Source organism: Sphingobium sp. 22B, assembly GCF_001580035.1.
In the GTDB taxonomy this organism is placed as follows: domain Bacteria; phylum Pseudomonadota; class Alphaproteobacteria; order Sphingomonadales; family Sphingomonadaceae; genus Sphingobium; species Sphingobium fuliginis.
The window spans coordinates 1-54,530 of sequence record NZ_LTAB01000028.1 but is presented as its reverse complement, the minus strand read 5'-3'; the positions used below and the strand labels follow the sequence as shown (position 1 = coordinate 54,530).

Here is a 54,530-nt window from a genome sequence, read left to right as displayed (position 1 = left end):
TCCTGCACCTTGGCGAGCAGCTTGGCCACGCCCAGCGGTTCGACCTCATCGTCGGTCTGGATCAGGATCGCCCGGTCGGCACCCATGGCCAACGCCGTGCGCAGCGTCTCCTGCGCCTTGGCAACGCCGATCGACACCGCCACCACCTCGGTCGCCACGCCCTTCTCCTTCAGGCGGATGGCTTCCTCGACCGCGATCTCGTCGAACGGGTTCATCGACATCTTCACGTTCGCCAGATCGACGCCCGTCCCGTCCGCCTTCACCCGAGGCTTCACATTATAGTCAATCACCCGCTTCACGGGCACAAGGATCTTCATCTCCAACATCCTTCCTTCATTCACGCCAAGCCCGCAAATGCAAGCAGGGGCGCGGGCAGCCCGTCTCCGGACCACCCGCACCCTTTTGGTGTCTTGTTCAGGCGAAAAGCTGCGTCAGGCTGCCTTCCTCACTTCCGCCACGATCTTCTTGGCCGCGTCGCCCAGATCGTCCGCCGGGACGATGGCCAGGCCCGACTTGGCCAATATGTCCTTGCCCTGCTGGACGTTCGTGCCTTCCAGGCGGACGACCAGCGGAACCGACAGGTTCACATCCTTGGCGGCGGCGACGATGCCGTCGGCAATGATGTCGCACTTCATGATGCCGCCGAAGATGTTGACCAGAATGCCCTTCACCGCCGGGTCCTTCAGGATGATCTTGAAGGCCGCCGTCACCTTTTCCTTGGAAGCGCCGCCGCCGACGTCCAGGAAGTTGGCCGGGAATTCGCCGTTAAGCTTGATGATGTCCATGGTCGCCATGGCAAGGCCCGCGCCATTCACCATGCAGCCGATATTGCCGTCCAGCTTGATATAGGCGAGGTCATATTCCGAAGCCTCGACTTCCGCCGCATCTTCCTCGGTCAGGTCGCGCAGTTCGACGATGTCCTTGTGACGGAACAATGCGTTACCGTCGAAGCCGACCTTGGCGTCGAGGACGAGGAGGTTGCCCTGCTCGGTGACGGCCAGCGGGTTGATTTCGATCTGCGACGCGTCGGTCGCCAGGAAAGCGTCGTAGAGCGACGAAGCGACCTTGGCGGCCTGCTTGGCCAGGTCACCGGTCAATTCCAGCGCGGCGGCAACGGCCCGGCCGTGGTGCGGCATGAAGCCGGTGGCCGGGTCGACGGCGAAGGTGTGGATCTTCTCCGGGGTCGAATGCGCGACTTCCTCGATGTCCATGCCGCCTTCGGTCGACACGACGAAGGCCACGCGGCCGGTCGCACGGTCCACCAGCAGGGCGAGGTAGAATTCCTTCGCAATATCAGCCCCGTCGGTGATGTAGAGGCGATTGACCTGCTTGCCTGCTTCGCCGGTCTGCACCGTCACCAGCGTGTTACCGAGCATGTCGGTGGCGTGAGCCTTCACCTCGTCCAGGTTGAAGGCCAGACGGACGCCGCCCTTCGCGTCGGGACCGAGTTCCTTGAACTTGCCCTTGCCCCGGCCACCAGCGTGGATCTGCGACTTCACGACATAAAGCGGCCCGGGCAGCTTCTTGGCGGCTTCGACCGCTTCATCGACGGAGAAAGCGGCGTAACCGGCGGCGATCGGCGCGCCGTACTTCGCCAGCAGTTCCTTCGCCTGATATTCGTGGATGTTCATGGGGCTCGCCCGTCCTTTCCGCTGAAACTCTTGTGCCCAGCGGCTAAGCACAGGCAAAAGGGCAACACCAGCAAATTTCGCAAAATGACTTTGCAAAATTGCAAAACCTTTGCAAAGCGCAAGCCTTGTTTATTGCGAAATCAGCCGTCGATGGCGCAGACGATCGCCGCCTTGCTGGTCACGGCAAAGATCTCCGGATCCTCCAGCGCGCGGACCTTGAAGAGGAACCGGTCCACCGTCATGTCCCCCATGTGAGACTTGCGGAGCGATGCCAGCGACTGAAGCCTGCGGAGCTGCGTCAGACTCAGCCGATCAACCATCCTTTCGGCCATGCAGCCGGCCATGCGGGGCGATATACCCGCATCGATCAGCCCGGTGCGAAGGCGCGATTCGGGAGAGACCGTCGCGCAAGACATGAGGAGGAGCGAAGCGCCCAGCCCGCAGGCCAGCGAACGGAGGGGGATGGTTGTCATCCCTCCTTCATGGCAAGCATGGTCTGAACAGAGGCTAAATGCTGGCCGCGCCCAAGGGAGAAAAAGAGAGATGGACAGGATTTTCACGGCCTTTGCCCACCGGATCGCAAGCTGGTCGGGCCAGCCGGCCGCCTTCATCCTGGCCGTGCTGGTGATCCTGGGCTGGATCGTGACCGGCCCGATCTTCCATTATTCCGACACCTGGCAGCTCATCATCAATACGGGCACGACGATCGTCACCTTTCTGATGGTCTTCCTGATCCAGAATGCGCAAAATCGCGACGGCTCCGCCATACAGGCGAAAATGGACGAACTGATCCGCGCCGTATCGACGGCGCGGAACGAGTTCATCGGCATCGAACATTTGACCGAAGCGGAACTGGAGAAGATCAAGACGGTGCTGGAAAAGGAATGTGGCGACAATGAAACGCACCGCGAGTCGATAGAACGGCTGATCGAACGCCGCTAATGCGCCAGGTCGACCAGCCTTTCATTCTCACGGCGATAGGCGTCGATCTGATCGGTATAGCCGCGCGCAAGGCCTTCATAGGCCTCCCGGCCCTTCACCGACCGGCTCATCTGCGCGCGAATCAATGCAACTTGCTGTCTGTGCAGCAGATAGTTGACATCCATCTCCCCATTCATATTCACCCTCCTACCTGATCGCTGAAAGAGATTGGCTGGGGTTCGCATCCTGTGCGAGTCGCTCTACGGCGTGGTCACGATAGCATCGGCCCGATGGCCATGCGATTCCATCCGGCGCATGCGGAGAGCAGCCTGCCGGATATTACCCCCCCTCAAAAGCGGGCCGCCTTCCAAAAGGAGGCAATCCACAATGGTCAAAGCAGCAGCAAGCCAGCGAGAATGGCGGTCTTCGCCTTCTCCATGAGCACCGAGGGCCTGAAAGCCACTGTTGGGGAAGGCTATGGATCAATAAAAATTATTACGCCTATGAAATGATTATTTGTTTGAGAATCAAGTCTTTGCTGTCATAGCCGCTCGTCGGGAACAGGGAGAGCTCGATCCGTGGAGGCAATGATCTTCGCTTATCTGGCGAGGGTTCATCATGAAATTCTGCTGTTCGCGGTGGTGGCGCTGGCGATCGGCGGCATGGACGATTTCATCATAGACCTGGTCTTCCTGTGCCGAAGGCTGTGGCGCAAGCTGATTGTCTATTCCCGTCATCGACGAATGACGACCCTCACCCTGCCCGCCTCCCCGCAACCCGGCCGCATCGCCATCTTCATCCCAGCCTGGCAGGAAGCCGATGTGATCGGCCCGATGCTCCGTAACGCGCTCAACCACTGGGGGGATCAGGACTATCGGATCTTCGTGGGCGCCTATCCCAATGACCGGGCGACATTGGATATTCTCACGCCCTTGGCGGCCCGGGAAACGCGGTTGATCCTGTGCATCAACGAACGAAATGGGCCAACTACGAAAGCCGATTGCCTGAATGTGGTCTGGCGCGCCATGCTGCGGGAGGAAGAGCGCACGGGGGTCCCGTTCAAGGCGATCGCCCTGCACGATGCGGAGCAAGTGGTGACTGTTGTAACACAAAAATTTCGCAGTTTCCTGCGGGTTTTGCGGATTGGCCACCCTCTCCAAGCGCTAACCCTGTAAGCCCCTAGGAACACCACTCAGAGTGAAAGCGCCTCGCGTGCTTGCGGGCGCTTTCTTCTTCTCTGCGGGGCTTACAGGGGATCAGCGACTATCGCGAAGCCACAGTGCGATCAGCCATTTGCGACAAGCAGTCGTTGAACGCATCTTTGACGCCGTTTAGATAGTTGGTCGAAAAGGTAGCCGTCGATCCGCCGTTGAATCCACCTTTCTGGCAGAACAGTGCCTTACCCAGAATGCGTTCACCGGTAGCCCACGGCGAGGGCATAGGCACCCAAATAAGAAACTGAATTTGATAGTTCCCGACGCAGGTTACACCGACCTTACCAACGGAGCCTGAGAAATAGACGGTCGGGACTTTGCTAACTGTGCCGCCGGTTGCCGTGGTATCCTCAGTCATTCGATTGTAGCGCATTGCAGCGCGTATTGCTGAGGTCGCTGTTGCTTCAGTTATGCCACATGCAGGCCCAGCATGACCGACCTCTTCCGCAACTATCCTCGCGGCAGACGGCGGCGTTCCAGCGAATGCGCTCATAGGAGCTATGGCAATCATCACAGCCGACAAAAATGCAATAGACTTCATACCACCCCTTCGCCAAATTTCAGAACTTGACCTTAACCTCTTCAGGCTTGTCCACTACCGCACAAATACCATCAAAGAGGATGGTGTCTTGATCACCATTCCCTACCAGCAAAGTAGTGGCTTCACTGATCTTCCCGGTTTTTCGGTCGATGTTGAAACTCTTCTGGGGCCTTCCACGTGTCGCCTCTGCCGTAATGAAAAAGACCATGTCAGGCGCTACTTCAAGGTCGCCCTTTTTGCCCCATCGATGAAATTCCGCTCCGTCCCATGTTTCAACGCTCCTATCCTTCTCATCGATCCGGTACGTCATCGTCATTGGGCTTTTCGTCCCGGCAGCCATGCTCTCGCCATCACACTTGAGGATATATTGGACCAGTGGAGGTTTCGCAAAAACAGGCGCTGAGCCAGCGAGTAGCGAAAAAGCAGTAAAAAACAGACGGTTCATAAATCCCCCATGCGGCGCGGCATAACATGCCTGCCCGTCCCCGAAAATCATCTTCAGATAGAAAAAGCGCCTCGAAATGAGACGCTTCATTTCATCTAAACACGATTTGGCTCACGGACGCGGCAACTCAAACACTGCCGCTCCATGCTCAATCCGAAAGTGCATCCGGCGCCGTTCGACGTAGAGACGATAGCCGCGGAACGTCAGGCCGAAGCAATCCTCTTCATACTCAGCGGAACAATCAATTTCTTCAATAAGGAAGTCAGCAAGTGCGTTGAGGTGGATCTCTAGCATATCGGCACTCCGATGTCTCGTTGTGCCGGAACAGCTAAACTCTCATGAACTGCCGCGTCATCCGCTTTCTTGGACTGTGCCAAACTCTTCTACAAAGTTCACTTCTCGGCTTGATTTCTGGATGCAATGGCGCATTGTTTTCTTAGGCACTCAAAAGAGGACTGTGCCTATGAAGAATGAGATTAAAGAGCTGAGACATTTCCGCGCGGCCATACGCCGCGACGTGCTGATCGACCTCCAAAGCCGTCGCGAAGTCGTTACCGATGAGCAGGTGATGACCGAGGTTATCCAATACGGAAATGCGTTCATGCAAGCTGAGAAGATCAAGCTGAGCAACCGTGATCGCGTCCTGTGGTTCGATATACATTTCGGAGAGCCAGCTAAGGTGGGCTTCACTTGGGCCTTCAACCCGTTCAGGCCTATCGACGCTCGGCATAATGAGACGGGGTTTTGGCGTATGTGGTGGGAAGATGAACCTATCGAGAACCTTCAACCATTAATCGAGGTTCAAAAGGAGATGGCTGCGTATCTAGTGCAGCATTTAGAGACATCGCATTAGGGCCGGAATAAATAGAAGGCAATCAGAGAGCCTTCGCGTAATTGGGCTTTATTGAGTTGCTCCTTGTATGGAAAAGCCCTCCACTAATCGCGGAGGGCTTTTCTTATGGCTCACCTGCCAGGGCGCTTATACGCGATAGCGGCCTCGATCGCCGCCTTATCCACTCCTTCGTCCGTCAGCTGCTTACGGATTTGAGCATCCGTCTTGCCGCCCCTGCGGAACCCGCCGACGCGAATGTTGAGACGGCTTGCGTCACTGACGTTGCGCTTCTGCTTTGGTGCGCCAGAGGTCTTCGCAGGGGAAGCAGCCCCGGCGGTGAACACCGTGTCAAACTCGCCAGCGTTGGTAGCCTCGATCAGCGCCTTGAGGAAAGGCTCGAACTGGCTTTCAGGAATGTAGTTGGTCGTTGAGCCGTTGATGGTCAGGTCAACCCCATTCACGGCAGCTTTGAACTCCACGACGCCGTTCTTCACCTTCCAGAGCTTTGGACCCTTCACATTGCCATTGCTGGTAAATTGCGCGAGCGCAGCTTCAAGCCGGGCAACCAGCTTCGAGCGATCTTTGCTGATGTCGTAGGGTTTTGCCTCGAACTCAGCCTTCAAGCTGTTATCGATGAACTTCGAAAGATCGACCTTCGCCATGTGCGCCTCCTTATATGCGGCGCACTCTCTGCCTTACACAGATGATCATGTCAAAAAAGAATGGGCGGCACACTGGCCGCCCATTGGTTAAAGTTCAGGATCGCTTACTTGGGCTGAGCAGATTTCTTTTCCGCACGGGTCTTCCGCAGCTTATCCTTGCGGACACCCATCGCCTTCTCGGCTTCCTTCAACTGAGCGTCAAAAGAGCCCTTCTCCACCTCGCCAGCATAGTGCTTCATCGCCGCTTCAAAATGCTCTGCGGGCACAACCACCTTTGTTTCCTCGCCATTGAGCTTGAGAGGCTTATTGCCGATCCGCAGCGTTATGCAGACTTCCTTCTGGCCGCGAACGAACCAGCGCCGACCTTCTTTCGTTGGGTTAGCGTAGAAGTCCAACTGACGCATAATGCCCTCGAGCAAGATCGCTTTAGCAGTCCGATCCTGACTTGCTTGCCCGGCGAACTCTGCCGACTTAGCAGCGGAAACGATCATTGCGGGATTAAAAGCAGCCATTGTGTGTAACTCCGATCTAAGCAGCGCTCTATTGCCCTGCCAACATCGTATGTTGTCGCCCGACCAGATAATCATCCACTTTCTGAACTTGACAACCAGAAAGATCGGAACACCGCGATAACTAAAAGCGACGGAGAACAGCAAGAGACAACATCATGCCCAGCACACCACGCAACTTTTCTCATGGCGGCAAGAAGCTAAAGCCGGTCAGAGCCGAGCAGTATGTCTATGACCATAACTGGCGCAAGGTAAGAGCCAGACGAATGGCGGAAGAGCCGTTATGTCGTGCCTGCCAACTGAATGGACACATCACGCCAGCAACACAGGTGGACCACATCACACCTAGGGCAGACGGCGGCAAAGATGTTTACGAGAATACGCAGAGCTTATGCGGTCCATGCCATGCCGCCAAGACAGCCGAAGAGAACCGCAGGCGCTTTAGAATCTAATGCCGAGTAACGGAGACTCGAAAACTAGGCCACTATCATGCCATGCCTGTTGAGCAGCCATGATGTTAAAGACTGCAAGCGGACCCAAAGAGATAATCAATAGCAACGCTAGTGCGAACCGGAACATGAACTTAAACATCATTAACCCTTCCCTGCTTGAGTTCTTGTCAACTACTTACTGCCAGAGAGCAGTTCGCGTCTACAAAAGACTTGACAAGCCAAGAAGAGGCGGAAGACGGCGTTCAGAATAGTTTATCATGCTGCCATAGTGCGGCAGGCCAGAGGGGCGCCTATTTTTGTGAGAGCAGTCCTCTATAGCAACAACGCCCCAACACAAAAGATGCGTGTACGATTTAAACACCTTGCCCCGCTTCCAATGACATCAAAGCATTATCCATTTCTGCTGAAATAGTACGTGCCGGAACGATGAGATTCGTTACGAGGTTCTCAGTTTCAGAAGCGATGTGACGTGAAAGCGCGCTTTTTGCTAAGTGCTCAAAATCAAACCTGTGACCTTGGCCCAAGTAAGTGTACTCCCAATACCAATACCCCTCCTCCTTTGATAAAAATCGCTTGTGCTTTATTCCTGTGAAATAGCTTTGGGCTAAACGAGGTAAATCTTTCTCAATGCCGTCAACAAAATCTGAGAAGCTGGATACACAGGCCCGTACAGTATCGAAGTCCCCTTGAGTCTTTGAAATTTTATACTGCTCGACATTAACCCCGAACCGCAACGCCGATGCCACTGTTACGACGCCCAAAGCCGGCCTACCAATGGCGACAGCTTCATTGTACAGTTGGTCAGCAGCAACCAACATCTCATCGAGCGTCCCCTTTCGAGACTCAGGACTTCGCTCATAAGCGACCAATGAGTCACGAAGGCCGCTCAATTTTGCTGTCACCTCATCTATCCATTGCTCCTTAAGCTGCTGCCTAATCGCTTCAACAATCGCAGCAAAAAGGCGGCGAACCACCTCCTTTGTGCTACTGCCGCCAAGCAACCCGCTTACGATCTCGCCGAGAGCGCGAATGACTACAGCTTTTATGATTTCATACGCGATGGCGGCCCAACTCAAAGGTTCTACAACATAGGCCAAATATGAGGTGGTGGATTTCAGACTTTGTTCATCCATCCGCTCTTCGTCAATCTTGCGAATGAGTGATGATTGTGATCGAGGCATGGCGAACAGGTAAAATGGCTTAATCGAGCCTCGTGAAACTTCACTAGCTACCGAAATATTGATCGCCATAGATTCCTCCATTCTCGAAGAAATGAAGGAATAAATAGCACAAGGCATCCTATATCTGAACAGTAAAAATGAAGCGCGGACCCAAGAAGAAAAGCATTGAAGAGAAGCAGGCTGTCGGAAGCTATCGCCCCTGCCGTGATAATCCCAACATCATCATCCCGACCAGCGTCGCCCCGCCGGTCATGCCAGATTACCTCGGTGCTGAAGCGCAAGCTGTCTGGCATGAGGAATTGGAGCGCGTCACTCAGAGCGGAACGTCGGTCCTCGATAGCAGCCTGTTCGCGGATTATTGCTGCCTCGCAGCCATAGTTCGCGAGACATTCCGATCCGGTGGCGAGCCAAGGGGCAATCAGCTTGTCGAACTCAGGAAGCAGCGAGAGCTATTAGGCATCGGCGGTGCGCCATCACGGGCGCAGCGCGGCAAGGTTGCCGAACCCGATCAGTCCAACCCCTTCGCGAGCCTGCTCGGTGAATAACCCATGTGGCTTGAAGGCGACGGCCATTTCACGCGCATCGCTATTAGCTATTCCGAGGGCGTAACATCCGGCTCAATCGCCGCCTGCCAGCAAATTCAGCAGTCCTGCCAGCTCTTCCTCGACGACATCGACGGCGACCAATGGGAGTTCAAGCCCAAGGCCGTCGAACGTGTCTGCCGTTTCATCCAGCTTCTTCCGCACAGCAAAGGCCAGTGGGCCAGCAAGCGTGAGACGATCAGGCTGGAGCCGTGGCAAGTCTGGGTTCTCGCCGGGATCTTCGGCTTCGTCCATCCCGATACCCAGCTTCGCAAAGTCACAGAGGCTTTGCTGCTCATTCCCCGTAAAAACGGCAAGTCCACATTCGCGGCGGGCGTCGCCACCTACATGGCATTCCTCGACAATGAGGCAGGCGCGGAAGTCTGGATCGGCGCGAACTCCAAGGATCAGGCGGACGCCTGTTTCGAACCAGCGCGCCAGATGGTCCTGCGCTCTCCACAATTTATGGAGGCTGCTGGCATCGAGGTTCATGCCAAATCCGTGTTCAGTCCCGGCACCGGATCGTTCATCCGTTCGATGATCGGCAAACCCGGCGATGGTTCGAACCCGCATTGCGCGATCTTGGACGAGGCGCACGAAAACGACAGCAGCGAACAATATGACACGATGAAAACGGGCATGGGTTCCAGAACCCAGCCCTTGCTGCTCACCATTACCACGGCGGGCTTCAACGTTGCCGGTCCCTGCCGCCAGCTACAGGTGGACGCGGAACTCGTCCTGGCAGGCATGGTCACGACCCCGACGTTGTTCGCGGCGATCTTCACGATCGACAAGGAGGATGACTGGACGAATTTCGAGGTCTGGAAAAAGGCCAACCCGAACTTCGGCGTCAGCATTCAGGAAAATTATCTCCGCAACCAATATGAGGAAGCCCTCAACAAACCGGCCAAGAAGGCCGCGCTGCTCACCAAGCATCTGAATGTCTGGGAAAACAGCACAAGCGGATGGCTGGATCAGCGCGCATGGGCAGCTTGCTCTTCTGACAAGACGCTTGCCGAACTAACAGGCAATCCTGCCTTCGTGGCTTATGACGTTTCGACGCAGACCGACATATCGGCGCTAGCCCTGTGCGTAATGGACGGACAGACGCCATATTTCTTCCCTTTCTTCTTCCTGCCCGAAGGCGCTGTTCAGGGCAGTAAGAACGCCGACGCCTATCGCAGCTGGGCGAGCAGTGGTCACATTATTCTGACACCGGGCAATGCAACGGACTTTGCGGCGATCAAGGAACAATTCGAGAAACTAGCAGCACAATTCCAGATCAAGGGCGTCGCTTATGACCCATGGCAGGGCCATCAGTTCGCGCAAGAGATTCAGGACCAATATCCCAACATTGATGTCAGGAAGTTCGCGCAGAACATCGGCAACTATAATCCGGTCATGCTGGAGTTTGAGGCGCTGATCGCAGACAACAAATTGCGCCACGCCAACAACCCTTGCATGAACTGGATGGCTGGCAATGTGAGCATCAGGCCAAACTCAGCCAATCACCTGTTTCCCAACAAGCCAGACAAGCAGCATCACTTGAAGATCGACGGCATTGTTGCCGCATTGATGGCTTACGCGATGAAGATGAACGAACCCGAACTCATCATCCCAGGAATTGAGTTCTTCTAAGTCGCCGAACTGCCCGCCGCATAAATACCTCTACTAAGGAGACGGGCAGAAACATACATGAAACTATTCGGATTTGATCTTAAATCTCTCAATCCTATCCGCCGCCGTTCGCTAGATGAGATCGCAGCCGCGATTGCGGCAGGTGAAGGGTCGGCCATCAATCCAATTGATGAACAAGCACTCTACTCAAGTGCGGTGCTCTGTATTGTGAGAGTTATCGCTGAGGGCATTGCTCAGGTTCCCTTCAAACTCTTGAAGAGCGCAGACGGACGCAGAGGCGAAGATGCAAAAGATCATCCACTTTACGATCTGTTGCGGAGTGAGCCGAATGAATGGCAGACTTCTTATGAGTTTCGCGAACAGTTGGCCATCCATGCTGTTCTGACCGGCAACGGATACGCCTTCATCAATCGCGATGCTCTCGGCACACCTCAGGAACTTTACGCTTTCGTTCCAAAGAGCGTCACTCCTGTTCAGTTAGACGACTATACGGTTTTCTATCGCGTAGCCACGAAGAACGGCCCCATCGATGTGCCCGCTCGCGATATGTGGCACATCAAAGGTCCAAGCTGGGACGGAGTGGTCGGACTTAACGCGACAAAGCTGGCCCGCGAAGCAATCGGCCTTGCGCTGGCTTCCGAACAATATGGTGCTAACCTCTTCAAGAACGGCGCTCGCCCCAGCGGCATTCTGACTTCCCCCACTACCCTGACCGTTGAGCAGAAAGTTGCGCTGAAAAAGGCGTGGCAGGAACAGCATAGCGGCGTCGGTAACGCGCATAAGACCGCCCTGCTCGACGGCGGCCTCACTTGGCAGGCATTAGCTTCCAGCGCCAATGACGCGCAGTGGATCGAAAGCCGCAGGTTCCAGATTGAAGAGCTTTGCCGCGCCTTTCGCGTGCTGCCCATCATGGTCATGCAGCCCGGCGCGACCTCCTACAACTCGGTCGAGCAGCTTCTCCTCGCTCACATCGCCCACACATTGATGCCCTGGTACGAACGCTTCGAGCAATCGGCCCGAAAGGCGCTGCTTACGCCTCAGGAAAAGAAGGCGGGCCTCTACATCAAGCTGGATAGCCGCGCTCTCATGGAAGCCAGCACTGCTGATCGCGTGGCTTACTTCAACGCGATGCGCGCCATGGGCGCGATGACGATCAACGAAATCCGCGAGAAGGAAGACCTGCCTCGCTCTGACGATCCGAAAGCGGATCAACTCACCCCAGCAGCCAACTTGTTCGGTCAGCAGGCTCCTGCACCGAATGATGAAACACAGGATGATCCCGATGCTAACAACTGAGAAGAAGTCCCTACTGGGGATTGAGTGTAAACTCGCCGTAGAAGCCGAGACCGAAACAAAGACCATGACTTTTAGTGGCTATGGTTCCGTGTTCGGCAACGTCGATAGCTATGGCGACATCATGGCGAAGGGTTCCTTCGCCACCAGTATTCAGAGGCACATCGACAATGGCACAATGCCATTCATGTTCCTCAACCATGCGGCGGATCGTTTGCCCATCGGTCAGTGGACCTCAGTAGAAGAGGATGACTATGGCCTGAAGATGACCGGGGAACTTCTCGATAGCACGGATGGCATCGACACATACAAGGCGCTCAAGGCCGGTTTAATCAAGGGCTTGTCGATTGGCTTCTATCCGGTCGTTTGGGAGATGGCCGCTAAGTCAGACAACTATCGCCGCACAATCTCTGAAGCGGACCTTGTCGAAGTCAGCGTCGTCAACATTCCTGCCAATGGAAGCGCGCTCGTCTCCGACATCAAGTCCAACATTGATGATATGAGCATCCGCGATCTTGAACGCCTACTTCGCGAACGCGGCTTGTCACGCAAGGAAGCTGAGACTGTTGCTGGCCAGTTCGAGAGCAAGAAGTATCTGGCCGAGCAAGAGCGCAAGCGGGCAGAGATGAATGAGTTCAATGCTCGCCTGAATAGGCTTCTGGGCAAGTAGTAACCTCGCCCCTTCAACTTAATAAATATGAGGAGAAGCAAGCAACGGCTTGCTCAAGTGAGCCGCTACAGGGGCGATCCTGTCAATAGGTCACAGAACAAAAACATAATCCTATTAACAGGAGAGAACATAATATGTCAGATGAAACTGATAAGACAGATGCGGTTGTAGCCGCGCTGGAAGAGTTCAAGTCCACCTACGACGCTCGCATTACTGAAGTAGGCGAAAAGATTGCCACTCTTTCTACGGCCGTTGAATCTCTAACTTCCACCGTCTCCGATGTTGAAGAGACCGTTGATAGCGTTGCTGAAGAACAGAAGAGCTTCTCGGTCAAGTCGGGCCGCATCGGCGCTCCAGCGATCATCACCAAGAGCAATTGGGGTCTGGAACTCCGCAACTATCTACAGACCGGCCTCAACACCCGCGCTGTAACCACGCAAACAGGTGCAGACGCTGGCGCGATTGGCGCAGCCGGTGGCTACCTCGTTCCTGAAGAGTTCGACAAGAACCTGATCCAGCTTGCCATCGATGTTTCGCCCGTACTCGGCGAAGTGAATGTCCAGCAGACCGGCACTCCAGACGTAAAGATTCATGTCGATCTCGGCGGTACTGGCTCCAGCTGGGTCAACGAAACCGGCACCAACGGCATGTATGGCGAAACCGCAACCCCTTCGTTCGCGGAAGTCGCGGTTCCTTTCGGCACCCTGTTCGCCAAGCCGCTGATCTCGCACTACGCCCTGAACGATGCCTATTTCGATCTTGAAGGCTATGTGACCGAGCGCGTCGGCGTGAAGTTCGGTAAGGACGTTGGTGCAGCCATCATCAACGGTTCGGGCACTGGTCAGCCAAAGGGCATCCTTCAGCACACCGCTGTTTCTACCGGCGACGCTACTCGCGCATTCGGTTCGATCCAGTATATCGCATCGGGTCAGGCTGCTGCTCTGCCAGCGGCTAACACCTACGCAGACAAGTATCAGGACATCGTCACTGCCCTGAACCCAATCTACCGCGCCAACGCTAAGTGGTATGCAACCCGCCAGATGGCCGGTGAACTCCGCAAACTGAAGGACGCAAACGGCAATCCGCTGTGGGTTCAGTCGCTCGTCGCTGGTCAGCCTTCGACCTTCCTCGGCTACCCTGTCGTTGACGGTGTAGAAGACCTACAGGCAATCGGCGCAGGCAACGTGCCGTTGATGTTCGGTGATCTCAAGCAAGCCTACCGCGTCTATGATCTGGTCGGCACCTCGATGCTTCGCGACCCATACAGCTATGACGCGTATATCGCGATCAAGACTTCCAAGCGTTTCGGCGGCATCGTCGGCAACAGTGAGGCGGTCAAGCTGCTCAAGATCGCCGCTTCGTAAGCGATCCCGCGAGACGAACTCGCAAAGTAAAAGCCCGTCAGGAAACTGGCGGGCTTTCTCGTCTCACCTGATAATTTGCTTGTTACAAATCACATGTCGAAGCATCGCCCACGACCCGCTTGTTGGTTGAGACAAATCTTACACCATTCCATTTCAGCGTGTCCTTGACACACTTTTCGCCTTGCTGCCATTGCGCCTCGATATAATGGCTCTTAACATTGTAGGTGAGCCAAAGCATGTAGTATTCTTCCCCGCCATAAGGAAAGCGGCTTACCTTCCCAGTTGCGACATCAGCTACCAGTGCGAAACGGCAGCTTGTGCCACAACCAATCTCGACCATGGCGTAGTGTCCCGCAAAATTTGGGCCGGTACGCATTTCGTTGACGATCCGCGTTCTAAACATCGCGTACTGCCGATCCCTGCCATTAAAATCGGGATACATAATCCGGCCCTGATAGACGCGGTTCGGCTGAGCATCAGACGTGTGAGGCAACAGCCCAACACTAACGGCACCGAAGGCGGTCAAGGCCACGAAAGCGGATCGGAAGTTCAAGCGCATCTTGGCCAGCATTAGGTCCCCCTTTTTGTTCAAATTCTCTTAGCCATGAATGAGATATAGTTTTCAATGACTTTTTATCAGCGATGTTCCCCCAGCTAAATATCCGGGAGGTATCCCCGGATGAAAACAACGATTTCCCGCGACAACAGCTTTCTTGCCATTTCCGTTGAACAGGCGAAGGAATGGTGCCGCATTGACGAAGATGCCGAAGACGCTCTGGTCGAAAGCCTGATCCGCGCTGCACAAGAGGCAGCTGAAAGTTACACGAACCGATCAATCGCACCTACTACCGTCGAATATGCCTTCGACGAGGGCTGTAAACGCTTCACCGTTCCGACTGCGCCCGTCATCGCTATTAGCGATGTCCAGCTCATGGATGCAGAGGGCGTCAAAGAACCCCTGCCCGATCCAGACAGCTACTGGGTGCTGCTGCGCGACACTGGCGCTGTAGTGACGCTCTCAGGGCAGATCAGGGGCAATCGCACACTCATCCTCACCTGTGACGCCGGCTACGCTGATCCTGACGCGATCCCGGCTGCGATCAAGCAAGCGATCGCTGTTCATGTAGGTTCGTCCTATGCCGGTCGTGAGGGCCAGGACACAGCAGACGCGACATTCCGCAACCTGCTCAATCCATACCGCATCGGTGGTCTATGAACGCGGGCGCATTAAGGCACCGCATCACGATACTGACGACCAGCAGCCCCACCACGAATGACATTGGCGAGGTCATAGGCGGCGCTCCACAAGTTGTGGCGACGGTATGGGCCGCGACATGGCAGCTGACCGCGAAGGACATCAGCCGCGCCGCAGGTCAGGTATCGCAGGCAGAGGCTAAGTTCCTCATTCGCCACCGCAACGACATCACCACCGCAATGACCGTCCAGCACAAGGGCGTCACTTACGCGATCACCGGCCTTGAGGATTTCGAGGATGGCAAGGGTCTCTTCCTGATGGTTCGCAGCATGACAGCCTGACTAAATATGTGACGCCAACAACGAGAACATAAAAATGGCTGATAGAATTCGCATGGAAATGAGAGGCTGGGATGAACTCAAGACGGGTTTGGAACAACTAGGGCCGGAACTAGCCACAAGGGCAGGCAGATCGGCAATTCGCGCGGGTGCGAAAGCTCTATCTGACCATGTGAAAGATGCCACTCCCGTTGGCGACGATGACACTTCCCGCACTTACAGGAACAAAAGCGGTGAAAGCGTCACTGTCGATTACGGTCATGCCCGCGATAACATCAAAGTTAAGATGGGCCGTCCCAAGAAAGCCTTCCATGTCGCAGCTTATGTGACGTTCGGGTCAGCATTCTGGGCGCGCTTTCTTGAATATGGCACTGTCAAGATGATCGCTAGGCCCTTCGCAAAGGGTGCTTTCGACAATGCCGCTCCCGTTGTTCTGGAGAAAGTCAGGGCATCACTTAGTGCTTCCATCGAACGTCTAGCGAAGAAGTATGGGAGGCGCTGATTATGGACGTCTCCTTCTATGCTGCGCTTACCGCACAGACCGGAACTATCAAAGTCTACCCGGTTCTCGCACCTGAGAATGCAACCGCGCCCTTCATTGTCTATCAGAGGACCGGGACTCAGCGCGATATAGCTGTTGATGGCACAACAGGCTTGGTGATCGCATCCTATCGCATTGATGTTTACTCAACCAGCCTGAAGGCAGCGCAGAACATAGCCGATGATATTGTTCGCGGGCTTTCTCAACATGCCACTGCGCCAATCAATTACATTAGGATCGACAACGAGTTCGATGCCTCTGATTTATCCGGCGATCCAAAGCTGTTTCGGATCATCGCTGAAGTGGACGTGCATTTCTCCCCTGACTGATCAAGTCGACCCAAGCCTCCAACAATAAATAGTGGAAGCAAGCCCTGAGAGGCGAGCTACCAACTTTTGGAGGCTATAAAGATAATGACAACCGCCATCGAAACTCAGGGCACTGTCCTAGCAATTGAAACTGCGACCGGCGTCTTCACTCCTATCGCAAGGATCAACGATTTCTCCGCATTCAGCGGTTCAGCATCGGTCATCGACACCACCAGTCTAGACAGCACCGCTAAAGAAAAGCTGATGGGCCTACAGGATTTCGGTCAGGTATCCATCAACTTCAACATCATTCCCGACGACGCCGGACAGCTGGCCCTCGAAGCAGCTAAGGCATCACGCGCTTTGAAGAACTTCAAGCTAACCCTCAACGATACCGATGCTACCACCTACGCCTTTTCTGGCTACGTCCTCAGCAAATCGCTGAGCGGCGCTGTTGATCAGAAGCTAACCGGCTCCGCCACCATCGAAATCTCCGGCGCTGTGACGGTGAGCTAATGGCAACGCTGGCCTCTAAGTCCTTCCTGCTGTCGCAGAAGCCACGTTCCACCGAACTGTTCGTGCCTGAGTGGGACGCAACGGTTCGCCTGGAGCAGTTCAACGTCGAACGCCGCGTGGCTTTCATGACCACATTGCAGGATAACGCAAAGGCCGTCGCAGACTACAACAAAGACCCTGACAAGATGCCCAAGGTGGAACCGCTAGACGAGGCTCTGGTGGGCATTGTCTTCAGTGTTGTGGATGAGAATGGCGATCTCATGTTCACCATCGATGATATACCCGAACTGAAAAAGCTGCCTTATGCTCAGGTTCAACAGATTTATCTTCATATGCTGAGTATGGCCTATTCAGGTGCGATCACAAAGGACATCGATGCCGAAAAAAAAGGCTGATGGATAACCCAGAGCGATTGTTCGCCTGCCGATTGGCACTCGCTCTGGGCAAGACACTTTCCGAAATAGCGCTGATGGATATGTCGGAAATGGTCACTTGGTATGCTTATTATCAGCTTGAGCCATGGGGCTGTCCTGTTGATGACGAGCGATCCGCTAACATGATGACGCTCTTCTACATGGCTAACAGTAAGCAAGGCACTCCTGTTCCGACCTTCTATGACCGCTGGCCAAAAGAGACAAAAGTAGAAGAATCCCAATCTGAGCGCAACCTGCACCTCAAAATCAAAGGCTTCTTCTCAGCATACACAGAACGCCAGAACAAGAAGGCCCCTCAATAAATACTCCGTAGTTCCTACGGAGTAATGTCATGGCACAATTCGGCAGTCTATATGCCAGTCTATCACTAGAGAGCGCATCCTTCATGAGCGGCATGAAGAAAGCCGCCGATGAAAGCACAAAGACGAGCCGCATCATTCAAGGCTCGATGAACATGGCAAGCACGGCTGTCAGGGGTCTCGCTGCTGCCGTTGGCATCGATATGTTGGCTGGCCTTACTCAAGATGCTCTCGATTTCAGCGATGCCATTGCTGATATGTCGGATCGAACTGGCGTCTCGACCAAGATGATCCAAGAGTTCCGGTACGCCGCACAGATGGCGGGATCGGATTTCGAGACTGCCGATGCAGGGTTGGAAAAATTCGCCAAGACAGTCGGCGATGCTGCGAACGGCAATGATACGGCGATCAAGAAGCTGAAAGAATATGGTGTCACCACTCTTGATGTTGATGAGGCAGTCCGACAAGCCGCTGATGGCATCAAGAAACTGGACAATCCCACAAAGCAGATGTCCGCGACAATGGACCTGTTCGGCAAAAAGGCAGGCACGCTGACACAGACCCTTGCTGCTGGTTCGGAAGGGCTGGAACTGCAAGCCAGGGCTGCTCGCGATCTGGGCATCGTTCTCGATGAAGGCATCATCCGCAACGCCGGTCAGGCAAATGACCAGCTTGATACCATGAAAATGATCCTGAGCGCGCAGATGGCTGCGAATATCTCGGCCAACGCCGGCGCAATCGCAGGCTTCGCCAGCGGAATATCCACGGTCACATCGGCATTGATGAAATTCTGGCAGCAGAACCCAAGGGTGGCGATGGGCATCATGGGCGCGATGGCTGGCGGCATCGCAGCCGGTCAGCCCGGCGCTGCAATCGGCGCGGTCGGAGGCGTCTTGCTCGGCGGCAAAATGGGCCAGGCCATGGAAGACAGCAACATGGACATTCGCTTCCGCCAAAAGAAGATGCACGAAGCCAGAGCCGCCTATTACAACGCTAAAGGAGCTGGCAGCACCGACATTGGTATTGCCACCTTCCGGCACGACACGCAACAGCACCTTAAGGAATGGCAGCGACAAGTCGGCTTGCTCAACCAAGCTGTAGCGGCATCGCGAGCAGGCCATGTTCCGAAGGGCGACCTGCCTGAACCAAAGCCTGAAAAATCCTCATCGTCCAAGCCGAGCGGGCCATCGGCAGCGGAACTCGCTCAGAAGGAAGCCGAACGTCGCGCAGCTTATGAGCGCGATCTTTATCGTGCTGATGCTGAACTTGCTCGCGCATCTTATATTGATCGTGGAAACTATGCGGAAGGTTATGCGCGAGAACGCGAGGCCATCGAAAAGGAACTTGCCGACCGTAAGAAGGAAATCCTCGAAGAAGTTAGGACTCAGCAGAACCAAAGCGGGCGATACACGGAGGAAGAGGCAAAGAACCTCATCCAGTTGGAAGAGAAGGTTGCTCTAGCGCATAAGGATCAGATCAACAATGAGGAAGCCTCACGCATTGAAGAAGAACTGCTAAAGTCCAAGGAAGCCGAACTTTCCGATCAACTGGACATGCTTGGTTTATCGGGCGAGATGGCAAAAACAGCACGCGAGCGTCGAGACATTGAACTTCGCAGGCTTGAACTTGAGAAGAAGCGCGAGAAGCTGGAACTAGAAGCTGTTCTGTCTGCGACCAGCAAAGCGTCACCGGAGGAACGGGCGACCGCGCAACGCAGGCTAGATGACCTCGACAACAAATATGGCGCAATGTCGGCGTCCGTGGTCAAGAACACCATGGGGCCGTTGGAAAGCTATCTCGACAGCTTGCCCGACAGCGCAACAGAAGTTCAGGAATCTCTTGAAGGCATCGCGGTCAATGGGCTGGAATCGATCAGCAGCGGATTGGCTGATGCCATCGTGAACGCGAAGAGCTTTGGCGATGTGTTCGAGAATGTGGGCAAGCAAATCCTTGCGACAATCGCGGAAATCATCATCCAGCAGGCGTTTATCAAACCGATCGGCGGGCTGCTGAGCGGCGCATTGTCGGGCATTGGCATGGGTGGCAGCTCAGCTGGCGGCGACATTGTTATGGGTGGCGCTTACAATAATTTCATAGGCGCTCACGCCAATGGCGGTCACGTCTCGTCCTCTGGCTGGAAGCTCGTCGGTGAGCGCGGCCCTGAACTCGCTTATCTGAGCGGCGGCACGAAGGTTCTGCCCTATAACGTTCTGTCCGGGATCGCCGGCAATGCTGGTGGCCTGACGATCAATGTCGATGCCCGTGAAAGCCAGAACGAAGCTCGCACTCAGGAACTCGTCATGAACGGCATCATTCAGGCGATGCCGATGATCAAGACCCAGGCCAACGATTACACGATGAAGCAGCTAGGCAGATCGCGACTTTAAGAGATGCTCCACCTACTTGAGTGCTTCACGCACACGTTGCCCTAGGCGGAAATCCATTCGCGCTTTTTCCGATGAGTGAGGAGGAAGCGGTTCATTCTTGAATCCAGCCATGAAGGCGTTCCGCTGCCCCTCACTGTGGAACATCACGGCCAGCAATTCTCTGATGATTACTTTTAAGTCACTGTTAGTCATCCCGCCGCCTTAAGTCACGAATTTTTGGATAGCAAGACGCCTTCAATGCCCCTTGGTTCCGTATAGCAAAATCATAAATTCAACGCTCTCGCCCACTAAATATCTAAAACGGGCGAGAGGCATCTATAATGACAACATATCCGATCAGCGGACCCCCAATCACTCCATCGACCGAAGATATTAAGCTGGTCAACAACCAGGGTGTCGCGCAATCACCGTTCACCGGCCACGCTTCTATCGTGAACAACTTTGCTCAATGGCAGGTCGAACTGTCCTTTCCCAACCAGAAGCGCGGCAGCAGCATTGCCAAGGAGCATGTCGGCTGGGTTATGTCGCTTCAAGGCACCATGGGCAGTTTCCTTTATCAGCCCCACGGCAGCGGCAAGTCGATCATCGGCAAGTCGATCTACAATGGGGCGTTCGCTGAGAGCAATGTCATCGCCGTTCAGGGCTGGACCGGCAGCGAGGCAACCGGGTTGGAAGTGGGTGATTATTTCAGCCTCAACAATTCCCTACATCAGATTACGGTCGTCCCCACCAACGCCAGTAGCGGGCGCGCCAACATCGAGTTCCAGCCGCCGCTTAGGAAAAATTATGCGGCTGGCGCGATTGTCGAATTCGTGAGTCCCAAGGTCGAACTGCGCCTGTCATCTGGCGATCAATCCAACGGCTACAGTCAGGATGCGGAGGTCATGTATCTGCGATCCCTGAGTTGCGTCCAGAAGCTCTAAGGAGGCAACATGCGCGACGGTATCACAGGGCCATGGCTCGATGCGTTGGAAGCCGAAGGCATCCGTACCGCCATCATGGGCTTTTTCGATTTCAAGACAGAACCGGCCCGGCTTTGGACTGGCTGGACGTCCATCCAGCCCATGGGCAGCGGCGACATTTATCTCGACAATTATGTCTTCGATCCCATTGCCGAGGGCATCCCGATCCAGATCAGCGACAACAATTTTTCCTATCAGGGGTCGGAAGAGATTTCCTTGGCGCTGGCTGTTCCGCAAACGGCGCCGGATGCTCTCGTCGCGGCATCGCTGGACAGCACGGAATATAAGGGCCGCAGAGCTATTCTCTGGCGCGCTCTAATGATTACGCCGCCCAACGCTGTTACTCCAGCGACATGGGCGTTCAGGCGCGTCCGCTTCGGCATGATGGACAAGCTGTCGCTATCCTATGACGGGCAGCAGCGCCTTTTCACCCTGACAATCGAAAGCCATTCGGCGTCGATCACCAACGCCAGCGCGTCAACCTACCTCGACCAGCCCCTATTCGATCCCCTCGATACCAGCCAAGCCTATGCGGTGAGCATCGCTAACAATCCACGTGTGCCTGGCCGCCTAGCATCGGGAGAGAAATGATGTTCCAGCGCACGAAATACTGGCCCGATGCCCTATCCACCTATCTCGACCGGGTAAGCGATTATCGCTTCGATTGGGGAGCGACAAAACCCGATAGTCATGATTGCGCGATGTTCGTTTGCGGGGCGATCAAGGCGCAGACCGGCGAAGATATTAGCGGCGACTTCGCGGGCAAATATGCTAGTTGGAAGGAAGCCGGGAAATGGCTGATCGATAATGGCTACAGGTCATTCTACGATTGCGTGACACAGCGTCTCGGTGAATCTCTTCATGCAAGTCAGGCGAGGCGCGGCGACATTGTGGGCCGACATGCCAATGGCCGCTTCTATCTTGGCGTCTGCGTCGGCAAGTTCAGCTACTTCCTCGATGACAATGGCCTTGTGCCTTGGCCGTCAATGGACTGTGACGCTTGTTGGCGTATCGGCTGAAAGGGGTGGTTTGCGGAAAGTCGGCTTCTCTCAGGAAGGCAGATTGCCGGCTTTCGAATGTGCGTGGTTCTGCGGAGTTGACCAATTTAACGCCAAGTACCATTTCTTTGGCGTGCCCGCACGGGCCACGCTCACCCGCGAGCGTGCCCATCGGCCCGGCAGTCCCTTCCCCCCGACGGTCCCCTGCCGGGCCGAACCACCATAATTTTTTCGGAACCAAATCTCCGCTCAAGAGTTTGTGCCGCCTGAATCATAAGAATGGTCGCGTCTCTTCAGAAAGTGCTTTTCTCGGGTGGGGCGTAATCTATGTCGAAGAATGCTTTATTGCGGTCGGTACTGAAACGTGCCGCTGCTCAAAATCTGGAGATCTCTTTCACATCGCCGCCTTTTTGGTCGCCTGTGTCTTACCGGAATGCTGAGGCGATCCTCCATTCCATCGATCAGCATGACCCCACCCATTGTATAATGCGTCATAGAAATGGCGACAAAATAGGCGTGGTTCTCCTTAAGTAATCGCATATGGCCCGACCGCCTGCGGTTAGCTGGGATAAAGCAAAAAAGCCCCGCTCGATTGCGAAGGCGAGCGGGGTTAAGTGGTCGCAACACAGGCGAAGCCTGCCGATCCTTAACTCGCAACTTCACTGATCGTTCCCAACCCGTAATAATAATTTGTTGGCTGCTCCCAAGTGAGCGTTAGATCATGAATGTCTGCAACTGGTCGTTTCCAGCCCACCCCTTTTTGAATGCTAGCGCGCAATAGCTGCGCCGGTAAGCCAAGCAGGGCGCAGCCGCAAAATAAATACCTCACAACAAGTGGGGTATTGAATGGGCAAAATCATAAAGTTCGTTGCGGTCGTGGCGCTGGCCGTGGTCGCGATGGTGGCTTTTAGTTATCTCGCGCCAGCACTGTTTAGCGCCTTCGGCGGAACTGGTGCGCTTGCGGCAGCAGGAACCAGCTTCACAGCCATCGCGGCCAAAGTAGCCGCAGGCATGATTGTTGGCCTTGGCATGTCGCTGGCGTCCAGAATGATCATGGGCAAACCAAAGTCATTTGGTTCTGCTCTCAGCTCCAACATCACAACAGACCCCACGGCCCCGCGAAAGATCGTCTTTGGTAGAACCGCAGCTGGTGCGGATGAACGCTTCCATGAAAAGGTGAAGCGCGACAGCTGGGACTATCTGACCGAACTCGTTGCGAGCAATCCGAAAAGCGGCTTTTGGGGGCAGCAACCCAAGATGACCATCTTGAAGAAGGGCGATTACCTTCACCGGATCATCGCTTTGGCAAGCCATCGCGTCCACAACATATCGCGGGTCTATCTGGAGGACGAACTTTCCTACCTCAACGGAAGCACCACCGGCAAGTATGATGACAAGGGCGGGCTGGTCATCGGCGCGATTGAAGAAGGCGATACGGAGAACGCGGAGAAGTTCGGCAGCGGCGATTTTTGGAAGGACACGGCATCCTTCACCGGCTGCGCCTATCTCAAGATGATTTTCCGTCTCAGCACGGACAATTACCCAGACGGCCTTCCCACTCGCATTACCACAATCGTTGACGGATGCCCTGTCTATGATCCTCGCCTAGATAGCACGGTCGGCGGCGTTGGTTCGCATCGCGCCAATAATCAGGATACATGGTCGTTCATCAGCGGCTCGGAGGATATTGGCCGCAATCCCGCCCTGATCCTGCTCACATACCTAATTGGCTGGAGGATCAATGGTCGTCTCGCTTGGGGCATGGGCGTTCCTGTAGATCGCATCGACCTTGGCAATTTCATGACCTACGCCAATATGTGCGAGGAGCCTGTTACGACGAACGCCGGAACCACGGTCAATCGCTACTTGTGCGATTGCCTGCTCAGCACCGCGGATACGCACGAAACGAACATCAACATCATCAGCGTCAGCATGGGAACGGCGAAGCTCGTCGATACCGCTGGCATGTATCAGCTCATCGGCGGCTATGACGATCTGAACGGCCCGACCATCACGTTCACCAGGGACGATCTGCTCGGTCAGTATGATTACACGCCGGATAACCTGTCGCTCAAAGATACCTTCAACATTGCCCGTGGCCGCTTCCCTGATCCGCAAAACCTCTACCAGTTGAACGATTGGGGGCAGATTGAGATTGCTCCGCTTGAGGACAATATCCCGCGCCCCGCCAGCTTCGATTTCGCTGCTGTCACGCGGTACGAACAAGCGCAGCGTATCGCCAAGCAGAACCTTGTCAGGAACAAATACACCGCGACATTCTCATCGGTGTTCGGCCCCAAAGCATTCGCGGTCCAGGTCGGCTCGCTGGTGCGAATGGTCGTCCCCGAACTTGGATGGGTTTCGAACGGCAAGCTGTTTCGCGTGATCAGCCAGAGCGAGACCGTCGATCTTGCTTTCAGCATGACACTCCAAGAGGAAGCAGCCCAAATCTATGCGTGGGATGACGACGAGACGAAAGACCTTCCGCCAGTCGTGAAGGTGCCCGCCTATGACCCCTATGAGAACATTGGCGTTGAGGGTCTGACCGCATCCACGCGCACGATCACCAACAGCAACGGCGCGCAGGTCAGCCAGATCGACGTTAGCTGGATCGCACCCGACGCTGGCGTACAGGCCATCCAGATTGAGGTTCGCGAGCAGAATGGGGACATATGGCGGACCGCTACGGACAGGTTCAGCCATGAAGCGGAGATATTCTCCTTCTCCGCAATTGCTGGTGGCGTGAACCATGTCATCAGGGCGCGCTTCCTCATGTTCAGCGGCCTGTGGGGAAGCTGGACGGAAACTCAGGTGGATAGCGCCAGAGACAGCTATGCGTCAGCGGTCGTGGGCTATCTCACCAATGAGTATGTTTCCTTCCCATCCGATGCTGCTGGCAACGTCACATAAATATTGGGAGTTCCAGCAGCAGGTGACACATGACCTCCCTCGATACGTTCAGCGGCCAGTTCAAAATCCACGACAACGGTGTCGACGTGACAATTGGCAATGGCGCTGCCTACGATGTTGCGTATCAGGAAGGATGCTCCGTTTCCATTGACGGTACGACCGGCGAATATCGCGTTACGACTGTTGAAAACGACAATGCCAATGCGACATTCCGTGCCTACTATAATGGCTATGACATCTACCGCACGTTCACCATTGCGAAAGCTCACGCTGTAGACGGATCAAGCAAATATATTGAACTGGCAACAACCCATTTCTTCTACGCCTACGACGCCAACAACAATCCGGTGGCGCAAACCACAACTTTGACGGTCACGAAGCATAACCTGACCGCTACCACGCAATGGCGTCTCAAGAAGGTCGACAATACGATCATCGCAGAGGGCACGTCTGCTGCCCTTTTGACCGCAGGCACGATCAGCAGTTCAGCAAACGCCAATAGCATCGCCATTGACGCACCTCTGTTCGATGACCTCTGTAGATCGAATGGCGTTTCCGCGCTTGTGATTGAGGCTGTCGTGGCCAATGGCAGCGAGTTCAGCACGGACAGGATCACCCTCTATCAGATGCTCCAGCGTTCCCGCATCTCGTGGGACAGCGTGACCGATCCCAATGGCACGAAGCCAGAGGACAATGCGACAAGGGGTGCGCCAGAGGGAACATTCGTGGGCGCTCGTCCGGTCAGCGAGGTTCTGGCCGATCTGGAATTCAATGCCGATTCCATGTTGGAGCAGACGTTCAGGGTCGATAACATGGAGGCCGTCTATGATGCCCGCACCTTTGTCGAGGGACAGGCGGTTGGCACGTTCGTCCTCAATGAGCGCACCCAGCGGCAGACCGACATTGCAGCGATCAATTCCACGCTCGATCTGCTCGGCGCTAAAAGCTCTGATGGGACAGCGTTCATCTTGGATGCCGAGACGGTCCAGAGCCAGCCCGGCAAAACCTTGGCAGCGAGCCTGACCGAACTCAGCGCGGCGACAAGCGCGCACGAAGCCTTGATCATCAACCTTAATGAAATTCTGATCGGCAGTGATGGCGTGACGGCTAAGTCCGTTCTTCAAATCAATGTCGATGGGCATGTCACCGGCACGGTGAACACCAATGATGGGACGGTCGGTGAGTTCGCGATTGTGGCCGACGTTCTCAGGCTGATCGATCCAAACGATGGAACGCCGATTCAGCCCTTTATCTACGCCGATGGCGTGATCCGCATGACGAATGTCGAGGTGGATACCCTGAAAGTCGGCACAAGCGGCACGGTAGCGAACCCCACTTCCATCTCTGCGACGTCACCGGTCAGCGGGACGGGAACAAGCAATTGGCACACGATCCTCTCGCAATCGATCACACTGGCAGGACCGGGAACGATCTTTGCTCAGGCCGCAATCGCGCAGGGCTTCCCCGACGGTGATAAGACATGGAACCTGCGCCTGCGTATCAACGGATCGATTGTGTTCGCTACTGGCGGTGAGAAGACGGCGGACAGCGTGTCGATGAGCGGTGCCCTCGCTCTGGCAGCGGGTACCTATACCGTCGATATCATATTCGCTGCTGAGACGACCGTGACGGCGAACAGTCGTAACCTATTCTCGATGACAATCTACTGATCGACGAGGCTATCTGCAAGAATGGTCCTGAGTAGACCAAGAGCTATTTACACGAATGGTCTCGCAAAGATGCTCCTTTTCGAATTAGTTCCCTGCTACGTTCTCTCAATCTCTGCGAACGATCGAGGATGATACGCAAGTTCTCCTTAGAATAGGGTAAGAACTCGTGCTTTTCCCTTTCAGGCATGACGCACCTCCAGCTTTAGAGCGGGAGCGCGAGTGTCTCTCAGCCGTCAGTGCTCAGGACAGGTCTGACGATAGTCAAGCGGTAACATATTTCCGCCGACCCGCACACAACATTTGCGACGATCGTTGCCCAAAAGAGGATGAACAAAGCTTCCATCATCAAGACGTCTTCCATCGCGCTCATATCGGGGCTGTTCGATACGATGCTGGTCGGATAAGTAACATATGTCCAGAACACTCGAACAGCTTGATACCGATCTATCGACGCTTGAAGCAACCGTTGACGCGGAGTTGTCGCCTAGCCGCGCCGAACTCACCAACAAAATGTCGGAATTGCTCGACGCATGGAATTCTCGCGAAGCGCAGTTTCGTGAATGGATGACCGGCACGATCAACGGCGGTCCCAATGGCGATGGCTATTATCCCCTGTCCGATTCCACCGGCTTTACCCAGCTTGCTGCCTGCCCTGCCAAACTGAGGGACATCACCCAGGTCATCATCCAGCGCATCACGCCATCGTCCTCAAACCTGTTCGTAGATGCCCTGGCAGGGGCAACAGCGCATATCACGTTGAACGCCGCAAGCCTGACACTCACCGTGGGCACAACAACCACAGACCCCCTTCATGAGCATCGCTTGCGCCTATATCTCACGCAGGACGGGACCGGCGGTCGTGACGTTATCTGGCCTCCGAACATCGCTTGGAACCAGCAGCGCGAGCCGATCTTGTCGGTGACGCCGGGTTACACGGACATTATCGACCTATCGAGCATCGACGGCGGGCTGACATGGTTCGGCATTTTCGCCGGGGTGGCGTTCAGCGCATGAGCGGGCCATTCTCCAACGACATCATCAGCATGATTATCAGCCTCCATAATTTTGTGGAGCGATACACAGGCGACGCCGCCGTGGGCGAAGATGCAAATTACCTCGTCAATAATGCCGGGGTGGTCAACAACTCGCTCCATTATGAAAGCGGGCGCGGCAGCTATCTGCCCAGCAACGCGGCAACCAGCGAAAGCCAAGTGCTGCTCGCGCTGGGCTATATCCGGGCCTATGAAGCGACGGGCATCCCGGTATTCAAGGAACGCGCGATCAAGTTCACCGATGCCTATCTGGAAAACTATTTTCCGGCCTATTCCCTGCCGATCTCCGTAGGGGAATGGCGGCATCATTGGGTCATCAACGGCAAATACCCGTTCAAGGTGCTAGGGCCGGTCGATACGCGAGATTATCAGCAGTCCGGTTCCTTCGACCTTGTTGTCAATTTTGAGGATGGTATCGGCTTCATCCCGCATGGCGCTCCCAACTTTGGTGAGCAGACGGCCCGCGTCTATTTCGCCTATGGCCCCGTTGAAAGCGGCAAGCTGCTTTGGAAAAACGTCTTCGCCGATCTGCTTCCCGATACCGGCGACAGATATGCGGTGGATTATTTCATCGACAGCCGGTTGATGAAGATGGATGCCAATGGCGTTGAACTCGGCATCCAAGCTGGTGAGACAGCGGGCAAGATCAAGCTGGTAGATTCGTTTACCGGGCAACTCAAAGTTGTCTCTGCCGCACGAACAGGGGCAACCATCGCTCGCAATGCTGGCTTCGACGCTTGGCCCATGTGGCGCAAACTGGGCTATGGCGAGTGCGCGAGCGCCATGGACGTTGAACTTTGGCACATCGAACTGTTCAAGGCGATGTACGACAATACCGGCGACACGGATTATCTGCGCGCCTTCAACTCGGCGGCCTACTCCCTTGATGCGGCAACAACGCTCGAGCCGGAAACCCATTATTTCAAGAGGAACCTGACGACCTCAAAGCCCTTCAAACACGGTATTTCATATTACTCCCTGAGCAACACCACTCGAACCGCCTATGTGGGCGTGGATCGCGGCTACAGCACGATCATGAAATATGCGGAAACTGGCAGCGATGTGGCGGAACTTGAGATCGCACAAACGGGCGTCTTCAATCGCGTGACGCCGGAAACGGTCCTGAACTGCGAAATGCTGTTGAACAGCCCCAACACCTTCTGCGATCTAACCATCACTGTCAGCCCTGAACTCGGCGCAGAGCCACAAACATTCAGCCAAGTGCTGCTTGCCGATGACAGCCTGAGTTCGGTTCCCCTTCGTGAGTTCAAGCTCAAGTCCTTTTACCGGAAAAAGAAGCTGGACGGCTCCAGCTATCTCACCATCGATCAGGCGGCGCTCTTACCGAACAGCGGTGCCGTGGCGACGAAGAAGATGGGCTATGTTGATGATCGGTTGGTCGGCTATGCCAGCATATCCCTGCCATCACCGGAAGCGTATTGCGTCATAGGCTTCTGGAACGCTTCACCGGCATCGATCGGGCTAGACGCCCTTACCTACCGCGTCATTTCCGGCCGCTGCGCTATCACGATTCAGGATGCCGATGGCTGGATTTGGGGGAAAGAACTCGCAGCGGCAACGGGTGCGTGGGGCCAATATACGCTCGCCGCCGGGGATCTCACGCCATGGCCCTATCAGAACAACACGGGGAGGACGCCAAGCACGTTTCCGACCGGCACTAGCTTTAACAGCTTCAGCCTTGCCCCAATCCCTGAAACCGGGCCAGCATCCCTCGACATTTACTGCTATGGCGATGAGCCGACGACCTTCGATCTTCCAGAAGCCATGCTGACGGAAATGAAGATCAAAATGAAGACCGGCAGCGCGATCACGGCAAGGTTCGGGGACATTTACGTCTCGAACAATCTGCCCATTGCCTACAAATACAGCCCCGGCGTCGTACCGTTCACCACTGACAAAGCGGGCAAGGAAGGCACGAAATTCTGGCGCGGCACGCCCTATGTCGCCTATCAATATCCCTCTGTCTGGGCGATGCTCGGCAAGCTGGATCATGCCAGCCAGGTCTTGGACTTCTACAGGGACAGCCAGGACGATTATGAGGCGAAGAGCGGACTGCGCGGCCCTTTCTCCCAAGTCTATATCTGGCCCAAGTGGGACAACATTGCCTATGGGCAAGCAGAAGGCTTTTCCGCCACCGGGCCTGACCCGAACACCTATTGGGGCGGCTTCCAAGCGCGATCCTTTAATGGCGCTGCCAGCCTGCTCCTACAGATGCAACGGGACGGCAATGCGATCCCTGCCGCGCTTTATGAGGTGGTCGATGACTATGCGGCGTTCCTTGTCCAGTTCTTGCGTGACAATGTGAACAAGCCGCCGACGCTGTTTGCTCAGGATGGATCGTCACTGCCAATCGCATCCTATGATGAGCCGCACATTGCCGCATTGCATATCAATGCCCTGTCGGCACTGATCGAAGCCGGACATTCGACGGCGGACATTGTCGAAGCCCGCGAACGCAGCCTCAGCTATCTCCACGCGCTGTTCTGCAAAAGCGGCGACATGAAGGGCAGCTTCTCCCCAAGCCCATCGACGCGCATGTTCTACGGCTTCTGGGTGGGCGAAATTATCAGGGCGCTATCCTCATGCATCACCGTCGAAGATCAGAAATTGCGAGCGCAGCCATCTACCGTTGCCGCGCCAGATGAGATGGAGTTTGAGGAGGAAACATTTGTCACCCTCGAAACTGGAGAAGTGCTGGCGTTCGACAAGCCGGTAGTCATGCCCCCAATCGAAATGGAGTTTGCCGATCAAGTTGTGCTGACCACGGAAGCCGGAGACGCCCTCGCCTTTGAGTAAATAACTCTAACAAAGGAGGCGCCATGGCGACAAAGAAAATATCCGAACTAACTTTAGTTCTAAGTGTAGATGGAACAGAGACTTTCCCGATCTTGAAGTCTGGTTTCAATTACAAGATGACAGTGGCGCAGATTAAAAGCTGGATTGGCAACGCGACCTCGGCTGTAGCTGGCTTGCTATCCGCGACTGACAAATCGAAACTCGATTCCGTGGAAACCGGCGCAACAGCCAATGCCAGCAATGCCGCGCTCCGCGACCGATCCACGCATACTGGAACACAATCAGCCAGCACTATCACCGGCCTTGCCGATGTTGCGACCAGTGGGGATTATGACGACCTGACCGGCAAGCCCGCGAACGCGACCACATCGGTTGCAGGGCTCATGTCCTCGACAGACAAGACCAAGCTGGATGGTGTGGCGACAAGCGCGACGGCGAATGCAACAGATGCCCAGCTACGCGACCGATCAACCCATACGGGAACGCAAGCGGCCAGCACGATCACTGGTCTGGGCGCAGTAGCGACCAGCAACAGCTACAATGACTTATCGAACAGGCCAATCGACACCAACTATGTGCGCTTGCCCACTGTCGCATTCCAGAGCGCGACCGGCACAACCGCAGGGACGGCCACGCTGATTTCAAAGTCAGTTTTCCATGTCGGTAGTTCCGATGCGTCGAACAAGGGCATCATCCTGCCTGCGAACATGACCCTTGGAACGGAGTTCAGCATCTTCAACGGCACCGGAAACGCAATCAACGTCTATCCACCTACTGGAGGCCAGATCAACTATGCCGGGGTGAACACGCCTTACGCTCTGGGTGCCTATAATCCATTGCGAGTGGTCCTCATCGACGCAGCGAACGGCGTCTACCAGCAAATCTAAGACAGCCTCCAGCGAGTAAATAGCTGACACACTTTGCCGGAGGTCGCACGCTAATGTTTACTATCACTGATGCCCTTAGAGCCCCGCTACAGCGCGTCGACGCTACTCTCGCTTACTTACGTGCCAGATTGAATGAACGCTCTACGTGGGTTGCTGTGGGCGTCGGGGTAACTGGCGCTGCTGCGCTGTCCCCTCCTTGGTCCTATGCCTTCATCGCTGTCGCGGTCATCGGGGCCCTCGTTCCGACCGGAGGCCAAACCGATGCGTGAGCATATCGCAAACATGCACGGCCTGTTGTATGATGGCTTTTTCAAGGATGCGGGCTTCGCCATTTATTCGGCTGTCGTGTTTCTCTCATCATGGGCGCAGCTAATCGCGCCGATTTTCTCATTGCTTTTAACTACCGCTAGTTTCGCCTTCTTGGTCTATCGCTGGCGAGCACATGTCGAAGATCGCAAGAACGGCGAAAGATCAGAGTAATCGTTGCCGTGGAGATGCCATTTCGTTAGATAGGGCAGCCGTTAGCACAGGAGCAAGGAGGCTGTATGACGCCATTTTTACAAAGCCTAATTGAAGGCGGCCCCGGCTACGTTGTTAAGGTCGACGGGATTGAAATCTCTGTATCCCCTGTGGGCTATGACGAAGAATCTTTGATTGCGTTTCAGGCCGTCGCTGATCAGATCATTGAGCATGCGGGTGATGGATTTTATCTGTATCCATTACCTCACCGCAGCAGTGACTACGGTCGCGACTATTACGACGGGATTTCCATCGTTCAAGAATGAAGGCGCAAATTTTATGAAGGATCGCAGCAGATTGTGGGCGCTTAGTTAACGTGCCCTACGGCTCACATCACGACGAAACCGGGTGGCTGAACGAGACTAGCGGCAACTGGTCGCTGAGGCGTGATGAAGGTGGTCGCTGGCGCTTGGATGTTGGCTTCTGGACAGCATGGCGATCCCGCAAGCTGATCGGCAAGCGGGTTCGCGTTGTCGGAAAAAGATCGGGTTTCGATTTGCTCGATGTCGAGCGGATCGAAGCCATATGAGGAAGTGCTGCGGCTTACGACAACCAACCGCCTGACTTGAATGCGTTCGCTTTCGCCCAGCGGCTTGAATGCGGTCGCCTAGGTTTGCTTGGCTCTCTCACGGCTGTTGAAACTTTGGTGATCCTGCCACCCTTCGCCAGAAAATCCTCTAACTCCTGCTGTGTCATACTCCCCTCCTCATATTCTGTTCTCAGGAGTAGTTATCTGTTGACGGCTGCCGATTCCTTTTCAGCCTTCTTCCGAGCCATTGTTGCCAATCTGGAAGCTGTGCGTTTGGCAATCTGCTCGGGCGTCTGCTTCTTGCCACGTTTACTTTCACCAATACGCTTCTTCGATGCTTCTGAATGTTTGTCACCGGCAGAGAACTGAAACAACCTCTTGCTCTCTTCGGCACTTCTGATTTTTGCCATCTCCACGGTCATTACGCCGCCCCGAACCATCGCCTCCTTGTTCACCCAGCTACAAACAGGGCGAACATTGTTGGTCATGTAGTATCGGATTGAAGCGGGGCCGCGATCAATGCGGACCGTCATGCTGTTGATGCGGGTAGTCGACCAGAGACTTAGATACTCAGCGAAGGTCATCTTTACCTTGATGTCGTTTTGCTTCTTCTGGTAAGCAACTGTTCGGCAGTAGTGCGTCCAGAGTAGTTCTAGAACGTCTTCACGAATTTGGTTCATGGTGGCCATTTGGCTCTTCTCCTTTACATAACAAAACCCGCTTGTGCGGGTCCAGGGCACAAGCGGGTCTGTGTTCTGTTCTGTAAAGGGGTGAACCTCAGATCCGCTGTCATGAACAACAGCTTTTGGACCCTGTGTTCACAGTTTTATTTATACAACAGGTTGACTTTGAGGGGCGATATAAAAGTGATGTTCTGGTCGGAATTTTATAAGACCCATAAACAGATAACGGCGCTCCGGCATTACGACATGAACAGCATTTTATAAGAGCCATATCTACGATAGTAGATATGTATCGCATACAAAGAGCTATCCATATCATAATACCAGAGCTTGACGCCTAGGCGTTCTCGCCGCCTTTGGCGTCTCCGCTCAGTCGCGTAGCCACCAAAGCCGTCGTTCACGTCCTGGCGTGATTTCCCTGAATTACTTGTTCTGGCTGCTTCGCCAGAACTATCGTCTGCGACGCCGCCATTTGTCCTGCGGACAGCCAACGCTGCGCTTGTGCCTTCGCTTCGCTCAGGACAGAATGGGAGGGGTTATGGCTGCGCCGAGGAAAAGCGGCTGGGCAGACGCGGGGCTCGCAGATGGCAAACCCGCAAGCCCCTTCATCGCTGTCATTCAGAGATAGTCAGAACCATTCTCGCGTATCCATTGTTCGCGAAGAGCCTCCAGATCGCCGTCTTCGCGATCCGGCTCAACTTCGGGCTCGTGCTCGGAATGCACAGGACGGGCCATATCAAACAGCTCTTCCATCGCTGTTAGCTCTGGCCGTTTTACACCCTGCCCCATCTGAGCGTGAATCTCTTCGCGCCTCTCAGACCGCTTTTTCCGCTCTTTGGGGCTGGTGAACTGCTTGTCCAACTTTTGAATAGCTTTCAGGGTCGCCTCTCCCCTGAGTTCTAGCATCTTCTTTCTCAGCTTCACGCCCTGCTCGCGAACCTTGGTCAATATAGCCTCATCGACTTGCGGTTGACCGAGAGCAGCCAGCACTGACCGCTGGGCGTAGTTGTTTGTTGAAGGAATTCGATGGGCCGATGCCGAATTTTCGTTCAACAAGGGCGCAGGAAATTCGATGTATTTCCACCTGTCGTCCCATGTGTCCCTGTGGCGCTGAGGGTCCAGACGAATGAATTTGGGCTTATCGTGATTGGGCACCCGCTCATCAAATGCTTCAAGAAGTCGCTCCGACGCCATGCTGATTTCCTTCTCAGCCTGCTTGTCGCCTCGCGCCTGAGCAGCTTTCCCGCGTTTAATGAGTAGTTGGACCTCTTCCCAATAGGCACCTGCTTCCGGTGTCAGTATCGCCCCACCGGCCTCGTCGGCATCCTTATTATATTGATCGGCCTCCGCTTTTTCGGACTTGATTGCGTCCAGAACAGACTGAGGAAATGTTCGCCTGAGCACATCAGCCTTGTGATAAAATTCATGATCATTGTTGAGGGGGATGAGGGCATGACGTGCAGCCGCGCGATGAAGTTCAGTGATCATAATCGATTGTCCTTTCATATGGGGTGGCCACCTTGACCACCCCAGAGCTATTAGTTCTGCTCGACGGGCTGCTTGGCAGCCTTCGCATTCTTCATTCCCGACGGCATGTTGACCGTGCCAGACGCGATGCCATTTTGTTCGGCGCGGACAGTAGCAAGTGCCTTCTCGTAAGCATCAGCTTCTAGCTTCAACTGAGGATAGGCGGTCTCAGCCAACTTCTTCAGTTTGGCCGAAGCATCCGTTTCACCGACACCGCGAACGATGAACGAACCACCTTCGCCTTTTTCGACCAACAGCGTGAAAAACTGCTTCACGTCTCCCAGCTTGATCGCATTCGTGTCAATATCGATAGCCGCACAAGGACCATCCTTGAGATAAAGTTCGCGTGCTGCTTTTTCCTTCTTCTCACGATCAGGCTTGCTGGCTTCATTAGCTGCCTTCTGCCGATTCTTGACGATAGACTGCGACCCACCCTGCTTCATAATCCAGTCAACCATTGACGTGATGTCACTGCTCTCATCGAAGCCGGCAGCAACCAAGCCTTCCATGGTGTGGAAGTAACGCTTCATGTTCGCGTCAGGCACCCACTTGGGATATTCCTTCCCATCAATGGCCTGAACCTTCTCGCCGTTGAGGTCTTCTTCACCACAAGAAGCGGCGATCCAAGGCGAGAAGCGATTAACCTCGCCATTCATATTCACCTGATGCTGTGACAGAATGAGTGCCTGAACATCCGCACTTGACTTCAGGAACATCATGCCGCCCTTGAAGCTGGTAGCAACTACAGTTCCAAGTGCGCGATGGCCACGCAGCTTCTTGTAGGTTCCTTGGGCTTTACCGAGTTCGGTCCGAACATCTGCAAGGCTTTGTTCATAGGCGGCACCGGCTTCGACATTGGCATCAATTTTGGTGTTCGCAGTCACATTTACGTCAGTCATATCTTCAACTCCTTTTTTCCAACGAGGCGTCGTTGCTTCGTGGTGAGGAATTGATAAGCGTGAGTTGTCCTGATACGTGATTATCAAGATCATTTCTTACGAAACGAGATAACCTTTATGCCTGAAATGAACCTTGAGCGTCGCAAATATCTCCGCAACGGCGAGCGCTGGGTGACGATCAATGAGGTTGTGTATTGCAGGCTTTGGTTCGAATTTCTGGTCTTCAGCCCCAGCTATGAATTGGCCCGAAAGCACCGCGCCGGTACACTGACAGACTCAGATCAGGCGCGACTGCCTGCCGACTTCGCTGACGTGCTCGCCGTCTTTGACGATCTCGGCGACATTCAAAGGATCACGTTTGACGATTGGTGGCTGGATAAAGGCTTTAGGTTTTTCGGATACCAAGGCGAGCAGCCAAGGGTCGGAGTTATCGACGTACTGTTTCGGGAGAATCCAGCACAGCTCGAAACTCTGCTCATGAGGGGCGCAGAATACATCAATGAAAGGTGGAGCAAGCAGGGGCAACAACCTAGTGCGATAGTGGCGATCCCACTTAGCCTAACTAAGGCTCAGATGGCTCAGCATCTTGAACATGCGCTCGCACCGTATAAGGAGAAGCTGAGCTACCTCACGCCTCAACCGCCGAAATATGGATTACATGGCAGAAAGCGAGATACGAACAGCCTATTTCGATATATGAAATGCCTTCTGGTAAAGGCACAATTTCCTGAATTGAAACTGTATCAGATTGGCTCGATCGCTGAACTCAGTTCAACTTACAGTTCTCGCTTCGAAGGCGAAGGGGACATAGAGGATCGCCACGCTCTAAAAATTCTCACCAGCAGAGCTATTAGTCGCGGCCTCATGATTGCCGAGAATGCGGCGCGAGGCATCTTTCCCAGCTACACAAAGAACGAGCACGCTGTTGCACCCGATTGGGAAGCGATGTGCGATTTGATCGACAGTAGGGGCGACTGGCACGACAGTCTCGAAGGTTGATGTCCGATTGCGGAGTTAGGCAATCGAACACCATCTAAGCCACAAGTAAATATTGGAAAGCCTTACTTGCCTCGTATTTAACTATATAGCCACACGGTCCTTATGTCATTATTCATAAGACCCTGTTTCTGACGCTGATCGGGTAAATAGCTCTGGAAAGCAACTAACCGGAGTTACACTATGATCGACCTTACTCTCACTCAGTTCATCAAGGCTACCTCGACTGCCAAGCCTGAGAATGTCATCATCGCGCCACGTAATGCACATGATGCGATCCCCTACACAATGTTTGATGTCTTGGATGCGGTTCAAGAGAACCAGCTTTCTAAGGGCCGCACAGATTATTTCAGCTTCTCAGATTGGGATGATGGTCATTCGTCTGCTGACCATCTTAGAACCACGCTGCTCTATGTTGAATATGAAGCCAGCAGCAAAGAGGCTGTTCAGTTCCACCTCGATGAGATGAGCCTGGACTATTATGCCATCCCAACATTTGCGACAGATCGAACGAGCAAGGGCGGCAAAAAGCGCGTGGATTGCTGGGGCTTCGCAATCGGCCTTAATGAGCCGCTCTATGAGAGCGATACGATCCGCATGGCCTCTCTCGCCATCGAAGCCCTTGAATGCGGGGGACTGACCGACGGCTCCTACATGCCTACCTACTTGCTTCGTTTGCGTGCCGGTCAGATCGAACATCGCTCTGGCAAGCTGCTCTCGCGTGAATTCATGGAGGAAGCTGCGCTGGTTCGAACCAACGTTCGCATGTGGATAAGGGAGGTGCTGTGATGATCGAACTCCAGCCCACCCCGATGTCAGCCGAAGAACAGCTTAAGATTATGACCGGCGATGCAGATGCACTTCAGGAAAGCGATGATCCTTGCGCGCAGGCGATTGCTGCTTGGTTAGCTGGTTGTGAGGAATGGATTGCATTTCTGAACCGAGACCGATGATATAAAGCCCGTCGCTTACCCGGCGGGCTTTACCATAAGTAAGTCACTCGGCTTAATAGCTTCTATAAACAGTCTTCGGCGCACTCTCAGGAACATCGGTCAAAGTGGACCGATGAGCGAGCGCCACAATGTGATGAGCGTCGAATATCTGGACGCCGAGTTCCTTTGCCGTATCCTGTGCGGGCTTCGTAAAACCATTTACAGCAAAGATGGCCGGTTGAGCAACGGCGCGGCTACAAACACCGGCAATTTCACGGATCGCCGCAACGGAGATGGGCTTCGCATGTCCCTTGCACTGACACCACATCACGGTGCTGCCCATCTTCACGATGAGGTCAACACCACCGTCGCCCGTCACCTTTGTCGTTTCAACTTCGCATCCGCGCTTCTGGAGCAACCGCATGAGGGCATGTTCAAAAGCGACACCGCGCTTTTCCTGCCAATAGACGAGACCAGTCTCTAGCTGGCTTTCCATCCAGTCATTACATTCAGCCTCCCAAGCAGCCCTTGCTGAGTCGTAGGCGGCAAGCCGTCGAACTTCCTCATCATTGTCGAGCGCATTGTGTGCCCGCCATTTGACAATCGAGTAGATGATCCAAAACGGGAGCGCGAAAAAGGAAAATAGCCCGAACTTGTTATCCCACGGATTGTCAAGCGCATCAGGAGCGAGAGTCGACGCGCCAATGAACGCCAGCACCGCTGCATAGATGATCGAGACAACGAACGCTTTGGCGGTCGCGCTGGTCCTTCTTGTCCGCAGCTTCGCCTCGAAGTCCATACGGCTGAATGATTGCGGAAAGCAGAAGTCGACCAACAAAGGGCGAGGAACGTTAAAGCCCTTTTCGACCGCGAGATCATATTTGCTTCGCCGCATCATCAGACATGTCCCCCTTACGCCCCCGTAACCACTAACAGCGTCTCCCTTCGTCGCAAGCCTCTTGCCCATGTTCCTTGTTTGTTCCATTTTCCGCACATGACCCAGCCTGATTCTCTTTGGCTCGCCCAGACCCTCCTCCACGCTCCCGCATGGGCGCGTGTCGCGCTCACGGCTCCTAACGAACGTCTGCGCGAGCAAGCTGCCGTCGAGTTAGCGCAGTCGATCATCGTTGCTATGGAACGTCCACCAACGATCCACGACACCCGGCAAATGACATTGCCGCTATGATGAACATTCAAGCACAAAAAAGGGCAGGAGATTAATCTCCTGCCCTAGTGAGGACTCCAGGCAGACTGTGATCGCCTGGACAATTTTTAGAAGCGGAAGCCGCCGGTCACTGCAACCTGATGGCGCTTCGCTTTGATGCCCGTGTCGAAGTCATCGATTTCGACACTGCCATAGTCGCTGTAGCGATATTCAACGCGAGCAAACGACTTGGCAACCGAGAACTCGACGCCAGCGCCAACCCGATAGCCGTCCAGATTCTTGCCAGCGCTATAGACGTCAACGCCATCGTCATACTTCGCCTTGAAGCGGGCATTGGTGTAGCCGCCCTTGGCGTAAATCATGACGGTGGGAGACACCGGGAAGCCAACGCGAGCACCGATGTAGAGGTCACGCCCAGCACGAAGCGAGGCTGCATCACCAACTTCCAGAAGATCGGTTTCGCGCTCTTTCGTGGTGGAGTCCGAGATTTCGCCTTCGAGACCAATGACAGCCGTGCCAAGATCGAAATCATAGCCAGCGGTTAGGCCGTAAAGAAACCCATCCTTGGAACCATGCTCGCCATCCAAGCTGAGACGGACCTTGTCATAACCGACCAAAGCGCCCACTTTTGCGCCGCCGAAGTTCGATTCTTCCTGAGCATAAGCAGGAGCGGAGACAGCGGCCAAAGCGACGGCTGCGAACAGAACTTTCTTCAAAATAACCCCCTAATTTAATTGCACAAAATCTTGTGCGACCCGGCGCGCTGAATAGCGCCCGAGAATTAATGGGCAACCTACAAATTACACCAAAATGATAAGAATGTTTCGATGTGCCATCTTTGCAACATGCCAATGGGCTTAGATAACTAACTTTATTTCCTCAGCCCGCTATAGGATCGCAGGGTTCCCACGCGCCTTCCAGCATCGTCCCTGTTTCATCGAACATGTACCATGCCCCGCCGCCCAACCCGATTTTGAAGGTGCCGTTGGAATAGATTTCGATCTTCTCGATGAGGCGACGAAGCGCGACATTGGTTCGGGTCCGTGCATCGAAACGGACTTCCTCATCCTCACTTTCAAGTTGATCGCGCAGCAAGTCGATTGCGCGAGTGTCAGTGGATTTGTCAGGCTTCGCGGCTTGGACACCGCGTTGTCGCCTAAGGTCGGCTATTTCGACCGTCAGGATTTCAATTTCGTCCTCTACCTTCGCTGACCGCGCTTTGAGCGCCTTCGGTGCGATCCCCTCCGTAATGGCCTCAATGATATTGTCCAACTGCTTCTGTTGAGCGTCCAGCTTGTGCTGCGCCTCTGCAATCTGGCGGTCGAACGTAGCAAGCGCACTGCTAATGTTTCGGTTCTCCGCAATAAGCGGAAGCATCTCATCCAACACGGTTCGTTCAACAACAGAATAGTGAATTACCGTGCCGTTAGTGCAGGCATTTTCCTTGTATCGCGCATCATTGCAGCGCAGCCAGGAATAGTGGCGCGGCGGCTTGGATTTATTGGTCATGGTGCGCCGCTGGATGACCGCGCCGTAGCCGCAATGCCCGCATTTGGTGATGCCTGACAACAGGTTCTGTGCGCGTTTACGCTCGTCCCCACCAAGCGTTGTCCGATCCTTGCGAACTGCCAATGCCTTGTGGAATGTGTCAGCGTCGATAATCTGCGGATAATAATCCGTCGATAGTACCTCGCCTCGAAGCGTCACATACTCGCCCATAACCGCCGGACTGGTCAGCAGCTTATGTAAGTAGCGAGGCGTCCAGTGCTTCGTGTCCTTATACCGCTTTTCGATGGACCAGCTTTTCTCGCCCATGGCGTTCAAACGGTCGATGATCGTGAGGCTCCCGATCCCGTTCACATACCAATCGAATATCTGCCGAACGATTGCTGCTCGATGCTCGTTCGCAACGTAAAGGCCATCCTTGATATCAAGCCATGAAGGGCACTGCCTGCTGTATGCGGTCTTATCCCCGTTGGCGATTGCGGTGTGAATACGCGACCAACCGGCATTCGACCGCTTCGATTTTTTAACGCTTTCCTCGTGCGCGACCGACGCCTTGATGATGACGCTGAACAGGTCCATCATGTCGGTGTCGACGCCTGATTTATAGAGGTGCCCATCGTGATACGTCGCAACATCGACCCCGGCGTCATTGAGCGCCCAAATCAACTTTGCTGCTGCCTTGGCTCCCTGACGGGATAACCGATCCACGTTCTCGCAGACCAAGACTGCACCATTTTGGAAATGCCCTTCGCGAGCCTTCTGCTCGAAAGCGTGGAGCGCCGAACCCTCTTCTCGATTCGCGCCCTTAAACGCGCTCTTCGCCTCGTCTGTCAGTTCCTCAACGACTGCCCAACCGTTCTGGTCGGCGTAATTGCGACCATAGGTAAGTTGACGTTCGCTGCTATGCCCGTCGCGCTGCCCTTGCGAGCTGAAGCCCGCATACAGGTAAGCAGGCTTTGTTCCGCTGGCGCGATCGATGTGTGTGTCGTGTTTGGCCATAATCCCCGAACCTACGCAGGATTGCGTTGCCAACCTGTTTACAACCGCAACCACATGCGAAGATGTCGTCCATCGCGACGAGATCAGGCTGTTCGACCTGATGACGGACCGGTTCCAGCTCGTTCAACTCCCGGTCCTGCCCCTGCCCGGCCAGGGCGGCTGGTGGTCGAGGGCCATAGCCAATCATTACTGTGACGAGTTCGCGGAAAGCCATGGAAAGTTCCTGACCGTGCGCGAGGCCATGGGTGCATCCATGCCCTCGGCCGGCGTGGCCTGCGCATTCGAGCGGAAAATGCTGGAAAGGCTTGTGAATCCGGCCAATGGCGGACCGTTCGATCCGGAATCGCTGACCGAGGATTATGAGGTCGGCCTGCGTATCAGCAATATGGGCGGGCGCGGCGTGTTCGTCCGCATGCGCGACGGTGAGGGCCAGCTTGTCGCGACCAAGGAATATTTCCCGGACAATCTAACGGATGCCGTCAAGCAGAAGGCGCGCTGGATGGTCGGCATCTCGCTTGCCGGATGGGATCGCATGGGCTGGCAGGGCGGCCCCGCCGAATGGTGGATGCGGATGCGGGATCGGGGTGCGGCGCTTTCCGCCTTCGTCCTGTTCACCGCCTATCTGGCGCTGCTGCTCTGGGGCGTGCTGCTTGCCGGGAGCCTGTTCAGCGCCTTTCCCGTGCCCAGACCCACGCCAGTGGTCGAAGCCCTGCTGTGGCTCAACTTCGGCTTCATGAGCTGGCGGATGGCGATGCGCGCGATTTTCTCGGGCATGGCTTATGGCTGGGCCTTCGGGCTGGGGGCGATACCGCGCACGCTGATCGCCAACATCATCGCGATGATGGCCGCCCGTCGCGCCATGTTCCTGTATCTTCAATCGCTGTTCGGCAAGCCGCTGACCTGGGACAAGACGCATCATCGCTTTCCCGAGCTGGATTTTCCGGGGTGAGCGAAGCCGCCACGGGGCGCCCGCTCCGCTTCTTCGTCCTCGTGATGGCGGGTTGGGTCGCGATCCGTCTGGCAGGTCCGGAGGGTGATCTTCCCCAAATGGAGAGGGAAATTGACGGCGAGGGGCGTTTTCACCCCACCGCCTATTCGAAGAAGAAGGACCCCGCAGCCGCAACGGGGCATGACGCACCGGCCTGGTTCGGTGAAATGCCGCAAAAGCGCCAGCCTGCCGCCATCCAGCGCCCTATATTCAAGGACTCTCGACGCCTTGGGAGAAGGACAAACGCGAACGCCGCCTTTCTGTCCATCGAAGAGAAGGCGGCGCCGGCAGCACAGGACCAGAGTGGCGGTCACATCGTTCCATCGAACAATCCTGCGCCAGCCTTGCCCCTCGCTTCCACGCCATCCGCAAGCGACGCCCGCTGGCATGGCAGCGCCTGGCTGCTCTGGCGCGACGGAAGCACGACCCGCGCCGATGCCGTGACGGGCGGCAGGCTGGGCGGATCGCAGGCGGGCCTACGCCTCGATTTCGACCTGACCCCGCGCTCATCGAGCCGGGCGGCCGCCTATGCGCGAGCCAGTGCCGCGCTGAACGAACCGGCATCTCCGGAAGGCGCGCTCGGTATCGCATGGCAACCGGCGCGCACCATTCCGGTCAGCTTAGCGGCGGAACGACGGATTGCACTGGGCAAGGGCGGGCGCAACGCCCATGCCGTGCTGGCGGCAGGCGGTTTCGGGCCGACGCCGGTGGCGCCCTCGCTGGAAGTCGAAGCCTATGCCCAGGGCGGCATGGTCGGCTTCCGCTCTCACGACCTGTTCGTCGATGGCAAGATGTCGCTGCTGTCGCCGCTAGGCCATTCGCCCATGCGGATCGGCGCGAGCCTTTCCGGCGGCGCGCAGCCGCAGGTCGAGCGGCTGGACATCGGGCCGGAATTGCAGGTCCGCCTGCCGCTCAGGCCGGTGAGCGCAAGGCTGAGCATCGAATGGCGGGAACGGATTGCGGGGCGCGCGGCACCGCCGTCCGGCCCGGCCGTTACGCTGGGCGCTGATTTTTAAGCGGGAGCGCCTTTATCTCTCCGCATATTGCGCTTAACCCAGGAAGCGCATGGATCTCTATCTGCCCATCGCCAACCTGTCGGTGAATGCGCTGGTCATCATCGCCCTGGGCGGCGTGGTGGGCCTGCTCTCCGGCATGTTCGGGGTAGGCGGCGGATTTCTGACGACGCCGTTGCTGATCTTCTACGGCATTCCGCCGACCGTCGCGGCCGCTTCGGCGGCGAGCCAGGTGACGGGCGCCAGCGTATCGGGGGTCGTCACCCATATGTCGCGCGGAACGGTCGATTTCCGCATGGGCGGCGTGCTGATCGCCGGCGGCGTGGTGGGCGCCGGCCTCGGCGTGCTGATCTTCCGCCTGCTTCAGGCCATCGGCCAGATCGACACGGTGATCGGCATCCTCTACGTGCTGATGTTGGGCGGCATCGGATCGCTGATGGCGAAGGAGTCCATCCAGGCGCTGATCGCGCTCAAGACCGGGCGGAAGATTCAGGCCCGCAAAAGGCGGCACCATCCGCTGGTGGCGGCCATGCCGATGCGGTGGCGCTTCTATCGGTCCGGGCTGTATATTTCCCCGCTGGCGCCGCTGCTGCTGGGCATGGCGACGGGCATCCTCACCATGTTGCTGGGGGTGGGCGGCGGCTTCATCCTGGTTCCGGCGATGCTCTACCTGCTGGGCATGACGACCCAGTCCGTCGTCGGCACATCGCTGTTCCAGATATTGTTCGTCACCATGGCGACGACGATGATGCACGCCATGACGACCCATGCGGTCGACCTGGTGCTGGCTCTGCTGCTGCTGATCGGCAGCGTCACCGGAGCGCAGGTGGGAACGCGCCTTTCGATGACGATCCGGCCGGAATATCTGCGCATCCTGCTTGCCGCGATCGTGCTGCTGGTGGCGGCACGCATGGCGCTGGGGCTGGGCTTTCGGCCCGACGAAATCTACACGGTGGAGATCCGGTGAGGCGGCGGGCGCTTCTGGCCCTGCCGCCGGCCCTGTTGCTGCTGACGGCGGCGGACGAACCGATGCTGGTGCCTGACGTGTCCCAGCGCGAGGTGGAAATACAATATAGCTTCACCGGCGCTGACCTGCTGCTGTTCGGCGCCATCGTCTATCCCGATGAGCGTCGGCCCAGCAAGCCGCCGGACATCATGGTCGTGCTGAAGGGTCCGGACCAGTCGATCACGATGCGGGAAAAGCAGAAGGTGGCCGGCATCTGGGTCAATGCCGACAGCGCGCGCTTCCGGTCAGCGCCCAGTTTCTACGCCATCGCATCGTCCCGACCGGTCGACAAGGTGGTCGATGAGCGAACGGCGGCGATCTATGAAATGGGCGTGGACAAGCTCCAGCTCTCCCCTTCCTCGCTCAACGACAGCGCGGAGCTGGACCGGTTCCAGAAGGGGCTGATCGACCTCAGGGAACGGGCCGGGCTCTATGTCGAGCGGCCGGGAACGGTGGAGATCACCGACGGCGTGCTCTACAGGGCGCGGCTGCCGCTTTCGGCGCGTGTGATCGTCGGCGACTATACGGCGGAAACCTTCCTCGTGCAGGATGGCCGCGTGGTGGCCGCCGCCGTGCGCGACATCACCGTCCGCAAGTCGGGCTTCGAACGCTTCATGGCTGTCGCGGCGGAACAATGGCCCTTCGCCTATGGTCTGGTCGCGATGATGCTGGCCGTTGGCATGGGATGGGCAGCAGGCGCAATAGCCAGGCGGGTTTAGCGCCGCGCCGCTTTCCTGGGCCGCAGCGCATCGCGCATGGCGATGCTGCTGTTGATCCGGGTGACGCCCGGCATGCGGGAGAGGATTTCGCTGTGGATCGCTTCATAGGCGGCCACGCTCTCGGTCTCGACGCGCAGCCAGTAATCAACGCCACCGGTCATCAGGAAACATTCCCGGATTTCAGGACATTGCCGCACGGCATGTTCGAAACGGGCGAGATAATCCTCCGTCTGCCGGTCGAGCGTCACCTGCACAAGGACATCGACGGCGCGGCCCTCCTTTTCCATCGGTGCGGTCACGATGGTATAACCGCGGATCACGCCGGCATCCTCCAGCATCCGGATGCGCCGGTGACAGGCCGATGGGGACAGGCCGATCTCCGCCGCGATCTCCGAATTGGGACGCCGCGCATTGAGCCGCAGCAGGCGGATGATCGAGCGGTCCACGGCATCCAGCGATTCTGCCATTTTTTCCATTCCTTGCGAAGGATCGTTCAATTATCCCGTCACATTAGACGATCCTGCGGTCATTTGAGAGCATTTTTACCAAGCGCCGCGTTACCCTCCCTTCAAAAGGGGGCACATATGCAGTCCATCGATACCGCCGGAGCCGTGCTTCGCATCGACCTTGATGCACTCGTCGAAAACTACCGCACGATCCAGCGGCAGGTCGCCCCCGCCACCGTTGCCGGCGTGGTCAAGGCGGACGGTTACGGCCTGGGCGCGGACCTCGTCGCGCGCAGCTTGATCGGTGCCGAGTGCCGACACTTCTTCGTCGCGCATCTCAGCGAAGCCATGGCGCTCCGACCCATTCTGAGCGATGGAATGGCGCTGTTCATCCTCAACGGCCTGCAACCAGGCGCGGAAGGCGAGTGCGCAGCCATCGGCGCCATTCCGGTCCTGAACTCGCTCGACCAGATCGGGCGCTGGGCCAGGACGGCACGCACGCTGGAGCGGACCCTGCCCGCTGCGTTGCAGGTGGATAGCGGCATGTCGAGGCTCGGCCTTCCGCCCGAGGAGGTCGCCATTCTGCTGGCCCAGCGGGAAAGATTGGAGGGCATCGACCTTCGCCTGCTGATGAGCCACCTCGCCTGCGCCGACGATCCCGATGCCCCCTCCAACGCGATGCAACGCCGGAAATTCGATGCATTCAGCATGAATTTCCCCGGCGTGCCGCGCTCGCTGGACAATAGCGGCGGAAGCTTCCTGCCCGCCGATCATTTCGACATCGTCCGCGCCGGGATCGCGCTGTATGGCGGAGCGCCGCAGGGCGAGCGCCGGGAGATGCGGCCGGTGGTCTCGCTGGACGCGCGGATCATCCAGTTGCGGAACATCCCGGCGGGCGCTGCCGTCGGCTATGGCCTCACCCACCGTTGCGAGCGGCCGACGCAGATCGCGACGGTCGCCGTGGGCTATGCCGATGGCTGGCCTCGCCACCTGAGCAACGGCGGCTCCGCCTATATCGACGGCCATCGCGCGCCGATAGCGGGACGGGTTTCGATGGACAGCATCACGCTGGACGTGACCGACGTGCCCGATGCGCTCCTCTATCCTGGCGCCCTGGTGGAACTTCTGGGGCCTCATCAGACCGTGGATCAGGTCGCCGCCGACGCCGGCACCATCGCCTATGAAATACTGACACAGCTCGGGCATCGCTATCACCGCTCCGTACGGGGTGGCCGCGATCCGGCACAAGCGGAGCATCACGCCATGAAAGTCGCCATATGAGGGTCGCCATTCTGGGCAGCGGCGTCATCGGCGTCACATCCGCCTGGTATCTGGCACAGGCCGGGCATGAAGTGACGGTGATCGACCGGCAGGACGGGCCGGCGCTGGAAACCAGCTTCGCCAACGCTGGAGAAATCTCGCCCGGCTATGCCTCCCCCTGGGCTGCGCCGGGGATACCGATGAAGGCGCTGCGCTGGCTGTTCATGAAGCACGCCCCGCTGATCCTGCGGCCGCGGATGGACATGGCCATGCTACGCTGGATGGTGGCGATGCTGGGCAATTGCAACGAACGCGCCTATGCCATCAACAAGAGCCGGATGGTGCGCCTGGCCGAATATAGCCGTGACCGGCTGATCGACCTGCGGCGCGAAACCGGCATCGCCTATGACGAGCGGTCGCGAGGCACCTTGCAGCTTTTCCGCGAGCAGAAGCAGCTTGACGGCATCGCGAAGGACATCGCCGTGCTGAAGGCGGACGGAGTGCCTTTCGAAGTGCTGGATGCGGCAGGCTGCATCGCGGCGGAACCGGGGCTGGCAGGCAGCGGCGCGCCTCTGGCCGGGGGCCTGCGGCTTCCCAATGACGAAACCGGCGACTGCTTCAAATTCACCAACGCGCTGGCCGACATGGCGAAGGCGAAGGGCGTGACCTTCCTCAACGGACGGACTATCGGAAGGATCGCCGTCGACAATGGAAAGGTCAGCCATGTCGAAACCGACAGGGGCCGTGTCGTGGCCGACGCCTATCTTGTTGCGACGGGCAGCTATTCCCCGCTGCTGCTGGCCCCGCTGGGGATCAGGCTGCCGGTCTATCCGGTGAAGGGCTATTCGATCACCGTTCCGATCGTCGATGAGGCAAGGGCGCCGGTGTCGACCCTGCTCGACGAAAGCTACAAGGTTGCGATCACGCGCCTGGGCGACCGTATTCGTGTGGGCGGCATGGCGGAACTGTCGGGCTATTCCAAAGGGCTGCCCAGGGCGCGGCGTGATACGCTGGAATATTCGGTGGGTTCGCTCTTTCCGGGCGCAGGCGATCTGGGCGGCGCCAGCTTCTGGTCCGGGCTGCGGCCGATGACGCCGGACAGCACGCCGGTCATCGGGGCGACGAAAGTCCCGAACCTCTTCCTCAACACCGGGCATGGCACATTGGGGTGGACCATGGCCTGTGGGTCGGGGCATGTGATCGCGGACATCATCGGCGGGGGCAGGCCCCGGATCGAAACCGCCGATCTTGCGATCAGCCGCTATTCATAACCGAAAAGGAGCCTTTCCCATGACCATCACCCGCATCGATCGCGGCCCGCGCATGAGCGAGGCCGTCATTCATGGCGACACCATCTATCTGGCGGGGCAGATCGGCGCGCCCGGCGAGAGCGTCACGGCGCAGACCCGGGCCGTGCTGGCCGAGATCGACGCCCTGCTGGAACGCACGGGCAGCAGCAGGAACCATATGCTGAGGGCGCAGATCTGGCTGGCGGACATGAACGACTTTGCCGAGATGAACGCGGTGTGGGATGCGTGGATCGCGGATGCCGAAGCACCCGCCCGCGCCACGGGCGAGGCGAAGCTCGCCAGCCCCGATTACAAGGTCGAGATCATCGTGACCGCCGCCAGGGCGAAGTGAATCGTGCGGGCGGATTGCCGTGCGGCAGGCACGGCATTCCACCCGCAGCGCCGTCTGCGAGGGAGGCGCATGGCTCATATCCGTATATTTATTGCGATTGACTTGCATTATTATGAGTAATAAGGCCCTTTCTGCCGGCTGCATCCGGCAAGAAAAAGGGTCCGTCCGCATGTCCATCGCTTTCCGTTCCGTTCTGCTCACCCCTGTCCTTGCCGCTTGCTGGGCGTCGCCCGCCCAGGCCGACGTGCTGGCGGAGGCAGACAATATCGTCGTCACGGGCACGATCACGGATGAGAATGCATCGGCCACCGGCCTTGCCCTGACGCTGCGCGAAACGCCGCAGTCGATCACCGTCGTCGACCGCGAACGAATCCAGGATTTCGCGCTGACCAATGTGAACGACCTGCTGACCCAGATGGTCGGCATCAATGTGGAGCGGGTGGAGACCGACCGGACCTATTATAATTCGCGGGGGTTCGACATCACCAATTTCCAGGTCGACGGCATCGGCCTGCCCTTGCGCTGGGGCATCCAGTTCGGGGACCTCGACACCATCCTGTTCGAGAATGTCGAGGCGGTTCGCGGCGCCAATGCGATCATGACCGGGGTCGGCAATCCGTCCGCCACGATCAACTATGTCCGCAAGAAGCCGACCAGGGAATTGCAGGCCTCCCTCTCCGCCATGCTGGGAAGCTGGGACGACCGCCGTGTGGAAGCCGATATTTCGGGGCCGTTGAATGCGTCGGGCACACTGTCGGCACGGCTGATCTTCGCCCATGAGGACAGGGACAGCCACCTCCGCTACAATCATGTCGACCGCAACGTCTATGGCGCGATCCTGGATTGGGAGATCACGCCGCAATTAAGGGCGTCGGCCGGCTATACCCGGCAGGACAATGACGCGGACGGCGTGTTGTGGGGCGCGCTGCCGCTGCTCGACGATAATAGCGATCGGATCGCCTATCCGCGTTCGGCCAGCACTTCGGCCGACTGGACCTATTGGAACGTCAGCGACGAAAGCGCGTGGGCGGAACTGGCCTATGCTTTCGGCAATGGCTGGAACGCCCGCGGCCGCTTCACCTATAATCATCGCAGTTCGGGGGCGGAACTGCTTTACGCCTATGGCTATCCCGATGCGGCGACGGGCGTCGGCGTGACGGGGATGGCGGGCAAATATCGCTCCCCGTCCGACCAGTATCTGGGCGATTTCTACGCTTCCGGCCCAGTGACGCTGTTCGGGCGCGAGCATCAACTCGCCTTCGGCCTCTCCACCGGCAGGACCGACGGCCGCGAATATGAGCAAAGCGGGCTGGCTGCCGTCGCCTACCCCGCTGTTGCCCAATGGGCGTTCAACCGCACCACGCTGATCGAACCCGACTTCACGCAGGAAAGCCTGGAGGAAGAGGTGACGGACCGGCTGACGCGGGCCTATGGCGCATTGCACGCCAATCTGGCCGACAGGCTGAAGGCAGTCGTCGGCGCCAGCGCCTTCTGGCTCAAGACCACCGGCGCATCCTACGGCACCGACCAGTATCGCAAGAACAGCGCGGTCAGCCCCTATCTGGGCCTGGTGTTCGACGCCACGTCCAACATCAGCTTCTATGCCAGCTACACCGACATCTTCAATCCGCAGGACAAGGTCGACATCGCCAACCGCCGGCTCGATCCTGCCAAGGGCAGCAGCATGGAGGGCGGCATCAAGAGCGAATGGTTCGACAAGCGGCTCTATGCCAGCGCCTCGCTCTTCCGCGCGAAGCAGAAGAACCTCGCGGAGCAGGCCGGCGTGTTCGGCGCGGGCGATCCGGGGCAGGTGGGCGCCGTCTATTATGCGGGCGTCGACACCACTGCCAAGGGTTTCGAGATCGAGCTGACCGGCCGCGTGACGGACCGCTGGTCGGTAAGCGGCGGCTATACGGGCCTCAAGATCGAGGATCAGGCCGGGAACCGCGCCCGCACCTACGTGCCGCGTCAGTCGCTGAAACTTGCCAGCACCTATCATATTCCCGAGTGGCGCGACCTGAAGCTGGGCGCGCAGTTCCGGTGGCAGAGCGACATCAGCACCCTCGACAGCACGGTCGGCCGCGACATCCGGCAGAAGGATTATGCGGTGCTGGACCTGATGGCCAGCATCAAGCCCATCGACCGGCTGACCGCCAGCATCAATGTGCGTAATGTGACCGACAGCAAATATCTGGGCAGCCTGATGTGGGGCCAGGCCTTTTACGCGGCTCCGCGCAGCGTAATGGGCACCTTGCGCTTCGATTATTGAGGATGATGGTGAACCAGCCTTCCCTTTTGCTCTGGACCAGCGCGCTTTTGGCGGCGGCGGCGGTATGCCTGCTGCGCTTCTCATGGGGCAAGGCGCTACGATCGGCTCCGCTCAACGCTGCTGCCTGGGGGCTGCTCGCCTTTGCCCTGGCGATGGGAATGGCGGGAGCAGGCGCCTGGGGCGTTGCCATGGTGACGCTGGCCGCGCTGGCAATGGCCTTCTGCTGCCTGGCCCTTGCCGCCGCGACCGCGCCACCCGGCAAGACCGGCGCCTCCAACCGCCGCGCCCATATGCTGCCGGAAGGACAGGAGCCGTTGCGCATCGGCGGGCGGATGGTCAGCTTTCTGCTCAGCGTGCCGGGTGCGATGCTGGTGGCGCTGATCCTGGGACTGGCGGCGCGGGCCACGGCCGGAGCGCTGGGCGCGCATGAGGCCGACGGCAATGTGCTGATGCTGTTCCTGATGCCGCTGCTCTGGGCGGTGCTGGCCATGCTGATCCTGCTCTGGCCGCAACGGCGGCGGCAAATGGGACTGCTGACGGCCCCTGCCCTGCTGGGTCTGGCCATGCTGTGGATGGTCCGGCCATGAACCTTGGCCTGTCCAAAACGCTGGTCCAACGGGGCCTGTCCGCCCATGCCGCCATCGGCCTGCTGGCAAGCGCATTGCTCTATATCGTCTGCCTGACCGGCACGGTGACGGTGTTCTACGAGGAATGGCAACGCGCCGAGCAGCCCGATGCTCCGGAAATGCAGCGGATCGCGCCCGATGCGGTGCAACGCGCCGTGGCTTCCGTGCTGGCAAGCGAGAAGGACCGGAAATCGACCGAGCATCTCTACGTCCATCTGCCGACCGACGCGCTGCCCCGCACGACCGTCACCACCGACCATCAGGCGGTGCATGTCGACGATCACGGACGGGTGGTTGCGAAGGAGTTGAACGGATGGTCCGAATTCCTGCTGAACCTGCACTATACGCTGAACATTCCCGGCATGGTCGGCCTGACGATCGTAGGCGGACTGGGGGTGATGACCATCGCCCTGTCATTGACCGGCCTGATCGCCCATCCCCGCATCTTCCGCGATGCCTTCCGCCTGCGGGCGCGGGACCGGGGTGGCCTCGGGCTGGCGGACTGGCATAACAGGCTGGGAGTGTGGACCCTGCCTTTCGCGCTGGCGATCGCCCTGACCGGCGCGATGATCGGCCTGGGATCGGTCAACGTCTATGGACTGGCGCAAGGCTTCTACAAGGGCGACATGGAGGCGGCCTATGCGCCGATCTTCGGCGCTGAGGGCAAGCCGAATGCCAAGGCCGCCCCGTTGGCGGACGTGGCGGCCGCGTTGCAGACGATGACCGCCCGCTTTCCGGAGGTGCGTCCGATCTACGTCTTCATGCACGAACCGGGAACCGCGGGGCAGCAGCTACAGGTGCTTGCCCTGCCGCAGCGACGGCTGGTCTATGGCGAAACCTATAATTTCGATCAGGCCGGGCGCTTTCTGGGGACGGTCGGCCTGGCGGACGGCGCGACGGGACAGCAGGTGGCGGCGTCGGCCTATAATCTGCATTTCGGCAATTATGGCGGACTGCCGGTGAAGATCGCCTATCTGCTGCTGGGTGGAGCGCTTTGCGTGGTGATCGCGACGGGCACTTCGATCTGGCTCGGCAAGCGGGAGCGGCGCGGCTACCGGCAACCGCGCTTGCGCAACGGGTGGAACGCGATCGTCTGGGGTTCGGGACTGGCCCTGGCCCTGACGCTGCTGGCACGGCTGTGGATCGGCAATGCGGCGCCGTTCAAGACGATCTTCTGGCTTTCGCTGGCGGTGCTGGTGGTCCTGAGCACCGCCTTGCCGGAGCGGTACCGCGTGCGGCGTGCCCTGCAATGGAGCCTGGGCATCTGCGTCGCGGCGCTGGTGCCGGCGGTGCTGGGAGGATAAGCGCTCCTGCGCCGATCCGGCGGACAAAGGGCATGGATGGTCGCTCTCGTCATTGATCCCATGCCGGTGGCTGTCTAGGCCATGCGCGAGGAGACCATCAGCTTATGAAACCACCCATTGGGCGGGATACCCGCTTGTGCATGTCCTTGTCCGGACGGCCCGGCAATGCGGGATCGCGCCTGCACAACCGGCTCTACGAACTGCTGGGACTGGACTATGTTTACAAGTCTTTCAGCACGACGGACCTGCCCGCGGCCGTAGGCGGCATCAGGGCATTGGGCATCCGGGGATGCGCCATCTCCATGCCCTTCAAGGAAGCCGTGATCCCGCTTATCGACCGGCTGGAGGAATCGGCGCGGGTCATCGACAGCGTGAACACCATCGTCAATGACGGGGGCGTCCTCACCGGCTATAATACGGATTTCGTGGCGGTTCGCGACCTTCTGGAGCGGCGGATCGCAAGCCCCCAGCCCTTTCTGCTGCGCGGCAGCGGTGGCATGGCGAAGGCCGTTGCGGCGGCGCTGCGGGACGCGGGCTTCGACAAGGGCACCATCGTCGCCCGCAATGAGGCGGCGGGCCGGGCGCTGGCGGAACAATATGGCTATGCATGGCAGCCGGCCCTGCCCGATACGGGCGCGCCCCTGCTCGTCAATGTGACGCCGCTTGGAATGGAGGGGCCGGATAGCGAGGCGCTGGCCTTTCCAGCCGACTTCATCGCCGCCTGCGACATCGCCTTCGACGTCGTGGCACAGCCGGTGGAGACGCCGTTCGTCCGCGCCGCACGGGCGGCGGGGAAGGCGATCATCTCCGGCGGGGAGGTCATTGTGCTGCAGGCCGTCGAGCAATTCGCGCTCTATACCGGCATCCGGCCGACGCCGGAACAGGTGCGGGATGCCACGCTATTCGCGCATGGGCCAGAGGTCGCGGCCAGTCTCGAAGCGTGAACGGGTCGTCCTTCGTCACAGGGGCGTCACGAATTGGCGCTTTTCCGACGCCTGTCTGGCCGCTACGGCATTCCCTGGTTCCATGCATGGCGTGCGTTCGGCGCGCCATATTCTCTTGAGCGAGTAAACCGCCTATGCAGTCCGTCACCCTCACCCGCTTCCTCATCGAGCAGCAGCGCGAGGCCAATGCCATCCCGCCGCAATTGCGCCTGCTGATCGAAACCGTTGCGCGCACCTGCAAGACGATCAGCCACAGCGTGTCCAAGGGTGCGCTGGGCGAAGTGCTGGGCAGCCTGGGTAGCGAGAATGTGCAGGGCGAGGTCCAGAAGAAGCTGGACGTCATCGCCAACGAACTGCTGCTGGACGCCAATGAATGGGGCGGACATCTGGCCGCCATGGCTTCGGAGGAGATGGAAACGATCCATCGCATCCCCAATCGCTACCCCAAAGGCGAATATCTGCTGCTGTTCGATCCGATCGACGGGTCCAGCAATATCGATGTCGACCTGAGCGTGGGCACCATCTTCTCCGTGCTGAAGGCGCCGGAGGAATGTTCGGGCCGTGAGGTGACGGAACAGGACTTCCTTCAGCCGGGCACGCAGCAGGTGGCGGCGGGCTATGCGATCTACGGACCGCAGACGCTGCTGGTGCTGACCATCGGAACCGGCGTCTATGAATTCACGCTGGACCGGGAAATCGGCTCGTGGCGGATGACGGATGGACCGATGCAGATGCCTCAGGGCAATGCCGAATTCGCCATCAACATGGCGCGTCGGCGGCAATGGTCGCCTGGCATCGCGCGCTACATAGAGGAACGCATCCAGGGCACCGAAGGGCCGCTGGGCAAGGATTACAACATGCGCTGGACCGCTTCGATGGTGGCGGATGTGCATCGCATCCTGAAGCGGGGCGGCATCTTCCTCTATCCCGCCGATCATCGCTACGCCGACAAGGCCCGGCTGCGGCTGATGTATGAGGCGAACCCCATGTCTTTCCTGGTCGAGCAGGCGGGCGGCGCGGCCAGCAACGGCTATCAGCGGATCATGGACGTCAAGGCTACCGGACTGCACCAGCGCGTCGGCGTCGTGCTGGGCGACAAGGCCGAGGTGGAAACCGTGGTCGCCTATGGGCGCGAGGAATAGAATCCCGACGCACAGGCGCGGCCTGGAGGCATGTCCTGTTTGGCCAATCCAAGACCTTCCCCTCCCGCAGGCGGGAGGGGTTAGGGGTGGGCGCGAGCGTAGCGAGCTTCTGACTTAGCCGTTGCAAAACAGCGCAGATGCCGCGCCAGCCCACCCCCTAGCCCCCTCC

Annotated in this window: 63 protein-coding genes and 1 pseudogene (1 of these 64 running past the window's edge); 45 read left to right on the top strand and 19 right to left on the bottom strand. The window is 57.2% G+C overall.

Features of this window, described 5'->3' with window-relative positions; genetic code table 11:
* The 3 genes from A0J57_RS20225 to A0J57_RS20215 form a co-directional block, all read right to left on the bottom strand.
* Positions 1 to 317, bottom strand: the beginning of a protein-coding gene (locus A0J57_RS20225) for an electron transfer flavoprotein subunit beta/FixA family protein (RefSeq protein ID WP_061939075.1). Its footprint begins 433 nt before the window's first position; the window shows 317 of its 750 coding nt (coding positions 1-317); it begins with the start codon at positions 315 to 317; the stop codon falls past the left edge of the window.
* Positions 318 to 431: 114 nt separating this feature from the next.
* Positions 432 to 1,631 (bottom strand): ADP-forming succinate--CoA ligase subunit beta, encoded by a 1,200-nt coding sequence (gene sucC, locus A0J57_RS20220; RefSeq protein WP_044662622.1) that lies wholly within the window; start codon positions 1,629 to 1,631, stop codon positions 432 to 434.
* A gap of 140 nt (positions 1,632 to 1,771) precedes the next feature.
* Positions 1,772 to 2,104 (bottom strand): hypothetical protein, encoded by a 333-nt coding sequence (locus tag A0J57_RS20215; protein WP_025550218.1) that lies wholly within the window; start codon positions 2,102 to 2,104, stop codon positions 1,772 to 1,774.
* A 70-nt stretch (positions 2,105 to 2,174) separates the two neighbouring features.
* Here A0J57_RS20215 and A0J57_RS20210 point away from each other — a divergent pair, with 70 nt between their 5' ends.
* On the top strand, positions 2,175 to 2,573 hold the full coding sequence (locus A0J57_RS20210; protein WP_025550219.1) for a low affinity iron permease family protein: 399 nt from the start codon (positions 2,175 to 2,177) through the stop codon (positions 2,571 to 2,573).
* On the opposite strand, the gene A0J57_RS20205 is transcribed toward A0J57_RS20210, so the two are convergent.
* Positions 2,570 to 2,749, bottom strand: coding sequence for a hypothetical protein (locus A0J57_RS20205; RefSeq protein ID WP_025550220.1), 180 nt, complete (start codon positions 2,747 to 2,749; stop codon positions 2,570 to 2,572). The two genes, A0J57_RS20210 and A0J57_RS20205, sit on opposite strands and share 4 nt — an antisense overlap.
* Before the next feature lie 93 nt (positions 2,750 to 2,842).
* Between A0J57_RS20205 and A0J57_RS20200 the strand changes: the two genes are divergently transcribed.
* Together A0J57_RS20200 and A0J57_RS20195 are read left to right on the top strand one after the other, a co-directional pair.
* Positions 2,843 to 3,064 (top strand): hypothetical protein, encoded by a 222-nt coding sequence (locus A0J57_RS20200; protein WP_062017378.1) that lies wholly within the window; start codon positions 2,843 to 2,845, stop codon positions 3,062 to 3,064.
* 75 nt (positions 3,065 to 3,139) lie between these two features.
* Complete coding sequence (locus A0J57_RS20195; protein ID WP_082718761.1) at positions 3,140 to 3,727, top strand: glycosyltransferase; 588 nt, start codon at positions 3,140 to 3,142, stop codon at positions 3,725 to 3,727.
* Positions 3,728 to 3,815: 88 nt separating this feature from the next.
* Here A0J57_RS20195 and A0J57_RS26135 read toward each other — a convergent pair whose 3' ends face one another.
* The 3 genes from A0J57_RS26135 to A0J57_RS26130 all read right to left on the bottom strand — a co-directional run bounded on the left by A0J57_RS26135 (position 3,816) and on the right by A0J57_RS26130 (position 5,046).
* Positions 3,816 to 4,124 carry a hypothetical protein gene (locus A0J57_RS26135; RefSeq protein ID WP_140042857.1) on the bottom strand — a complete coding sequence of 103 codons (309 nt, stop codon included), beginning with the start codon at positions 4,122 to 4,124 and terminating at the stop codon, positions 3,816 to 3,818.
* Between the two features lie 202 nt (positions 4,125 to 4,326).
* Positions 4,327 to 4,752: a hypothetical protein gene (locus A0J57_RS20190; protein WP_153017861.1), complete on the bottom strand. Its 426-nt coding sequence runs from the start codon at positions 4,750 to 4,752 to the stop codon at positions 4,327 to 4,329.
* A 111-nt stretch (positions 4,753 to 4,863) separates the two neighbouring features.
* Positions 4,864 to 5,046 carry a hypothetical protein gene (locus A0J57_RS26130; protein ID WP_140042859.1) on the bottom strand — a complete coding sequence of 61 codons (183 nt, stop codon included), beginning with the start codon at positions 5,044 to 5,046 and terminating at the stop codon, positions 4,864 to 4,866.
* Between the two features lie 169 nt (positions 5,047 to 5,215).
* On the opposite strand from A0J57_RS26130, the gene A0J57_RS20185 reads away from it, so the two are divergent.
* Positions 5,216 to 5,605, top strand: a complete 390-nt coding sequence (locus A0J57_RS20185) for a hypothetical protein (RefSeq protein ID WP_061939065.1) — start codon at positions 5,216 to 5,218, stop codon at positions 5,603 to 5,605.
* Between the two features lie 110 nt (positions 5,606 to 5,715).
* Here A0J57_RS20185 and A0J57_RS20180 read toward each other — a convergent pair whose 3' ends face one another.
* The gene (locus A0J57_RS20180) at positions 5,716 to 6,246 is read right to left on the bottom strand and encodes a hypothetical protein (RefSeq protein WP_061939063.1); all 531 of its coding nucleotides are present in this window, start codon (positions 6,244 to 6,246) and stop codon (positions 5,716 to 5,718) included.
* Positions 6,247 to 6,350: 104 nt separating this feature from the next.
* The gene (locus A0J57_RS20175; protein ID WP_153017860.1) at positions 6,351 to 6,758 is read right to left on the bottom strand and encodes a hypothetical protein; all 408 of its coding nucleotides are present in this window, start codon (positions 6,756 to 6,758) and stop codon (positions 6,351 to 6,353) included.
* Positions 6,759 to 6,913: 155 nt separating this feature from the next.
* On the opposite strand from A0J57_RS20175, the gene A0J57_RS25520 reads away from it, so the two are divergent.
* Positions 6,914 to 7,207: an HNH endonuclease gene (locus A0J57_RS25520; RefSeq protein WP_076605799.1), complete on the top strand. Its 294-nt coding sequence runs from the start codon at positions 6,914 to 6,916 to the stop codon at positions 7,205 to 7,207.
* A gap of 353 nt (positions 7,208 to 7,560) precedes the next feature.
* Here the strand turns inward: A0J57_RS25520 and A0J57_RS20170 are convergent, their stop codons facing one another.
* Complete coding sequence (locus A0J57_RS20170; protein ID WP_153017859.1) at positions 7,561 to 8,457, bottom strand: hypothetical protein; 897 nt, start codon at positions 8,455 to 8,457, stop codon at positions 7,561 to 7,563.
* 68 nt (positions 8,458 to 8,525) lie between these two features.
* Here A0J57_RS20170 and A0J57_RS20165 point away from each other — a divergent pair, with 68 nt between their 5' ends.
* The 5 genes from A0J57_RS20165 to A0J57_RS20145 all read left to right on the top strand — a co-directional run bounded on the left by A0J57_RS20165 (position 8,526) and on the right by A0J57_RS20145 (position 13,934).
* A complete protein-coding gene (locus A0J57_RS20165) occupies positions 8,526 to 8,933 on the top strand; it encodes a hypothetical protein (protein ID WP_061939057.1) in 408 nt (135 codons plus the stop codon).
* A gap of 3 nt (positions 8,934 to 8,936) precedes the next feature.
* Positions 8,937 to 10,607: a terminase large subunit gene (locus tag A0J57_RS20160; RefSeq protein ID WP_061939054.1), complete on the top strand. Its 1,671-nt coding sequence runs from the start codon at positions 8,937 to 8,939 to the stop codon at positions 10,605 to 10,607.
* A 57-nt stretch (positions 10,608 to 10,664) separates the two neighbouring features.
* Positions 10,665 to 11,903, top strand: a complete 1,239-nt coding sequence (locus A0J57_RS20155; protein WP_082718760.1) for a phage portal protein — start codon at positions 10,665 to 10,667, stop codon at positions 11,901 to 11,903.
* Complete coding sequence (locus A0J57_RS20150; protein WP_062017375.1) at positions 11,881 to 12,570, top strand: HK97 family phage prohead protease; 690 nt, start codon at positions 11,881 to 11,883, stop codon at positions 12,568 to 12,570. The genes A0J57_RS20155 and A0J57_RS20150 overlap by 23 nt, the downstream gene beginning before the upstream one ends.
* Before the next feature lie 113 nt (positions 12,571 to 12,683).
* Positions 12,684 to 13,934 carry a phage major capsid protein gene (locus A0J57_RS20145; RefSeq protein WP_268873897.1) on the top strand — a complete coding sequence of 417 codons (1,251 nt, stop codon included), beginning with the start codon at positions 12,684 to 12,686 and terminating at the stop codon, positions 13,932 to 13,934.
* Positions 13,935 to 14,016: 82 nt separating this feature from the next.
* Here A0J57_RS20145 and A0J57_RS20140 read toward each other — a convergent pair whose 3' ends face one another.
* Complete coding sequence (locus A0J57_RS20140) at positions 14,017 to 14,505, bottom strand: hypothetical protein (protein ID WP_061939048.1); 489 nt, start codon at positions 14,503 to 14,505, stop codon at positions 14,017 to 14,019.
* A gap of 108 nt (positions 14,506 to 14,613) precedes the next feature.
* On the opposite strand from A0J57_RS20140, the gene A0J57_RS20135 reads away from it, so the two are divergent.
* From A0J57_RS20135 to A0J57_RS20100, 8 genes are all read left to right on the top strand, one after another.
* Complete coding sequence (locus tag A0J57_RS20135) at positions 14,614 to 15,150, top strand: head-tail connector protein (protein WP_061939047.1); 537 nt, start codon at positions 14,614 to 14,616, stop codon at positions 15,148 to 15,150.
* A complete protein-coding gene (locus A0J57_RS20130; protein WP_061939045.1) occupies positions 15,147 to 15,470 on the top strand; it encodes a phage head closure protein in 324 nt (107 codons plus the stop codon). Before A0J57_RS20135 ends, A0J57_RS20130 begins: the two co-directional genes overlap by 4 nt.
* Before the next feature lie 34 nt (positions 15,471 to 15,504).
* Positions 15,505 to 15,969: an HK97-gp10 family putative phage morphogenesis protein gene (locus A0J57_RS20125; protein WP_082718758.1), complete on the top strand. Its 465-nt coding sequence runs from the start codon at positions 15,505 to 15,507 to the stop codon at positions 15,967 to 15,969.
* A gap of 2 nt (positions 15,970 to 15,971) precedes the next feature.
* Positions 15,972 to 16,337, top strand: coding sequence for a DUF3168 domain-containing protein (locus tag A0J57_RS20120; RefSeq protein WP_061939043.1), 366 nt, complete (start codon positions 15,972 to 15,974; stop codon positions 16,335 to 16,337).
* A gap of 84 nt (positions 16,338 to 16,421) precedes the next feature.
* The gene (locus A0J57_RS20115) at positions 16,422 to 16,832 is read left to right on the top strand and encodes a phage tail tube protein (protein ID WP_061939041.1); all 411 of its coding nucleotides are present in this window, start codon (positions 16,422 to 16,424) and stop codon (positions 16,830 to 16,832) included.
* Positions 16,832 to 17,227: a hypothetical protein gene (locus A0J57_RS20110; protein WP_061939039.1), complete on the top strand. Its 396-nt coding sequence runs from the start codon at positions 16,832 to 16,834 to the stop codon at positions 17,225 to 17,227. The genes A0J57_RS20115 and A0J57_RS20110 overlap by 1 nt, the downstream gene beginning before the upstream one ends.
* A complete protein-coding gene (locus A0J57_RS20105; protein ID WP_061939037.1) occupies positions 17,227 to 17,568 on the top strand; it encodes a hypothetical protein in 342 nt (113 codons plus the stop codon). The genes A0J57_RS20110 and A0J57_RS20105 overlap by 1 nt, the downstream gene beginning before the upstream one ends.
* 29 nt (positions 17,569 to 17,597) lie before the next feature.
* A complete protein-coding gene (locus A0J57_RS20100; protein WP_153017858.1) occupies positions 17,598 to 19,952 on the top strand; it encodes a phage tail tape measure protein in 2,355 nt (784 codons plus the stop codon).
* 12 nt (positions 19,953 to 19,964) lie between these two features.
* Here the strand turns inward: A0J57_RS20100 and A0J57_RS26125 are convergent, their stop codons facing one another.
* Positions 19,965 to 20,144, bottom strand: coding sequence for a hypothetical protein (locus tag A0J57_RS26125; RefSeq protein ID WP_153017857.1), 180 nt, complete (start codon positions 20,142 to 20,144; stop codon positions 19,965 to 19,967).
* Positions 20,145 to 20,272: 128 nt separating this feature from the next.
* On the opposite strand from A0J57_RS26125, the gene A0J57_RS20095 reads away from it, so the two are divergent.
* From A0J57_RS20095 to A0J57_RS27000, 11 genes are all read left to right on the top strand, one after another.
* Positions 20,273 to 20,875, top strand: a complete 603-nt coding sequence (locus A0J57_RS20095) for a hypothetical protein (RefSeq protein ID WP_061939034.1) — start codon at positions 20,273 to 20,275, stop codon at positions 20,873 to 20,875.
* A gap of 9 nt (positions 20,876 to 20,884) precedes the next feature.
* Complete coding sequence (locus A0J57_RS20090) at positions 20,885 to 21,505, top strand: hypothetical protein (RefSeq protein ID WP_061939032.1); 621 nt, start codon at positions 20,885 to 20,887, stop codon at positions 21,503 to 21,505.
* The gene (locus A0J57_RS20085) at positions 21,502 to 21,933 is read left to right on the top strand and encodes a hypothetical protein (protein WP_061939030.1); all 432 of its coding nucleotides are present in this window, start codon (positions 21,502 to 21,504) and stop codon (positions 21,931 to 21,933) included. The genes A0J57_RS20090 and A0J57_RS20085 overlap by 4 nt, the downstream gene beginning before the upstream one ends.
* Positions 21,934 to 22,758: 825 nt before the next feature.
* Positions 22,759 to 24,822: a hypothetical protein gene (locus A0J57_RS20080; RefSeq protein ID WP_061939028.1), complete on the top strand. Its 2,064-nt coding sequence runs from the start codon at positions 22,759 to 22,761 to the stop codon at positions 24,820 to 24,822.
* A gap of 29 nt (positions 24,823 to 24,851) precedes the next feature.
* Complete coding sequence (locus tag A0J57_RS27005; protein WP_235600921.1) at positions 24,852 to 26,492, top strand: hypothetical protein; 1,641 nt, start codon at positions 24,852 to 24,854, stop codon at positions 26,490 to 26,492.
* A gap of 411 nt (positions 26,493 to 26,903) precedes the next feature.
* Positions 26,904 to 27,506: a hypothetical protein gene (locus A0J57_RS20070; protein WP_062017363.1), complete on the top strand. Its 603-nt coding sequence runs from the start codon at positions 26,904 to 26,906 to the stop codon at positions 27,504 to 27,506.
* Positions 27,503 to 30,361 carry a hypothetical protein gene (locus tag A0J57_RS20065; RefSeq protein WP_235600920.1) on the top strand — a complete coding sequence of 953 codons (2,859 nt, stop codon included), beginning with the start codon at positions 27,503 to 27,505 and terminating at the stop codon, positions 30,359 to 30,361. Before A0J57_RS20070 ends, A0J57_RS20065 begins: the two co-directional genes overlap by 4 nt.
* Positions 30,362 to 30,384: 23 nt before the next feature.
* On the top strand, positions 30,385 to 31,248 hold the full coding sequence (locus tag A0J57_RS26680; RefSeq protein ID WP_061939023.1) for a hypothetical protein: 864 nt from the start codon (positions 30,385 to 30,387) through the stop codon (positions 31,246 to 31,248).
* Positions 31,249 to 31,509: 261 nt separating this feature from the next.
* A complete protein-coding gene (locus tag A0J57_RS20055) occupies positions 31,510 to 31,728 on the top strand; it encodes a hypothetical protein (protein ID WP_061939020.1) in 219 nt (72 codons plus the stop codon).
* 65 nt (positions 31,729 to 31,793) lie between these two features.
* Complete coding sequence (locus tag A0J57_RS20050; protein WP_062017360.1) at positions 31,794 to 32,033, top strand: hypothetical protein; 240 nt, start codon at positions 31,794 to 31,796, stop codon at positions 32,031 to 32,033.
* 50 nt (positions 32,034 to 32,083) lie between these two features.
* Positions 32,084 to 32,296, top strand: a complete 213-nt coding sequence (locus tag A0J57_RS27000; RefSeq protein WP_061939019.1) for a DUF5818 domain-containing protein — start codon at positions 32,084 to 32,086, stop codon at positions 32,294 to 32,296.
* Positions 32,297 to 32,496: 200 nt separating this feature from the next.
* Here the strand turns inward: A0J57_RS27000 and A0J57_RS20040 are convergent, their stop codons facing one another.
* From A0J57_RS20040 to A0J57_RS20030, 3 genes are all read right to left on the bottom strand, one after another.
* Positions 32,497 to 32,985 carry a hypothetical protein gene (locus tag A0J57_RS20040; protein WP_061939017.1) on the bottom strand — a complete coding sequence of 163 codons (489 nt, stop codon included), beginning with the start codon at positions 32,983 to 32,985 and terminating at the stop codon, positions 32,497 to 32,499.
* A gap of 612 nt (positions 32,986 to 33,597) precedes the next feature.
* Positions 33,598 to 34,467 carry a hypothetical protein gene (locus tag A0J57_RS20035; protein WP_061939014.1) on the bottom strand — a complete coding sequence of 290 codons (870 nt, stop codon included), beginning with the start codon at positions 34,465 to 34,467 and terminating at the stop codon, positions 33,598 to 33,600.
* A 50-nt stretch (positions 34,468 to 34,517) separates the two neighbouring features.
* Positions 34,518 to 35,405 (bottom strand): hypothetical protein, encoded by an 888-nt coding sequence (locus tag A0J57_RS20030; protein WP_061939012.1) that lies wholly within the window; start codon positions 35,403 to 35,405, stop codon positions 34,518 to 34,520.
* 117 nt (positions 35,406 to 35,522) lie between these two features.
* Between A0J57_RS20030 and A0J57_RS20025 the strand changes: the two genes are divergently transcribed.
* The 3 genes from A0J57_RS20025 to A0J57_RS26420 all read left to right on the top strand — a co-directional run bounded on the left by A0J57_RS20025 (position 35,523) and on the right by A0J57_RS26420 (position 37,354).
* Positions 35,523 to 36,404 (top strand): hypothetical protein, encoded by an 882-nt coding sequence (locus A0J57_RS20025; RefSeq protein WP_061939009.1) that lies wholly within the window; start codon positions 35,523 to 35,525, stop codon positions 36,402 to 36,404.
* Between the two features lie 180 nt (positions 36,405 to 36,584).
* Entirely contained in the window at positions 36,585 to 37,190 is a 606-nt protein-coding gene (locus A0J57_RS20020) for a hypothetical protein (protein WP_061939007.1), read from the top strand.
* Entirely contained in the window at positions 37,190 to 37,354 is a 165-nt protein-coding gene (locus A0J57_RS26420; RefSeq protein WP_158298531.1) for a hypothetical protein, read from the top strand. The genes A0J57_RS20020 and A0J57_RS26420 overlap by 1 nt, the downstream gene beginning before the upstream one ends.
* A gap of 52 nt (positions 37,355 to 37,406) precedes the next feature.
* On the opposite strand, the gene A0J57_RS20015 is transcribed toward A0J57_RS26420, so the two are convergent.
* Complete coding sequence (locus A0J57_RS20015) at positions 37,407 to 38,231, bottom strand: restriction endonuclease (protein ID WP_076722167.1); 825 nt, start codon at positions 38,229 to 38,231, stop codon at positions 37,407 to 37,409.
* A gap of 96 nt (positions 38,232 to 38,327) precedes the next feature.
* On the opposite strand from A0J57_RS20015, the gene A0J57_RS27305 reads away from it, so the two are divergent.
* Positions 38,328 to 38,519, top strand: coding sequence for a DUF6771 family protein (locus A0J57_RS27305; protein WP_076605800.1), 192 nt, complete (start codon positions 38,328 to 38,330; stop codon positions 38,517 to 38,519).
* A gap of 86 nt (positions 38,520 to 38,605) precedes the next feature.
* On the opposite strand, the gene A0J57_RS20010 is transcribed toward A0J57_RS27305, so the two are convergent.
* On the bottom strand, positions 38,606 to 39,214 hold the full coding sequence (locus A0J57_RS20010) for an outer membrane protein (RefSeq protein ID WP_064232709.1): 609 nt from the start codon (positions 39,212 to 39,214) through the stop codon (positions 38,606 to 38,608).
* Between the two features lie 163 nt (positions 39,215 to 39,377).
* Positions 39,378 to 41,003: a recombinase family protein gene (locus A0J57_RS26120; RefSeq protein WP_153017855.1), complete on the bottom strand. Its 1,626-nt coding sequence runs from the start codon at positions 41,001 to 41,003 to the stop codon at positions 39,378 to 39,380.
* Positions 41,004 to 41,061: 58 nt separating this feature from the next.
* Between A0J57_RS26120 and A0J57_RS20000 the strand changes: the two are divergent.
* From A0J57_RS20000 to A0J57_RS19985, 4 genes and pseudogenes are all read left to right on the top strand, one after another.
* Positions 41,062 to 41,952, top strand: a pseudogene (locus A0J57_RS20000) (glycosyl transferase family protein); the annotation flags it as partial.
* Positions 41,949 to 43,007, top strand: a complete 1,059-nt coding sequence (locus tag A0J57_RS19995; protein ID WP_061939002.1) for a hypothetical protein — start codon at positions 41,949 to 41,951, stop codon at positions 43,005 to 43,007. The pseudogene A0J57_RS20000 and the gene A0J57_RS19995, both read left to right, overlap by 4 nt.
* Before the next feature lie 49 nt (positions 43,008 to 43,056).
* On the top strand, positions 43,057 to 43,971 hold the full coding sequence (locus A0J57_RS19990) for a sulfite exporter TauE/SafE family protein (protein ID WP_025550226.1): 915 nt from the start codon (positions 43,057 to 43,059) through the stop codon (positions 43,969 to 43,971).
* On the top strand, positions 43,968 to 44,729 hold the full coding sequence (locus A0J57_RS19985) for a TIGR02186 family protein (RefSeq protein ID WP_061939000.1): 762 nt from the start codon (positions 43,968 to 43,970) through the stop codon (positions 44,727 to 44,729). The genes A0J57_RS19990 and A0J57_RS19985 overlap by 4 nt, the downstream gene beginning before the upstream one ends.
* On the opposite strand, the gene A0J57_RS19980 is transcribed toward A0J57_RS19985, so the two are convergent.
* Complete coding sequence (locus A0J57_RS19980; protein WP_025550230.1) at positions 44,726 to 45,196, bottom strand: Lrp/AsnC family transcriptional regulator; 471 nt, start codon at positions 45,194 to 45,196, stop codon at positions 44,726 to 44,728. The two genes, A0J57_RS19985 and A0J57_RS19980, sit on opposite strands and share 4 nt — an antisense overlap.
* 117 nt (positions 45,197 to 45,313) lie before the next feature.
* Here A0J57_RS19980 and alr point away from each other — a divergent pair, with 117 nt between their 5' ends.
* The 8 genes from alr (at position 45,314) to A0J57_RS19940 (ending at position 54,361) form a co-directional block, all read left to right on the top strand.
* On the top strand, positions 45,314 to 46,456 hold the full coding sequence (gene alr, locus A0J57_RS19975; RefSeq protein ID WP_061938997.1) for an alanine racemase: 1,143 nt from the start codon (positions 45,314 to 45,316) through the stop codon (positions 46,454 to 46,456).
* A complete protein-coding gene (locus tag A0J57_RS19970; RefSeq protein ID WP_061938995.1) occupies positions 46,453 to 47,706 on the top strand; it encodes a D-amino acid dehydrogenase in 1,254 nt (417 codons plus the stop codon). The genes alr and A0J57_RS19970 overlap by 4 nt, the downstream gene beginning before the upstream one ends.
* Positions 47,707 to 47,725: 19 nt before the next feature.
* Positions 47,726 to 48,076 (top strand): RidA family protein, encoded by a 351-nt coding sequence (locus tag A0J57_RS19965; protein ID WP_025550234.1) that lies wholly within the window; start codon positions 47,726 to 47,728, stop codon positions 48,074 to 48,076.
* A 169-nt stretch (positions 48,077 to 48,245) separates the two neighbouring features.
* Positions 48,246 to 50,345: a TonB-dependent siderophore receptor gene (locus tag A0J57_RS19960; RefSeq protein WP_061938994.1), complete on the top strand. Its 2,100-nt coding sequence runs from the start codon at positions 48,246 to 48,248 to the stop codon at positions 50,343 to 50,345.
* A gap of 8 nt (positions 50,346 to 50,353) precedes the next feature.
* Positions 50,354 to 50,932 (top strand): hypothetical protein, encoded by a 579-nt coding sequence (locus A0J57_RS19955; protein WP_153017854.1) that lies wholly within the window; start codon positions 50,354 to 50,356, stop codon positions 50,930 to 50,932.
* Positions 50,929 to 52,275, top strand: coding sequence for a PepSY domain-containing protein (locus A0J57_RS19950; protein WP_061938990.1), 1,347 nt, complete (start codon positions 50,929 to 50,931; stop codon positions 52,273 to 52,275). Before A0J57_RS19955 ends, A0J57_RS19950 begins: the two co-directional genes overlap by 4 nt.
* A 104-nt stretch (positions 52,276 to 52,379) precedes the next feature.
* Positions 52,380 to 53,219, top strand: a complete 840-nt coding sequence (locus A0J57_RS19945; protein ID WP_076605797.1) for a shikimate 5-dehydrogenase — start codon at positions 52,380 to 52,382, stop codon at positions 53,217 to 53,219.
* A 134-nt stretch (positions 53,220 to 53,353) separates the two neighbouring features.
* Entirely contained in the window at positions 53,354 to 54,361 is a 1,008-nt protein-coding gene (locus A0J57_RS19940; protein ID WP_061938986.1) for a class 1 fructose-bisphosphatase, read from the top strand.
* Positions 54,362 to 54,530 lie beyond the last annotated feature (169 nt).

Bases quoted from the DNA above. Each gene is read 5' to 3' on its own strand.
- sucC (WP_044662622.1), bottom strand. From the start codon at position 1,631: ATGAACATCCACGAATATCAGGCGAAGGAACTGCTGGCGAAGTACGGC.
- A0J57_RS20215 (WP_025550218.1), bottom strand. From the start codon at position 2,104: ATGACAACCATCCCCCTCCGTTCGCTGGCCTGCGGGCTGGGCGCTTCG.
- A0J57_RS20210 (WP_025550219.1), top strand. From the start codon at position 2,175: ATGGACAGGATTTTCACGGCCTTTGCCCACCGGATCGCAAGCTGGTCG.
- A0J57_RS20205 (WP_025550220.1), bottom strand. From the start codon at position 2,749: ATGAATGGGGAGATGGATGTCAACTATCTGCTGCACAGACAGCAAGTT.
- A0J57_RS20200 (WP_062017378.1), top strand. From the start codon at position 2,843: ATGGCCATGCGATTCCATCCGGCGCATGCGGAGAGCAGCCTGCCGGAT.
- A0J57_RS20195 (WP_082718761.1), top strand. From the start codon at position 3,140: ATGATCTTCGCTTATCTGGCGAGGGTTCATCATGAAATTCTGCTGTTC.
- A0J57_RS26135 (WP_140042857.1), bottom strand. From the start codon at position 4,124: ATGACTGAGGATACCACGGCAACCGGCGGCACAGTTAGCAAAGTCCCG.
- A0J57_RS20190 (WP_153017861.1), bottom strand. From the start codon at position 4,752: ATGAACCGTCTGTTTTTTACTGCTTTTTCGCTACTCGCTGGCTCAGCG.
- A0J57_RS26130 (WP_140042859.1), bottom strand. From the start codon at position 5,046: ATGCTAGAGATCCACCTCAACGCACTTGCTGACTTCCTTATTGAAGAA.
- A0J57_RS20185 (WP_061939065.1), top strand. From the start codon at position 5,216: ATGAAGAATGAGATTAAAGAGCTGAGACATTTCCGCGCGGCCATACGC.
- A0J57_RS20180 (WP_061939063.1), bottom strand. From the start codon at position 6,246: ATGGCGAAGGTCGATCTTTCGAAGTTCATCGATAACAGCTTGAAGGCT.
- A0J57_RS20175 (WP_153017860.1), bottom strand. From the start codon at position 6,758: ATGGCTGCTTTTAATCCCGCAATGATCGTTTCCGCTGCTAAGTCGGCA.
- A0J57_RS25520 (WP_076605799.1), top strand. From the start codon at position 6,914: ATGCCCAGCACACCACGCAACTTTTCTCATGGCGGCAAGAAGCTAAAG.
- A0J57_RS20170 (WP_153017859.1), bottom strand. From the start codon at position 8,457: ATGGCGATCAATATTTCGGTAGCTAGTGAAGTTTCACGAGGCTCGATT.
- A0J57_RS20165 (WP_061939057.1), top strand. From the start codon at position 8,526: ATGAAGCGCGGACCCAAGAAGAAAAGCATTGAAGAGAAGCAGGCTGTC.
- A0J57_RS20160 (WP_061939054.1), top strand. From the start codon at position 8,937: ATGTGGCTTGAAGGCGACGGCCATTTCACGCGCATCGCTATTAGCTAT.
- A0J57_RS20155 (WP_082718760.1), top strand. From the start codon at position 10,665: ATGAAACTATTCGGATTTGATCTTAAATCTCTCAATCCTATCCGCCGC.
- A0J57_RS20150 (WP_062017375.1), top strand. From the start codon at position 11,881: ATGATCCCGATGCTAACAACTGAGAAGAAGTCCCTACTGGGGATTGAG.
- A0J57_RS20140 (WP_061939048.1), bottom strand. From the start codon at position 14,505: ATGCTGGCCAAGATGCGCTTGAACTTCCGATCCGCTTTCGTGGCCTTG.
- A0J57_RS20135 (WP_061939047.1), top strand. From the start codon at position 14,614: ATGAAAACAACGATTTCCCGCGACAACAGCTTTCTTGCCATTTCCGTT.
- A0J57_RS20130 (WP_061939045.1), top strand. From the start codon at position 15,147: ATGAACGCGGGCGCATTAAGGCACCGCATCACGATACTGACGACCAGC.
- A0J57_RS20125 (WP_082718758.1), top strand. From the start codon at position 15,505: ATGGCTGATAGAATTCGCATGGAAATGAGAGGCTGGGATGAACTCAAG.
- A0J57_RS20120 (WP_061939043.1), top strand. From the start codon at position 15,972: ATGGACGTCTCCTTCTATGCTGCGCTTACCGCACAGACCGGAACTATC.
- A0J57_RS20115 (WP_061939041.1), top strand. From the start codon at position 16,422: ATGACAACCGCCATCGAAACTCAGGGCACTGTCCTAGCAATTGAAACT.
- A0J57_RS20110 (WP_061939039.1), top strand. From the start codon at position 16,832: ATGGCAACGCTGGCCTCTAAGTCCTTCCTGCTGTCGCAGAAGCCACGT.
- A0J57_RS20105 (WP_061939037.1), top strand. From the start codon at position 17,227: ATGGATAACCCAGAGCGATTGTTCGCCTGCCGATTGGCACTCGCTCTG.
- A0J57_RS20100 (WP_153017858.1), top strand. From the start codon at position 17,598: ATGGCACAATTCGGCAGTCTATATGCCAGTCTATCACTAGAGAGCGCA.
- A0J57_RS26125 (WP_153017857.1), bottom strand. From the start codon at position 20,144: ATGACTAACAGTGACTTAAAAGTAATCATCAGAGAATTGCTGGCCGTG.
- A0J57_RS20095 (WP_061939034.1), top strand. From the start codon at position 20,273: ATGACAACATATCCGATCAGCGGACCCCCAATCACTCCATCGACCGAA.
- A0J57_RS20090 (WP_061939032.1), top strand. From the start codon at position 20,885: ATGCGCGACGGTATCACAGGGCCATGGCTCGATGCGTTGGAAGCCGAA.
- A0J57_RS20085 (WP_061939030.1), top strand. From the start codon at position 21,502: ATGATGTTCCAGCGCACGAAATACTGGCCCGATGCCCTATCCACCTAT.
- A0J57_RS20080 (WP_061939028.1), top strand. From the start codon at position 22,759: ATGGGCAAAATCATAAAGTTCGTTGCGGTCGTGGCGCTGGCCGTGGTC.
- A0J57_RS27005 (WP_235600921.1), top strand. From the start codon at position 24,852: ATGACCTCCCTCGATACGTTCAGCGGCCAGTTCAAAATCCACGACAAC.
- A0J57_RS20070 (WP_062017363.1), top strand. From the start codon at position 26,904: ATGTCCAGAACACTCGAACAGCTTGATACCGATCTATCGACGCTTGAA.
- A0J57_RS20065 (WP_235600920.1), top strand. From the start codon at position 27,503: ATGAGCGGGCCATTCTCCAACGACATCATCAGCATGATTATCAGCCTC.
- A0J57_RS26680 (WP_061939023.1), top strand. From the start codon at position 30,385: ATGGCGACAAAGAAAATATCCGAACTAACTTTAGTTCTAAGTGTAGAT.
- A0J57_RS20055 (WP_061939020.1), top strand. From the start codon at position 31,510: ATGCGTGAGCATATCGCAAACATGCACGGCCTGTTGTATGATGGCTTT.
- A0J57_RS20050 (WP_062017360.1), top strand. From the start codon at position 31,794: ATGACGCCATTTTTACAAAGCCTAATTGAAGGCGGCCCCGGCTACGTT.
- A0J57_RS20040 (WP_061939017.1), bottom strand. From the start codon at position 32,985: ATGGCCACCATGAACCAAATTCGTGAAGACGTTCTAGAACTACTCTGG.
- A0J57_RS20035 (WP_061939014.1), bottom strand. From the start codon at position 34,467: ATGATCACTGAACTTCATCGCGCGGCTGCACGTCATGCCCTCATCCCC.
- A0J57_RS20030 (WP_061939012.1), bottom strand. From the start codon at position 35,405: ATGACTGACGTAAATGTGACTGCGAACACCAAAATTGATGCCAATGTC.
- A0J57_RS20025 (WP_061939009.1), top strand. From the start codon at position 35,523: ATGCCTGAAATGAACCTTGAGCGTCGCAAATATCTCCGCAACGGCGAG.
- A0J57_RS20020 (WP_061939007.1), top strand. From the start codon at position 36,585: ATGATCGACCTTACTCTCACTCAGTTCATCAAGGCTACCTCGACTGCC.
- A0J57_RS26420 (WP_158298531.1), top strand. From the start codon at position 37,190: ATGATCGAACTCCAGCCCACCCCGATGTCAGCCGAAGAACAGCTTAAG.
- A0J57_RS20015 (WP_076722167.1), bottom strand. From the start codon at position 38,231: ATGATGCGGCGAAGCAAATATGATCTCGCGGTCGAAAAGGGCTTTAAC.
- A0J57_RS27305 (WP_076605800.1), top strand. From the start codon at position 38,328: ATGACCCAGCCTGATTCTCTTTGGCTCGCCCAGACCCTCCTCCACGCT.
- A0J57_RS26120 (WP_153017855.1), bottom strand. From the start codon at position 41,003: ATGGCCAAACACGACACACACATCGATCGCGCCAGCGGAACAAAGCCT.
- A0J57_RS19990 (WP_025550226.1), top strand. From the start codon at position 43,057: ATGGATCTCTATCTGCCCATCGCCAACCTGTCGGTGAATGCGCTGGTC.
- A0J57_RS19980 (WP_025550230.1), bottom strand. From the start codon at position 45,196: ATGGCAGAATCGCTGGATGCCGTGGACCGCTCGATCATCCGCCTGCTG.
- alr (WP_061938997.1), top strand. From the start codon at position 45,314: ATGCAGTCCATCGATACCGCCGGAGCCGTGCTTCGCATCGACCTTGAT.
- A0J57_RS19970 (WP_061938995.1), top strand. From the start codon at position 46,453: ATGAGGGTCGCCATTCTGGGCAGCGGCGTCATCGGCGTCACATCCGCC.
- A0J57_RS19965 (WP_025550234.1), top strand. From the start codon at position 47,726: ATGACCATCACCCGCATCGATCGCGGCCCGCGCATGAGCGAGGCCGTC.
- A0J57_RS19960 (WP_061938994.1), top strand. From the start codon at position 48,246: ATGTCCATCGCTTTCCGTTCCGTTCTGCTCACCCCTGTCCTTGCCGCT.
- A0J57_RS19950 (WP_061938990.1), top strand. From the start codon at position 50,929: ATGAACCTTGGCCTGTCCAAAACGCTGGTCCAACGGGGCCTGTCCGCC.
- A0J57_RS19945 (WP_076605797.1), top strand. From the start codon at position 52,380: ATGAAACCACCCATTGGGCGGGATACCCGCTTGTGCATGTCCTTGTCC.
- A0J57_RS19940 (WP_061938986.1), top strand. From the start codon at position 53,354: ATGCAGTCCGTCACCCTCACCCGCTTCCTCATCGAGCAGCAGCGCGAG.